A 57,671-nucleotide genomic window follows, 5' to 3' on the forward strand; every position below is an offset into this window, starting at 1 on the left:
GCCGCCCCCCTCTCCGGCCGGAGAGGGGGGCGGCCTCGTGTGCGGTGGGGGTCATTGCTCCGACAGCAGCTCCGCGACATGCCCGCTGATCGCCACCACCGTCGGCTGGTGCCACAGCAGCGTGGCCGGCAGCTTGTGGCCGAAGCGCTTCTCCAGCCGCTTGCGGATGACGATCGTCATCACCGAGTCGAGGCCCTGCTCGACCAGCGAGCGCCGCACGTCGAGCGACGCGACCGGCAGCCTCATCTCGCCGGCGATCTGGCCGGCGATCTCCTCGGTCAGCCGCTCGCGCAGCTCCTCCCCCGACAGACCTGCGAAGAGGTCGTCGTCGGCCGGCCCCCCACCGGCCGCGGCGGGCTCCGCCGTGCCGATCTCCCGCAGCAGCGGCAGCCGTTCGGTGCCCGCCTCCAGCGGTACCGTTCGCAGCACCGGGAAGTGCCCCGTGCCCCGGCGCGCCGCGTGGTCCCACGCCGCGAACGCCTCGGACAGCGAGATGTCGGTGACGCCCCGCTCGCGCAGCTCCAGGTCCACGACCTCGTTCACGGCCATGCCCTGACCGCGCCACGAGGTCCAGCCGAAGCTCGTGGTGTCGCCCCGGTGGTGCGCCAGCGCGTCCAGGAACGCGTTGGCGGATCCGTAACTGGCCTGGCCCGGGAGTCCGAGAAGCTGGCCGCAGGAGGAGAAGAGCACGAAGAAGTCCAGGGTGCCGACCGGGAACAGGTCGTGCAGCACCCACGCGCCCTGCGCCTTGGGCCGCATCACCGCCCGCAGCGACTCCTCGTCGACATCCGGGACCATGCGGTTGTCGAGGACGCCCGCCGCGTGGACGATGCCCCTGATCGGCGGCATGCCGAGGGCGTCCGGAGCGAGCAGCCGGGCCGCGGCGGCCTTGTCACCGATGTCCAGGGCCACCGCGCGCACGGTCACCCCCGCCGCCTCCAGCGCCCTGACGCCCGCGATGTGGCGCCGGGTGACCTCGTCGGTCGCACCGTCCCACTCCGCGCGCGGCGGCAGCCCGCTCCGGCCGGCCAGCACCAGGCGCCGAGCGCCCCGCCCGGCCAGCCACCGGGCGACCTCCAGACCCAGCACACCGAGGCCGCCGGTGATCAGATACGTGCCGTCGGACCGGCAGGCCACGGCGTCGTGCTGCTCCTCGCGCTCCGTACGGGCCAGCCGGGCCACCTCCGCGGCACCGTCCGCCCGCAGTGACACCACGTCCTCACCCGGTGCCGCCCGCACCACGTCGAGCAGCCGGCCCGCCGCACCCTCCGCGGCGTCCGCCGGCAGGTCGACGATGCCGCCCCACAACTCACCGTGCTCACCGGCGACGATCCTGCCGAGCCCCCACAGCGCGGAGTGCGCCGGCCCGGTCGTGTCCCGGCTCTCCCGCACCCCCGTGGTCACCGCCCACAGCCGGGGAAACCTCACGGTGCCCAGCGCGGCCAGCCACTGTGCGGTCTCCAGCAGCAGCCAGGCGTTCGCGGCCGCGGCGTCGGGTACCGCGTCCTGCGGCGCGGGCTGCGGCGGCAGCACCAGTACGTCCGTGGCCGCCTCGAACCCGGCCGCCGGTACTCCGAGGTCGCCGGGGCGCTTCACGGCCAGGAACCGGCGGCCCTCGGCGGTGACCCGCTCGCGCAGCGCGCCCGCCAGCGGATGGTCGACGGCACCGATCAGCACCACGTCCCGCCCGGTGCGCTCCGGGTCCGCCTCCGCCTCCGGTGCGAGGCCCAGCGGACGCCAGGCGATCTCGTGGACCAGGTCACGGGGTGGCGCCGCCGCCATCGAGTCGTTGCCGATCCCGCCGTACCGTACGCCGGTCAGCGCGGCCAGCACATGGCCGTCGGTGTCCGCGATCAGCACATCGACCAGGTCGGCCGCCGGGTCGTGGGTGACCCTGATCTCGGCCACCGGCGGCGGATTCCCCTCGACCCGCATCTCGGCGAGGCCGGCCACCATGCGCAGCGTCGCGGGCCCGGGGTACGCGGAGGGAGCGATGGACAGGGCGGCGTCGAGGATCGGGGCCCAGGTCACCGGTGCTCGGTCCGGCAGGGCGGGACGTACCCGGGCGTGCAGTGTGCCCTCGGCGCGCAGGAGGCTCTCGACGGTCCAGTCGAAGCCCATGCTCGGGACGCCGACCGAGGCGAGGTGCCGCTGGATCGCGCCCGGGTCGGCAGGGACCAGGCCGTCGGGCGGCGTCGGCATTCCGCCCAGGGGCGCGTCGTCGGCCGACCCCGTCGTGGCGGTCGTATGGGTCAGCCAGGAGCCGTCGCCCTCGGCCGGCCGCGAGGACAGCCGGAGCCCGTCGTCCTCCCGCACCACCTGGAGCTCACGGCGCTCGGACACCGGCAGCGGCAGGCGCAGCGCGATCTCGCGCAGACATCCGGACGTCGTCCCGTCCGTGTTCCCGGGTCCGCCGCCCGACGCGGCCAGGAACGTGTTGAGCAGTACGGCGGCCGGGACGATCTCGGTCCCGTTGATGGTGTGGCTGCCGGGATAGGGCCGGTTCGAGTCCTCCAGGAGGGTGCGCCACAGCCGCAGGGCCCGGCCTGAGACGGAAAGGGGCTGCCCGAGCAGTTCGTGCGCGTCCACATCGTGCCCGCGGCCCTGGCCCGCGCCGGGGAAGGCCGTCTCCCGCCAGTGCGGCCTGCGCTGCCAGGCGACCCGCGGCAGGGGGACCAGCTCACCGGCCGGCTGGAGACGTGCCCAGTCCAGGCCGATGCCGTGGGTGTGCGCGGAGGCGAGGGCGGAGAGCAAGGTGTCCGGTTCCGGCTGGTTGCGGCGCAGGGAGGAGCCGACGAAGGCGTCCTCGATGCCCTCCTCCGCCAGCGTCTCGCCGATCGAGTGGGCCACCACGGGGTGGGCCGAGATCTCCAGGAACGCGCGGTGGCCGTCCTCCGCCGCGGCGCGGGTGGCCGCCGCCAGCCGGACGGTGTTGCGCAGGTTGGCCGCCCAGTAGGCGCCGTCGGCGGCGGGAGTGCTGCGCGGGTCGGGGTGCGCGGTCGAGTACATGGGAATGCGCGGTTCCCCGGGTCTCAGGTCGTGTGCCGCAGCCGCGAGTTCGTCGAGAAGAGGGTCCATCTGCGGGCTGTGGAAGGCGACGTCGGAGGCCACCCGGCGCACCTGCAGGCCCTCGGTCCGCCACTCCTCGACGAGGGCCTCCACACCGGCGGTGTCACCCGAGATGACCGTGGAGTTCGGCGACGCCGCGATGGCGACCACCACATCGGTACGGCCCGCGAGCCGCTCGGCGGCCTCCTCGGCGGAGACGGAGGCCATCGCCATCGCGCCGTGTCCGGCCACCCGGCGCAGCAGCTTCGACCGGCGGCAGATCAGCCGGGCGCCGTCCGCGAGGGAGAGCAGGCCGCAGGCCACGGCGGCTCCCACCTCGCCCACGGAGTGACCTATCACCGCGTCGGGCTCGACTCCGTACGCCCGCCAGACCCTGGCGAGACCCATCTGCACCGCGAAGATCATGGTCTGGATGCGGTCCACGGTCTCGAAGTCGCCGTCCAGCAGCACCTGTCGGGGAGAGAAGCCGATCTCCTCCAGGAACACCGGGTCCAGTTCGTCGATCACCTCGGCGAACACGGACTCCGACGCGAGCAGTTCGCGTCCCATGCCCGCCCAGTGCGAGCCATGTCCCGAGAACACCCACACCAGGCCCTTGCCCGGGTCCGCCGGGACCGAGCCGACGACCGCCTCGCGCGACTCGTCGCCCTCGGCGATCGTCCGCAGCCCGGCCGCCAGTTCCTCCCGGTCGCACGCGACGACCGCGGCCCGGGTCTCCAGATGCGAACGGCGTACCGCCAGGGTGTGCCCGAGGGAGTCCAGGCCGCTTCCCCGGCCCTCCTCGGCGAGCCATCGGGCCAGTCGGCCGGCGTAGTCGCGCAGGGCGGCCGGGGACTTCGCGGACAGCGGGAACAGCCGTGGGCCCGTGGCCGGTCGCGGCAACGGAGCGGCGGGGGCGACGGGCTCGGGCGCCTGCTCCAGGATGACGTGGGCGATGGTGCCGCCGTAGCCGAAGCCGGAGACACCGGCGCGGCGCGGCCGGCCGCGGTCGGGCCACGGGGTGCGCTCGGTGACGACGCGCAGACCGCCCGAGTCCCAGTCGATGGCCGGGTTGCCCCGGGTGTGGTTGAGACTCGGCGGGATCTCGCCGTGGGCGAGGGCAAGGACGGCCTTGAGCAGACTGGCGACGCCCGCACCCGCCTCCAGGTGGCCCACGTTCGGCTTGACCGAACCGAACAGGAGCGGTTCACCGGCGGGCCGTCCCTCGCCGTACACGGCGCCCAGCGCCCCTGCTTCGAGGGGGTCGCCGACCCTGGTGCCGGTGCCGTGGGCCTCGACGTAGTCGACCGATGCCGCGGTCACACCCGTGCGGCGGAGGGTCTCCTCCAGCAGCCGCTGCTGGGCCGTTCCGCTGGGGGCCATGATGCCGTTGGTCCGGCCGTCCTGGCTGATGTGGCTGCCCCGGACGACGGCGAGTACCCGGTCGCCGTCGCGTTGTGCGTCGGCGAGTCGCTTGAGCACGAGGACCGCCCCGCCCTCACCGCGCCCGTAGCCGTTGGCCGAGGCGTCGAAGGGCTTGCAGCGGCCGTCGGGAGCGGTGGCACCGGCGGACTCCAGCGTCGCGGACAGGCCGGGCGAGATGATCAGGTTGACGCCGCCGACGAGGGCGATGCCGCTCTCCCGGGCCCGGAGGCTCTGACAGGCCAGATGGGTGGCGACCAGCGACGCCGAGCACGCCGTGTCCACGGCCATGCTCGGGCCGTGCAGATCGAGGGCGTACGAGATCCGGTTCGCGGCGGCGCACATCGCACTGCCGATACCGGTCCAGGCCTCGATCGCCGGCAGGTCCTCCAGCAGCCGTCGCCCGTAGTCGTCCGAGCCGATGCCGACGAAGACGCCGGTGTCCCCGCCGCCGAGGCTCTGCGGCGGGATGCCCGCGTCCTCCAGTGCCTCCCACACCACTTCGAGGAGCAGCCTCTGCTGCGGGTCCATCAGCTCCGCCTCGCGGGGCGTGAGGCCGAAGAAGGCGGAGTCGAAGCCCTCGATGTCCCGGATGAAGCCGCCGGGTACGTCGGAGCGGCGGACCACGGCGCCGTGCTCCGGGCCGAGGTCCCGGTAGATGCCCCAACGGTCCTGGGGCATGTCGCCGATGCCGTCACGGCCCGACAGCAGCATGTCCCAGAACTCGCCGGGGGAGTCGGCGTCGCCCGCCAGCCGGCAGCCGGCCCCGATCACGGCTATCGGTTCCGGCCCGGTGACCGGTGCTGTGCCGGTCTCTGCCGCGGCCTCGGCCGCGAACTCGTCTCGTATGGACACGACTTCGGTCTCCTTAGCCTTGTTCAACTGCGCCACGGGGCGATGTCGCGGATCCGCACGACCGCGCTCGACAGGGTGACGCCCGGTCCGACTCCGAGCATCAACAAGACGTCACCTGGCCCGAGTTCGCCGGTTCCCACCAGGTGGTCGAGGGATACGATCTGGTCGCTCGCGCCGAGATGTCCGACGGTCCGGCCGAACTCCCAGGTCGACTTCTCCATGGGGAGGCCGAGCGCGGCCATGCAGCGCTGCTCGACGATCTCCCGGGAGTAGTTCATGTACGCGACCCGGGTGACGTCGCCCAGTCCGACACCCGCCTCGGACAGCGTCCGTTCGACCAGCGCCAGCGTCATCCCGTGGACCTTGACCAGTGCCCGGGTTCCGACGCCCTCCGCGAGAGCGGCCTGCTTGAACTCGGCGTTGCGGGCCCGGAAGTCGAGGGGGCGTTGGACGGTGGGGCCGGGCGGGAACAGCGGCTCGGCTCCCCGGTGCATCTGTTCGGCCTCGGACACGGAGACCGAACCCACGGCGAGCAGCTGGGCGAAGGACGGTTCGGTGGTGAGGAGGACCGCGCTGGCGGCGTCCCCGGCGACGTAGCCGGGGCCCATGGTCCACCGGTTCATCATCGGGGTGCCGAAGTTGTCGGACGCGACGAGCAACGCGGTCGCCGGCTCGCCTCCGTCCGGCGCCGCGGGCATGCCCCGCAGGTAGCCCGCGGCGAGTTGCAGCGCGGCGAACATGCCGTTGCAGCCCTGCCGCACCTCGACCGACAGCACGTCGTCGCCGACCAGGTGGCGCTGCAGGTAGTACTGGGGCTGCCAGCCGTCGGGGCCCTGGTGCCAGGAGTCGGCGTACAGCAGGACGGTGGTGTCCTCGGGGCGGTGGCCGCAGCGCTTGTACGCCTGTTGCGCGGCGCGCAGGGCCATTTCGGGGGCCGGGGTCTCTCCGGCCACCGCCGCGCCGGCCAGTTCGTGCAGCTCGACGTCGATGGCGGGGTAGTGACCCTGCTCGACGGCCTCCTCGATGGCGACCGGGTCGGGCACGAAGGTGCCGAGCCCCTTGATGAATACGTCGGGCGTCCGCAAGGCCGCCTCGCCTCCTCGGGATGGGTGGGGGTGGTGCGGGGATGTCGGGCCGGCCGGTGGCGGTCAGTCCCGGCCGGCGAGCGTTTCCAGCGTGTCCACCAGCCGGGCGAGCAGCCGCCTCGCGTCGGTCCGGGAGAAGACGTCGGCCCGGTAGCCGAGCCTCAGGGTCAGCATGCGGCCCGGCAGGGCGACCAGCCGGAGCGGGTAGTGGGTGCCGTCCTCCACGCCGAGGGCGGTCAGCCGCAGACCGTCGACACCGGTCGGCCCGCCCGCTTCGAGGGCGCCGTTGACGAACGTGATGGCGGTGTCGAAGAGGGCGCCACCGCTGTAGCCGAGCGCGGTGCCGCCCCGTGGGCCCTCCGCCTGGCGCTGGATGTCGGCCAGCCCCAGGTAATGGTGGGGCACCAGGGACAGCTGCTCCTCCTGAAGCCGTGCCAGTGTCGCCATCAAGGGTTCACCGGCCCGCAGCCGCACACGGTAGGGGACCGTGTTGGCGAGCAGGCCGACGATGCTCTCGACCCCGGGCAGCTGGGACGGGCGCCCGGAGACGGAGGTGCCGAACAGCACGTCGTCGCTTCCCGTGATCCGGGAGAGCAGCAGCCCCCACGCGCCGTGCACGGCGGTGCTCAGCGTGACGCCGTGGTCGACGCAGGACGCGGAGAGCGTGCCGGTCAGCACCGCACCGAGTTCCTGGGTGAGGTGGGCCTGGTGCTCCGCGGCCGGCCCCGTCACGCCGTCGGCGACATAGGTGGGGCCGGCCAGGCCCCGCAGAGCGGCGGCCCAGGCACGCCGGGACTCGGTCCGGTCCCGGGTGGACAGCCAGGCCAGGTAGTCACGGTGCTGACGGGCGGGAGGCAGCCCGGCACCGTCGCCGCCCTGCCCGTACAGGGCGAAGAGCTCACGCACCAGGATCGACGTGGACCAGCCGTCCCACAGGATGTGATGGGCCGTCAGAACGACCCGGTGGCGGCCGTCGGCCAGCTTCAGCACCAGGAACCTGAGCAGGGGTGGCGCCGTCATGTCGAAGGGACGGCCTCGTTCCTCCGCCGCCAGCCGCAGCGCCTCGGCCTCCCGCTCGTCCTCCGGCAGCGCCGACAGGTCCCGCTCGGCCCAGGACGGCCGCAGCCCGTCGCAGATGATCTGTACGGGCTCCTCGGTGTCGGTGTGCCGAAAGGCGGCCCGCAGACCGGCGTGCCGTTTCAGCAGCGATGTGCCGGCCGCTCTCAGCACCGCCGTGTCCAGCGGACCGGCGAGGTCGAAGCGGAGCTGTGCCGCGTAGGCGTCGACGCCGTCCTCGGCCAGGATGCTGTGGAAGAGCAGGCCCTCCTGGAGGGGCGTGAGCGGGAGTACGTCGGACATACCGGGGTGGGCGGCGCCCAGTGTGTCGATCCCCGTCTGGTCCAGGTCGACCAGGGGCAGATCGGCGGGGGTGAGGCCGGCGGCGCCGGGCGGGCCGCCATGCGCCGGCGGGCCGCTCCTGGCGACCGGACCGCTCCCGCTTCCGGCCCCTTCGGCCCGGTCCTCCATGCGGGTCACCATGCTGGTGTGCGGGGCGAGTTGCGCGACGGTCGGGTGGCGGAAGACATCGCCCACCTCGAATCCGAGCCCGGCCCGGTGCGCCTGGGCGACCAGTTGCAGAGCGAGGATGCTGTCGCCGCCGTGACCGAAGAACGAGTCGTCCACACCGAACCGGTCCGACCCCAGTACCTGTGCGAACAGCGCGCAGAGGATCTCCTCCCGGTCGTCCGCGGGCGGCCGCCCGGTCCCGGCGGAGGAGAAGTCCGGCTCGGGCAGCGCGCCGCGGTCCACCTTGCCGTTCGGTGTGACCGGCACGGCGTCCAGCTCCACCACCATGGGAACCATGTGTTCCGGCAGCGAGAGCGCGGCCTCCCGGCGCACCTCCTCGGTATCCAGCACAATGCCGGGTGCGGGCACCACGTGGGCGACCAGCCGCTTGTTGCCCGACCGGTCCTCCCACACCGCCGCCACCACGGCCCGGACCGACTCCTGGCCGGCGAGCACCGCCTCGATCTCACCGAGCTCGATGCGGAAGCCGCGGACCTTGACCTGGCTGTCCACACGCCCGAGATAGTCGAGTTGTTCATCGGCCCGCCAGCGCACGAGATCGCCGGTGCGGTACATGCGCGACCCGGGCGGACCGTAGGGGCACGGCAGGAACCGTTCGGCCGTCAGCTCCGGCCTGCGCAGATAGCCCCGGGCGACCCCGGCTCCCCCGATGTACAGCTCCCCCGCCGCCCCGGGGAGGACCGGCAGCACGGCGTCGTCCAGCACGTACACCTGGGAGTTGGCGACGGGACGGCCGATCGACGGTGTGTCCGCCGGGTCCAGCGGCGGGCTCACGGTGGTGGTGACGGTCGCCTCGGTGACGCCGTACTCGTTGAAGATCCGCCGGCCCGGGGCCCACCGTCGCAGTGTCTCGGGGGCCGGGGGTTCACCGCCGGTGATCAGAACGTTCAGCTCCGGCAGGTTCTCGGCCGGTGTCCGGGACAGGAAGACCGGGGGGATCGCGGCCTGCGTGATCCGTTGCGTGCTCAGCAGCGCGGCCAGTTCCTCTCCCGTCAGGGTTCTTCCCTCGGGAGCCAGCACCAGCCGGCCGCCCGCCAGCAGGGTCGGCCAGATGTCGGCCATCGCCACGTCGAAACTCGGCGACACCAGTTGAAGCACGCGGCTCCCGGTGCCGAGGCCGTACCGTCGCACGTTGCCCTCGACCAGGTTCCTGAGGCCCCTGTGCGGCACGACGACGCCCTTGGGGGCCCCGGTGGAGCCGGACGTGTAGATGACGTAGGCCGGGTCGTCGGGGCCCGGAGCGGGCGGGCCGACCGCGGCGCGCGCCGGACCCGGCGGGATGTCCGTGCCGTCGAGGAGGATGCGGACGACGCCGTCGGGCAGCCGCGTCTCCTCCTTCGTGGTCACCACACAGGCGGGGGACGAGTCGCCGACGATGTGGACGAAGCGCTCGGTGGGATAGGACACGTCGACAGGCACGAAGGCGGCACCGGCCTTGAGCACGGCCAGCATGGCGGTGATCAGCTCCGGTGAGCGCGGCAGCGCGAGGGCCACGAGGTCCTCGGCGCCGATGCCTCTCGCGCCCAGTTCCCGGGCCAGCAGGTCCGACCGTCCGTCGAGCTCCCCGTACGTCATGGTGCGGGAACCGTGGACGAGCGCGATGTGCGACGAGGCCGCGGCCGCCCGCTTCCTGAACAGCCCGGGCACCGTCTCGTCGTCCAGTTGCAGCGCGGTGGCGTTGCGTTCCACGAGGAGCCCGCGGCGTTCCGTCGCGCCGAGCACGTCGATCGCGGCGATCGGGGTGTCCGGAGCGGCGGCCACGGTACGGATGAAGGCCATCAGTCGCTCCTGGTGCGCCGAGAGGCTCTCCAGGTCCTGCGTCTCGGGATTCCCGTCCAGAACCACGGACATGGCCTCGCCGCCGGGCCCGGGCCGGAAGGTGACGAACAGGTCGAGGACCGGTCCCGAGGCCAGGTTGTGACTGGTGGCCGGGGCGTCGCCGAAACGGAGCGGTCCGCCGTACGGCATGAAGTTGACGACGGGGCCCATCAAGGCGCCCGCTCCGCCCTCCGGGGCGAGTTCGCGCTGCAGGTCCTCCAGCCGGAAACGTTCGTGCTTCAGTGCGTTGCCGACCTCCTTCGTCAGTCGCGGCACCAGATCGGCCAGAGTCGTCCCGGGGGCGACGTCCAGACGCACCGGCACGCTGTTGGTCGCCATGCCGGGGATCCGGCGCGCCGCGACGCTGCGACGTCCCGCCACCGGCACGCCGAGCGTCACCTCCTGGCGTCCGGTCACCCGGTGGACATAGGCCCCGACGACGGCCATGAGCAGGATCTGCCACGTGGTGCCGGACACGGCGGCTGTCTTCCGCAGCAGTTCGAGATCGTCGTCGGGGAACGGGGCCGTCAGCCGCAGCCGCAGCCGCTCCTCCGGCAGGCTCGATCCGGCACCCCGGCGGCCGGGGACCCGCAGTGGCCCCGGCCGGTCACCGAAGTGCTCGACCCAGTACGCCCGGTCCGCCGCGAAGGCCTCGGACGCACGGTACTCGGCCTCGCCGTCGAGAAGGTCCTTCAGCGGACCGAACACCCGGGCGACAGAGGTCCGGCCGGCGGCCAGCTCGGAATATATCTCCGCGAGCCGCTGCCCCAGCAGATGGACGCCGTAGCCGTCGATGACCACATGGTGGATGCGGTAGTAGAAGAAGAACCTCTTCCCGGAGAGTTTGATCAGGGCGAACGCGGTGACGGGTCCTGTGCTCAGATCCACAGGACGCCGGACATCGTTCCGCATCCACCGGTGCGCCAGGTCGTCCGGATCGTCGTCGCCGGAGAAATCGATCAGCGGGAGAGCTGCCGCGTGCCCCGGGTCCAGCACCTGCCACAGACCGTCGTCCTGGACCACCGACCCGATGCGGACGACATCGGCCTCGGCGCGCAGGATCTTCCAGGCCCTGTCGAACAGAGCGACGTCGACCGGGCCGTCGACAGCGATGTACTCCGCACAGTTGTACGCCCACCCGGAGGAATCCATCTGGTGGGCGAACCAGACCCCTTGCTGGCCGGCGGACAAAGGAAGCCGGATCGCGTCCCGGTCGATCATTCTCGACTCCGTCGCTCGCTGTTTCCAGGAAATCCCGTACACAGAACTGCACGGTGAAGACCACCCTGGGTATCTCAGCTATAGACCGCCTATACAGCCTCCGGTTCCGACCGGACCCGGTGCGGGAGGGGGCCGATAGGCCGGGTAGCGATGAAATATAGACGTGCTCTCCAGGGTCGGACCGACCAAGGTCCTGCCGCTAGGAGAAGCCATGACGGACGGTTACAGCGCCTGGGCGCCCCTTGTCGTCACGCCGGCCGACATAAAGGCCGAAGCGACGCCGGAGGGCCTGATCAGCCATCTGCGCGGTCTCGGTGATCTGGACGTTCTGCTGACCCGGGAGAAATCCTTGGTATTCCGCGGATTCGAGGTCGGGACAGCCGAGCTGGAATCCGTGATGGACCTGCTGCTGCCGAATCGACTGGCTTACGTCAACGGCAACTCGCCCCGTACCAAGGTCGGGCAGAACGTCTACACGTCGACGGAGTACCCGCCGGAGTACACCATCTCGATGCACAACGAGTTGAGCTACGCCCACCGGTGGCCGGCCCGGCTGCTCTTCTTCTGCGAACGGGCCGCCGGGTCGGGCGGCGCGACTCCTCTGGTGGACGGGGTGCGCTGGCTGGAGGCTCTCGATCCCGAGGTGCGCGAGCGTTTCGCCGGCGGGGTGCGCTACGCGCAGAACCTGCACGGCGGACACGGCTTCGGCAAGAGCTGGCAGGACACGTTCGAGACCGGTTCACGCACCGAGGTCGAGGCGATCCTCGCCGACAGCGACGCGAACCACGAGTGGACCCGGGACGGCGGGCTGCGGGTGAGCCAGGTACGGCCGTCGACCGCCCGGCATCCGGTGACCGGTGCCGAGGTCTGGTTCAACCAGGCCGACCAGTGGCACGCCGCCGGGCTGGGCGACGAGACGGCGGCAGCGCTCCACCGGATCATGCCGGAGAAGGATCTGCCCCAGTCCGTCACCTTCGCCGACGGCTCCCCGATCCCGGCGCAGTACATCACCCAGGTGCGCGACCGCGGTCTGGAGGCCGCTGTGGACGTCGACTGGCAGACCGGTGACGTGCTGCTCATCGACAACATGCTGGTCGGTCACGGCCGCAGGCCCTTCACCGGTCCGCGCCGGGTCCTCGTCGCCATGTCCGACTGAATCGAGGGAGAGAGTCCGTGGTCATCGCGATAGAACCGGTGCCGCCCCTGGGCGGGCATCCACTGGCCATGCTGCTGGTCCAGGTGGCACTTCTGCTGCTGGTCGCGACCCTCCTGGGACGGCTCGCGGCACGCTGTTCGCTCCCCCCCATCGTCGGCGAGCTGCTGACGGGCGTCGTCCTCGGGCCGTCCCTGCTCGGGCACACCCTGCCCCAGGTGTCCGCATGGCTCTTCCCCGAGGTGCCGACGCAGGCGCATCTGCTGGATGCCGTGGGCCAGCTCGGCGTCCTGCTGCTGGTCGGCATCACCGGTCTGCACATGGACACCGGACTGATCCGGAAACGAGCCACCACGGCCGTGCGCGTCAGCCTGCCCGGCTTCGCCATTCCGCTGGGCCTCGGCATCACCGCGGGATCCCTGCTGCCCGCCTCGCTGCTCGCGGAGGGCTCGGACCGCAAGGTCTTCGCCCTGTTCATCGGCATCGCGATGTGTGTGAGCGCCATCCCGGTCATCGCCAAGACGCTGATGGATCTCGGCATGCTGCACCGCAACGTCGGGCAGCTCATCCTCATCTCGGGAACGGTCGACGACGTGCTGGGCTGGTTCGGTCTCTCCGTCGTCACCGCGATGGCCACGAGCGGACTGAATGCCGGAAGCCTGGTCCGGTCGGCGGGTCTCCTGCTCCTCTTCTTCGCGGCCGCGGCACTCATCGGCCGCCCGCTCGTGCACCGCGCCATGCGGACGACCGTCAGGTCGGACGACCCGGGGGTGACCCTCGGCGTGGCCGTGACGCTGGTCATCGCGTTCAGCGCGGCTACGCACGCGATCGGTTTCGAGGGCGTCTTCGGCGCGCTGGTCGCCGGAATCCTGATCCGCGGGGCGGGCAAGGACGTGCTGACCCGGCTGGCGCCCCTGCGCACCTTCGTCGTGGCGGTACTGGCGCCGCTGTTCTTCGCGACGGCCGGCCTGCGGATGGATCTGACCGCGCTGGCCGATCCGGCCGTGCTGCTCACCGCGGTGATCCTGCTGATCATCGCGATCGTCGGCAAGTTCGTGGGGGCCTTCATCGGCGCCTGGGCCAGTGGCCTCAACCGCTGGGAGGCGATAGCGCTCGGTGCCGGCATGAACGCCCGAGGTGTCGTCGAGGTGATCGTGGCGATGGTCGGCCTGCGCCTCGGTGTGCTGAACACGGCGATGTACACCGTCATCGTGCTGATCGCGGTGGTGACGTCGTTGATGGGGCCGCCGATCCTGCGCCGGGCGGTGGACCGGATCGAATTGACCGCCGACGAGGAACTGCGGAGATCCGACCTCCGGTCCACCCTGCACAAGGACGATCTCCGGCCCGTGGAACAGCCGTAAGGGCTGTTCCGTGATCCCATCCCACCGGCCCGACCTGTCGGAAAGGCAGCCATGAACCAGCCCGCTCCCTCCCCCGCCCCCTCTTTCAGCGTGATCCCGGGCGCCCAGGTGCACGAGGTGATCAACGGGAAGGAGGACGAGGTCACGCGGATCGTCGAGGCCGCCTACCGATTGCACGGAACCGGCCACACGGTGAATCCCGACTCCTACTTCCTCACTTTCCCGGACCGCCCTTCGTCACGGATCATCGCGCTGCCCGCCTCCCTGCGGGGAGAGGACGCCGTGCACGGGATCAAGTGGATCTCGAGTTTCCCCGAGAACGTGGCCGCCGGCATTCCGCGCGCTTCCGCGGTCCTGATCCTCAACGACGCCCGCACGGGCTATCCGTTCGCCTGCCTCGAAAGCTCCGTCATCAGCGCGGCGCGCACCGCGGCGTCCGCGGCACTGGCCGCGGACGAGCTCAGCAAACAGCGGGGCGGGCGTCCGACCCGGGTAGGTTTCTTCGGCACCGGGCTCATCGCCCGTTTCATCCACTCCTACCTTGCCGGAAACGGCTTCTCCTTCGACGAGTTGGGCATTCACGATCTCTCGGCCGAGCACGCGGAGGCCTTCCGCGGCTATCTCGCACGGACCGAGGACGGACAGATCACGGTCCATGCGACGGCGGAGGAACTGGTCAGGTCCTCCGACCTGGTCGTCTTCGCCACCACTGCGGCCCGGCCGCATGTGACCGATCCCGAATGGTTCACCCACAATCCCCTGGTCCTGCATATCTCGTTGCGCGATCTGTCACCGGAGATCCTGCTGGCGTCGCACAATGTCACCGACGACATCGAGCACTGCATGAAGGCCAACACCTCGCTGCACCTGACCGAGCAGCTGGTCGGCCATCGCGCGTTCGTGGCCGGCACCCTGTACGACGTACTGACCCGGCAAGTGGTCTGCCCGCCGGATCGGCCGGTCGTCTTCTCCCCGTTCGGCCTCGGAGTACTGGACCTGGCTGTGGCCAACCACATCTACAACCAGGTATCCATGAAAGGCTCCCTGCACACCGTCGCCGATTTCTTCACCGAGCTGAAGCGTTACGGATGACCGGCCCCGTTCACCGCGAGCAAGGACTCGCGGTGCCACGGGGAGTCCTCGCCGGCCGGGTCGGCCTCCGCCGGGCCGACCAGCACCTCACGTTCCAGCTCGCCGACGCTGCCGGTGAGGATCGCCTGGTACGTCCGGCGGAGCGCCGGGCCGGGATCCACCCCGAGCTCCTCGTCCAGCAACCGTCTGCCCTCGTGGAAGACCGTGAAGGCATCGGCCTGCCGGTCGCCGACGTAGAGCGCCAGCATGAGCTGGGCCCGCAGCCGCTCCCGCAGCGGATGGGCGTGCACCAGCCCGACCAGCTCCGAGGTGAGCTGCGCGTGCCGGCCGAGCGCCAGGTTCGCGGAGATGCGGCTCTCCAGCGTCTCCATGTAGGCCTCCTCGATGCTCGGCCTCTCGGTGTCGCCGAGATGCTCGGTCACATCGGTCAGGGTGGGCCCCCGCCAGAGACCGAGTGCGGCCCGCAGCAACTCCGCGGCTCTCCCGTATCTCCCTTCCCGCAGGGCGGCCCGGCCGGAGTGGGAAAGCGTTGTGAAGTCGCCGTAATCGAAGCACCCAGAGGTGATCCGCAGCATATAGCCCGACCCTCTGCGCATTATCTCGACATGATTTTCCAGATGTCGCCGCAGACGCGAGGCGTATGTGTATATCTGCGCCTGGTAAGTTCCTGGAGGTCGTTTCCCCCAGAGGGCCTCGCCCAAGCGATAGTCAGGGAGTACGCGTTCACCGGCCAATAATAAAGCGGCAAGCATGGTGCGCTGCTTCGTCCCGTTGAGCGGAATCTCTTCGCCATCCACCCAGGCTCCGACCGGGCCGAGAATCCTGAATTCCATCAACTTGAACTCCTCCTTGGTCACATCAGGGACAGATGGCACACGAGGCAACGTTGTCGCTTTTTCTGGAATAGGGAGAACTCTCGGCTGGAAAGCGCACTCTCAGTTGTGCACTGCACCGCAACAATGGGCACTGGCCGATACGCGACAGAAAATCACGGGAGTGGACGCAGCGCCAGAAGGCATGCGTCGAGGGCGGCCGGCAGGTAGGCGGTCACTTTCCGCAACAACCCCGGATCGACCGGCGCGGTCGCCGAACTAGCAAGAGAAGCATCGGTCCCGCCCCCGTCCCGTACCCGTGAGCCGTAAAGCGCACGGTCTGGTGATCGATTCATCGCCGCCTCAGCGACTGTATGTGTGCTCAGGGACAGGAGTCAACAGTCATTTAATTGCGAAGTACCGGTCGCCCGGGACGTATTCGGACCGCTCATTTGGCCAAATCACACAGGGTGAAATCACTTTGATCATGCATTTAGCCAAGTCGTTACGGCATGCCTGAATCATGGCGATATTGGCCCGTCACGCAATGCATCGCCGCTGCTCAATGACCTGCAAAGAAATCAAGGCAGGAACATGCAACAGAAAGTTGGCAGATTTGAATGCCAGACTCCGGATCCAGTGCACCACAGAAGCCCGCGGATGGCACATCCATCGCCCCGGCAGCCCTCTCCAGCACCTCCGGGAGGACTGCGAAGACTGATACAACTGCCCTTTCCCTGTGCGCCCGGACGACCTTCACGAGCCGGAACCGCACCCGCCGCCATATCTCGTATAGCTCAAATATCGAACCAATTGCGAACATTGACGAGCGGGCCGGCTGGAGCTTCTTGACGAGAATGGGTTGCATTACGTGACGGCTATCATCTCGAATCCCACAGATTTCAATGTCGAGGATCTCTACGTCGATCTGCGTCCGAGCACGGGGTACCCGCTCCTCCTGAAGTGCGAGGGCTTCAATTTCGCCGGCTCCGTCAAGCTGAAGGCTGCCACCGAAATGGTGGAGGCGAAGGAACGTGACGGGGAGCTGTTCCCGGGTGCGACGCTGATCGAATCCTCCTCGGGCAATATGGGCGTCGCACTGAGCATCGTGGCGGCCAGTCGCGGCTACCGGTTCATCTGTGTGACCGACATTCGCTGCACACTCGCCGCCCGGCGGCTGATGGAGGCCTTCGGCAGCGAGGTGCATGTCGTCACCGAGCCGGACCTGGAGAACGGGTTCCTCGCCGCCCGGCTGTCGTACGTGCGACAGCTGTGCGCGGCGAACCCCGGATACCTGTGGCTCAACCAATACGCCAACGACGGCAACTGGATGGGCCACTACCGGACCACGGGGGCCGAGATCGCCAAGGCGTTCCCCCTTCTCGACCTGTTGTTCGTCGGAGCGGGAACGACCGGGACCCTGATGGGATGCGCCCACTATTTCCGCGCGAACCAGCCGTCGGTCACCATCGTGGCCATCGACGCCGTCGGTTCGGTGACGTTCGGTGAACCCTCGGGCCGGCGCATGATCCCCGGTCTCGGCTCCGGCGTGCGGCCGGGGATTCTCGACATGTCGTGCGTGGACGACGTCGTCCACGTCTCCGAGGCCGAGACGGTCAGGATGTGCCGCGAGCTCGTGAGACACGGCTTCCTCTTCGGTGGCTCGACGGGAACCGTGGTCAGCGGCGCACTCGCCTGGATGAAGGCGAACGGGGTGAGCGACGACGTCACCGCGGTCGCCATCTCACCGGATTTCGGAACGAACTACCTGGAGACGATCTACAACGACGAGTGGCTGGCGCAGTCGTACGCCCCGCAGTCGCTGTCGGACCGGAGCACGTAGACGAGGCGTTCGAAGCCTGCCCGGCCGTGTGCCCACCCGTTTACCCCGAACCAGGATCGGAGACATCCCGGATGACCCCGGAAACCGCCCTGCCCCAGCCGACCGGCCTCCCCATACAGTCCCTGCCCGGCAAGCCGCCGGTCCTCCGGACACCGCGGCTGGCCGGCCAGGCGTCCGCACGAGCTTGGGTCGTGGAGCACATCGAGGCCATCCGGACCGAACTCCTGCGCCACGGACACCTTCTGATCCGGGGCCTTCCCATCGAGCGGCAGGAGCACTTCGCCGGGCTGCGCGACGTCCTGGTGCGGCAGCGAGCCGCATACAGGGAGAAGGCCACACCCCGCAGCGACTTCGGCGCCGACGTGTACTCGTCGACCGACCTCCCCCCCATGCAGACGATCCGCCAGCACAACGAGAACAGCTACACCCTGGACTTCCCCGGACTGCTGCTCTTCTGCTGCCTCGACGCCCCCGACACGGGCGGCGCGACCACGGTCGCCGATGTCCGTCGGGTACGGGAGGCTCTGCCCCCCGACCTCGTGGAACGCTTCCGCGCCACCGGTTGGCTACTGAACCGCAACTACCACGCCCACGCGGGACTCCCGTGGCAGACCGCCTTCTCGACCGACGAACGCGAGGACGTGGCCGAGTACTGCGAACGCAATCTCATCGGCCACTCCTGGCAGGGGGAGGCCGGGCTGCGCACCGTCCAGAGGCGCTCGGCACTCGTCCGCCATCCCCGGACCCATGAGGAGGTGTGGTTCAATCACGCGGCCTTCTGGAGCCGTTGGTCCTTGGACAAGGACGTCCGGGACGTCATGGAGATGACCTTCGGAACGGACGGGCTGCCGTTCGACACGGCGTTCGGCGACGGCAGTGCGCTGACGGCCCACGACGTGGACGCCCTCAACAAGGCCTACGACTCCGCCACCCGGCGCGAGAGCTGGCAGCCGGGTGACCTCATGCTGGTCGACAACATCCTGTCCGCGCACGGGCGCGACGCCTATCGCGGCAGCCGCCGGATCCTCGTCGCGATGGGCGAACCGATAGCCCTGCGCGACGCCTCGCCGACCGTGTCACCTGCTCCGGGCCCGCTCACCTGAGCCGGCCCGATCCGGACGAGAGACCCCCGGGTGCCGGTCGACGACCACGCGTTCCCGTCAGCCGATGATCGCGACCGGGGCGTCCCATGCGTTGCGGTCGACGGTGATGGTGTAACCGCCGCGGGTCTCCTTGCTGTTGACCATGTACTGGTGGCCGCGGCTGTGGTCGGTGAACTGGGTCGGCTTCCACGGCCAGTCCGTGGTGGTCGTGTTCTTCTTGTCCCACAGCGCGTACCAGAGGTTGCCCGGCAGGTCCGTCCGGTTCGTGGCGGTGGCGATGGCCTTGGCGCTGGAACTGCTGAAACCGTAGAAGCCTCCGCGGTACGTGGCATCGCGCAGAGTCCTGGTGAAGGAGCGTACGTACGTCAGGACGGCGTCGTTGCACGCCTTGTCGGTGATGTCGTACGGCTCCATGTCCAGGTAGATGGGACTGCCGGCCTTCATCCCGAGTGCCGATGCCTTGGCCACCGCGTCCTTGGCGTTGCTCGCACCGACGGAGGCGGCCGTGGAGGAGGTGAACTTCTCGGGGTTCGCGCTCTTCTGGCAGGGTGGCTGCGCGCCGACGTAGAGCGGGATGAGCTTCCAGCCGGTGGTGCTGACCGACTTCACCCAGGACTTGGTCAGGTTGGGCTGGGCGCAGCCACGGTTCTTCCCGCCGATGTAGACGGCGGCGGCGCCGTAGAACCCCGTGTGCCACGCCTTCATCGCAGTGAGCGAGGGTGCGGTACACGTGTCGAACGCCCGGCCCGTGTAGGTCTTCTGCGCAGGCCAAGCGGTGGCCGCCATGGACGTCTGTGCCGCAAACCCGGCACCCGCGACCCCGACGGCACCCGCCGTCGCCCACGCGATGTAACGGCCCTTCTTGGACAGCCTGTGTCTGGACATTCCCCACCCCATTCAGTTGCGGCTCACGGCCGCATCCGAAGCACCCACGAACGGCGACCGGCAGGGACCTGCGACAGGACCCCGCTGCGGCACGCGAAGGCGCGCGTTCGCCGCGCCTCCGTGAGCCGTCCGCTGCACGCGAAATGCCCCACAAGAACGTGTTTCCCCAGGCCAAAACGATTCTGCCTGGGGTTGCTCGGTGGGGCGGGTGGGACTCGAACCCACGGCCGACGGATTATGAGTCCGCTGCTCTAACCGGCTGAGCTACCGCCCCTTTTCGGCGTGGCGCGTACAAGTGTGCGCGCCGTCTGCCGCAGCATAGCCGGTCATACGATCTCTCGCTCCGGATGGTCGGCTTCGCATGACCATGAAGACCTCGGTGTCGGCCGTCCGGTTCCGTACGGAGCGAAGTACACGCGAAAGAGTCGCATGCATCCCAGGCGCACCACGGTGACGACCGCCGCCGGGCATGCGAAAGAGGACCCCGTGGGGTCCTCTTCCGTTCCGCTCCCCCGACTGGACTCGAACCAGTAACCCTCCGGTTAACAGCCGAATGCTCTGCCAATTGAGCTACAGGGGATCGCGCTCCCCCGACTGGACTCGAACCAGTAACCTGCCGGTTAACAGCCGGCTGCTCTGCCAATTGAGCTACAGGGGATTGCTGCGTCTGCACCGAACCCTACCTGCCTGGCTGCTGCCGGGCGGCGCGCGTTCGCTGCGACACATACATTAGCGCAAGCAGGGGGGTGCTTTGCCAATCGGTATCCCCCGGGGTGATCTCCGGTGCCCGCGGGTAGGCGGGCAGCACACGTCGCACTGAGCTTCGCAGTGAGTCAAAGAAGGGTGGCAGCCATGCGGTACCGGCTCACGTTCATCGCCGGACTGGCCCTCGGATACGTGATCGGAACAAGGGCCGGGCGCGAGCGCTACGAGCAGATGAAGAAGTCCGCACGCCAGTTCGCCCAGAATCCGGCCGTGCGCAACACCGCCGAGTCCGCGGCGCAGGGCGGCCGTGACCTGGCCGGCAAGGCGTACCACGCGGTGAGCGAGAAGGTCGGCGAGAAGGTCCCCGCCTCGGTGGCCGGCCGGGTGCGCTCGCTGCGGGACCGCGGCCGGAACGGCGAGGACGACTGGGGCACCAGCAACACGTAGCGGGGCCGCCCCCGTCACTGCCGCACCACCGGTACGGAAAAGCCCCGGCGGTGCGGCAGAATCTTGTGCATGGGGATAGTCGCCGGCTTGGACAGTTCTTCCGCCTTCACGCACATCGTCGTCTGCGATGCGGACACCGGCGCCGTGCTGCGCCGGGGGTTCGCCGCGCACCCCGTCGAGGCGAAGGCCACCGAGGTCGATCCGCAGGCGTGGCTGCTCTCGCTCGGCGAGGCCGCCACCGGCGGGCTGCTCGAAGGGGTGCAGGCCATCGGCGTCTCCGCCCAGCAGCACGGCCTGGTGCCGCTGGACCACCAGGGCAATCCGGTCCGCCCGGCGCTGCTCGGCAACGACAAGCGGGCGCAGGCCGCCGCGGCCGATCTGATCGACGGGCTCGGCGGGCGGCAGGCCTGGGCCGAGGCGGTCGGGGCGGTGCCGCAGGCCGCACAGCCGGTGGCGAAGCTGCGCTGGCTGGCGCGCAACGAGCCGGAGGCGGCCCGGCGGGTGGCCGCGGTGCTCCAGCCGCACGACTGGCTGGTGTGGCAGCTGCTGGGCCGTCCGGCCCGGCGGACCACCGACCGGGGCGCCGCGTCCGGCACCGGCTACTGGTCGGCGGACACCGGTTCCTACCGGCCCGATCTGGTGGAGATGGCGCTCGGCCACCAGGCCGCGCTCCCCGAGGTGCTCGGCCCCGCCGACGCGGCCGGGACGACGCCCGAGGGGCTGCTGATCTCCGCGGGGACCGGCGAGACGATGGCGGCGGCGTTCGGGCTCGGGGTCGGGGTGGGCGACGCGGTGGTGTCGCTGGGGGCGTCGGGCTCGGTCATGGCGGTGCATCACGAGGCGCTGTCCGATCCGGCCGGGATGATCACTTCGTTCGCGGACGCCACCGGGAAGCATCTGCCGGTGGTGCACACCTCCAACGCGGTACGGGCGCTGCGCGGGACCGCCGAGATGCTCGGCGTGGAGGGCCTCGAAGAACTCTCCGCGCTGGCGCTGAAGTCCACGCCGGGCGCCTCCGGGCTGGTGCTCCTGCCGTACCTGGAGGGCGAGCGGACGCCTCGGCTGCCGCACGCCGCGGGGACGCTGTGCGGGCTGCGCCGCGAGTCGATGAGGCCGGAACACCTGGCGCGGGCGGCGTTCGAGGGGATGCTGTGCTCGCTGGCCGACGCGCTCGACGTGCTGCGCGGCCGGGGCGTCGAGGTGCGGCGGGTGTTCCTGCTGGGGGCGGCGGCCGAGCTGCCCGCCGTGCGGGGGCTCGCCCCGGCGCTGTTCGGTACGCAGGTGGTCGTGCCGCAGCCCGCCGAGTACGCGGCACTGGGCGCGGCCCGGCAGGCGGCCTGGGCGCTGGGGGTCTCGCAGGGGACGGCCGATCCGCTCGCTCCCCCGGCCTGGCAGGGCGCCGCGGCGCAGGTGCTGGAGCCGGGCGAGGAGCTGGCGGCCGGGCAGGCGGTGCGCCAGCAGTACGTGGCCACGCGGGACCAGATCCACCCCGGAGCGTTCGACTCCGCGGGCTGAGCCGCCCACCTGTGCGACACGGCCGGGTACACCGGTGGAGATGACCCCCTCCACTTGTGTACTCGGTCTGTTTTTTGACCTGGTCTTGAGTAAAATCGCTCGCAGTCACTGCCACCGGTGCCGGAAAATGGATCGACTCCCGCCCTCTGCCGACTCCGAGAGACACGCGTGCTCATAAAACTCCTGCGGGCCTATCTCGGTCCGTACAGAAAACCCATCCTGCTGCTGGTTCTCCTCCAACTGCTGCAGACCTGCGCCAGCCTCTACCTGCCCACCCTGAACGCCGACATCATCGACAACGGCGTCGTCAAGGGGGACACCGGCTACATCCTCGAATTCGGCGGCATCATGATCGCCGTCAGCATCGGCCAGGTGGTCTGCAACATGGGGGCCGTCTACTTCGGCGCCCGTACCGCGTCCGCGCTCGGCCGCGACATCCGGGCGTCGGTCTTCGACCAGGTGCAGTCCTTCTCGGCGCGTGAGGTCGGGCGGTTCGGGGCACCCTCGCTGATCACCCGTACGACCAACGACGTCCAGCAGGTCCAGATGCTGGTGCTGATGACGTTCACCCTGATGGTGTCGGCCCCGATCATGTGTGTCGGCGGCATCATCATGGCGCTCGGCCAGGACGTCCCGCTGTCGGCGGTGCTGCTGGCGGTGGTGCCGGTGCTCGGCATCGCGGTGAGCCTGATCGTGAAGCGGATGCGTCCGCTGTTCCGCACCATGCAGGAGCGGCTCGACACGGTGAACCGGGTGCTGCGCGAGCAGATCACCGGCAACCGCGTCATCCGCGCCTTCGTCCGTGACGGCTACGAGGAGGAGCGCTTCCGCGGCTCCAACACCGAGCTGACGGACGTGGCGCTGTCCACGGGCCGGCTGATGGCGCTGATGTTCCCCACCGTGATGACGGTCGTGAACGTCTCGTCGATCGCCGTGCTCTGGTTCGGTGCCCACCGCATCGACAGCGGCGGCATGGAGATCGGCGCACTGACCGCCTTCCTCGCCTATCTGATGCAGATCGTCATGTCGGTGATGATGGCCACCTTCATGTTCATGATGGTGCCGCGCGCCGAGGTCTGCGCCGAGCGCATCCAGGAGGTCCTGGAGACCGAGTCCAGCGTGGTCCCGCCCGTCAAGCCGGTCCGCAAGCTGCTCGCCCACGGTCATCTGGAGGTGCGCGGCGCGGACTTCCGCTACCCGGGCGCCGAGGAGCCGGTGCTGCGGTCGGTGGACCTGGTGGCCCGCCCCGGCGAGACCACCGCGATCATCGGCTCGACGGGCAGCGGGAAGTCGACGCTGCTCGGGCTCGTACCGCGGCTGTTCGACGTGACGGACGGCCAGGTGCTGGTCGACGGCACGGACGTGCGGACGCTGGAGCCGGCGCTGCTGGCGAAGACCGTGAGCCTCGTGCCGCAGAAGCCGTATCTGTTCTCGGGGACGGTCGCGACGAACCTGCGGTACGGAAACCCGGACGCGACCGACGAGGAGCTGTGGCACGCGCTGGAGGTCGCGCAGGCCAGGGAGTTCGTCACGGCGTTGGAGCACGGTCTGGACGCGCCGATCGCGCAGGGCGGCACCAATGTCTCGGGCGGGCAGCGACAGCGGCTGGCCATCGCCAGGACGCTGGTGCAGCGGCCGGAGATCTATCTCTTCGACGACTCGTTCTCCGCGCTCGACTACGCCACCGACGCCGCGCTGCGCGGGGCCCTCTCGCAGGAGACGGCCGAGGCGACCGTGGTGATCGTGGCGCAGCGGGTGTCCACCATCCGCGATGCGGACCGGATCCTGGTGCTGGACGAGGGCCGGGTCGTCGGCTCCGGTACCCATCACGAGCTGATGGACGGCAATGAAACGTACCGGGAGATCGTGCTCTCCCAGCTGACGGAAGCGGAGGCCGCGTAATGGCCGGGCCTGGCGGACGCATGATGGCGGGCGGGGCGCCGACCGACCGGTCGATGGACTTCAAGGGGTCCTCGAAGCGGCTGCTGAAGCGCTTCGCGACGGAGAAGACCTCGCTGTACGTGATGCTGCTGGCCTCCGTGCTCAGTGTCGCTCTCTCGGTGATCGGGCCGAAGATCCTCGGCCGGGCGACCGACCTGGTCTTCGCCGGGGTGGTCGGCCGGCAGATGCCCGGGGGGACGACCAAGGAACAGGCCGTCGAGGGCCTGCGCAAGAGCAACAGCGGCCTGGCCGACATGCTCTCCGGGGTGGACTTCGTCCCCGGTCACGGCATCGACTTCGGTGCGGTGGGCGACGTACTGCTGGTGGCGCTGGCGGTCTATGTCGGCGCCGGTCTGCTGATGCTGGTGGCGACCCGGCTGTCGATCCGGGTCATCAACCAGGTCATCTTCCAGCTGCGCGAGGACATCCAGACGAAGCTGTCCCGGCTGCCGCTGTCGTACTTCGACCGGGCCAAGCGCGGCGAGGTGCTCAGCCGGGCGACGAACGACATCGACAACATCTCCCAGACGATGCAGCAGACGATGGGCCAGCTCATCAACTCCCTGCTCACCATCGTCGGCGTGCTGGTCATGATGTTCTGGGTCTCGCCGCTGCTGGCGCTGGTCGCGCTGGTGACGGTGCCGCTCTCGGTGGTCGTGGCCACGAAGGTCGGCAAGCGCTCGCAGCCGCAGTTCGTGCAGCAGTGGAAGGTGACGGGCAAGCTCAACGCCCACATCGAGGAGATGTACACCGGGCACACCCTGGTGAAGGTCTTCGGCCGGCAGGAGGAGTCCGCGAAGGACTTCGCCGAGCAGAACGAGGCACTGTACGAGGCCGGTTTCAGGGCGCAGTTCAACAGCGGGATCATGCAGCCGCTGATGATGTTCGTCTCCAACCTGAACTACGTGCTGATCGCCGTCGTGGGTGGTCTGCGGGTCGCTTCGGGGACGCTGTCGATCGGTGACGTGCAGGCGTTCATCCAGTACTCGCGGCAGTTCTCGATGCCGCTGACACAGGTCGCCTCGATGGCGAACCTGGTGCAGTCGGGTGTCGCCTCGGCCGAGCGGATCTTCGAGCTGCTGGACGCCGAGGAGCAGGGCGTCGACCCCGCGCCCGGCGAGCGCGAGCGTCCCGAGGAGCTGCGGGGCAGCGTCGCGCTGGAGAAGGTGTCGTTCCGTTACGACCCGGAGAAGCCGCTCATCGAGGATCTGTCGCTGAACGTCGAACCCGGTCACACGGTCGCGATCGTCGGCCCGACGGGCGCCGGCAAGACCACGCTCGTCAATCTGCTGATGCGGTTCTACGAGGTGACGGGCGGCCGGATCACGCTGGACGGGGTCGACGTGACGAAGATGTCGCGCGACGAGCTGCGGCAGGGCATCGGCATGGTCCTCCAGGACACCTGGCTGTTCGGCGGTTCGATCGCGGACAACATCGCGTACGGCGCTTCGCGCGAGGTCACCCGCGAGGAGATCGAGGAGGCGGCGAAGGCGGCCCACGCCGACCGGTTCATCCGTACCCTGCCGGACGGCTACGACACGGTGATCGACGACGAGGGCACCGGCGTCAGCGCGGGCGAGAAGCAGCTGATCACCATCGCGCGGGCGTTCCTGTCCGACCCGGTGATCCTGGTGCTCGACGAGGCGACCAGCTCCGTCGACACCCGTACGGAGGTGCTGATCCAGAAGGCGATGGCGCGGCTGGCCCACGGCCGTACGAGCTTCGTGATCGCGCACCGGCTCTCCACCATCCGGGACGCCGACGTGATCCTGGTGATGGAGAACGGATCGATCGTCGAACAGGGCACGCACGAGGAGCTGTTGGCTGCCGAGGGCGCCTACGCCCGGCTGTATTCGGCGCAGTTCGCGCAGGCGGTCGCCGAAGTCGACTAGGGCGAGTGTGCGTGCCGGGCCCCGCGAGCCCGGCATGATCCAAACCAGAGGCCCTGGGCGCACCGTCCGTTCGGATACGAGGGCCCGTACCGCCGCCCGGCGGTGCGGGCCCTCGTGCCGTCAGTCGAGGTAGCCGCGGAGCTGGTCGGCGAAGGCGTGGTCGCGCAGCTTGTTGAGGGTCTTGGACTCGATCTGGCGGATGCGTTCGCGGGTCACGCCGAAGATCCTGCCGATCTCCTCCAGGGTACGGGGCCGCCCGTCGTCCAGCCCGTAGCGCAGCTGGACCACCTTCCGCTCGCGCTCGCCCAGCGTCGAGAGCACCGCTTCCAGGTGCTCGCGCAGCAGCAGGAACGCGGCGGACTCGACCGGGGACGCGGCGTCGCCGTCCTCGATCAGGTCGCCGAGGGCGACGTCCTCCTCGCCGACGGGGGCGTGCAGCGAGACGGGTTCCTGGGCGAGCCGCAGGACTTCGCCGACCCGCTCCGGGGTGAGGTCGAGCTGGCCGGCCACCTCCTCCGCCGTCGGCTCGTAGCCGCGTTCCTGGAGCATCCGGCGCTGGACGCGTACGACGCGGTTGATCAGTTCGACGACATGGACCGGGACCCGTATGGTCCGCGCCTGGTCGGCGAGGGCGCGGGACATGGCCTGCCGGATCCACCAGGTCGCGTACGTGGAGAACTTGTAGCCCCGCGCGTAGTCGAATTTCTCGACGGCCCTGATCAGCCCGAGGTTTCCCTCCTGGACCAGATCGAGCATGGTCAGCCCGCGGCCGACATAGCGTTTGGCGACGGAGACGACGAGCCGGAGGTTGGCCTCGATGAGGCGGCGCTTGGCCATCCTCCCCATGACCACCAGCCGGTCGAGGTCTACGGCCAGCCGGGTGTCCGGGTCGGGGGTGCTCGCGAGCCGTTCCTCCGCGAAGAGCCCGGCCTCGACGCGGCGGGCGAGCTCCACCTCGTCGGCGGCGCTGAGCAGGGGGATCCGGCCGATCTCCCGCAGATACTGCCGGAAGAGGTCGGAGGACGGACCGGCGGTCTCCGGACGGCCCCGCGGCTCGGGCGCCCGGGGCGGCTCCTCCATGAGCGGCTCCGGCGGCTCGTCCGGTGTCGGCGGCTCCACCGCGCCCTCCGGATGGTGCACGGCCCGGTTCTGCGCGGGGATGGCCGAGACATGCTCGGTTTCGGTCAGGGTCCGGGTCTGCACGGGGGCGACCTCCAGGTGATCGCTGCCGGACCGCGGGGATGGAGGACCACCGTTCGGTGGGCCGGCCGCGCTCCGATGTCTCAGGCACCGCCCCCAGTGTGGGGGAAGACACATCGCCGCCACGAGGGGCGTGCGGCGACTTTCTGAGTCCGGTCCGTGACCGGCCGGTTACGCGGGGGCGCTCCCGCCGCCGGGGCGGCGCGTCAGAGCGCGTCGGCCCCGTTGCTGCGCAGGGACTGGGCGTACTGCTGGAGCACCCAGACCTCGTTCTGCGCGGCCGCCAGATGGTCCGGGGCGACATTGCTGCCGAGCCGGGCGAGGCTGCCCTGTACGTCGTCGATCCGGCGGTCCACGGCGCGCAGCCGGACCTGGACGAGCTGCATGCCCGCGTAGTTCTCGTCGATGGTCTTGCCGTGGAAGACCTCGACGGCGAGCTCGGTGACCAGGTTGCGGACCGTGTCGTTGGGGGCCGCGTCCAGGACCTGGACCAGGTATTCGCGGGTCTCGGGGACGCCCAGCTCGGCGCCGCCGGCCTCCGCGATGCACTGCCTCACCGCCGCGTACGGCGGGGCGGTGAACTCGTCGGCCCCGTAGGCGTCGAAGGCCGGGGAGACCAGGGCGGGCTTCTGCAGGGCGAGCTTCAGCAGCTCGCGCTCGGTGCGGTGGGCGGGGCTGCGGAGGTTGAGCGCGGGGCCGGAGGGGGTGGCGGGGGCCTGGATCCGTTCGTCGCGGCGGCCGCCGCGGGAGGGCGGCTGGGCGGGGCCCCGCTGGTCCCCCCGCTCACGGGCCCAGCGGGCGAGTTGGCCGACGCGCTTGACGACGAACTGGGTGTCCAGGATGCCGAGCATGCCGGCCAGCTGGACGGCGACCTCGTGCTGCGAGGAGCTGTTCTTGATCCGGGCCACGACGGGGGCCGCCTCGTCGAGCGCGGCGCCGCGGCCCGCCGGGGTCTCCAGGTCGTAGCGGCCGACGATCTGGCGGAGCGCGAACTCGAAGAGCGGGGTGCGGGGTTCGACCAGGTCACGGACCGCCTCGTCGCCCTTGACCAGGCGGAGGTCACAGGGGTCCATGCCGTCCGGGGCGATCGCGATGTACGTCTCCGCGGCGAACTTCTGGTCGTCCTCGAAGGCGCGCAGGGCGGCCTTCTGCCCGGCCGCGTCACCGTCGAAGGTGAAGATCACCCGGGCGCTGCCGTTGTCCATCAGGAGCCGGCGCAGGATCTTGATGTGGTCGCCGCCGAAGGCCGTGCCGCAGGTGGCGATGGCGGTGGTGATCCCGGCGAGATGGCAGGCCATGACGTCGGTGTAGCCCTCGACGACCACGGCCCGGCTGGCCTTGGCGATGTCCTTCTTCGCCAGGTCGATGCCGTACAGCACCTGGGACTTCTTGTAGATCGAGGTCTCGGGGGTGTTGAGGTACTTCGGACCGTTGTCGTCGTCGCGCAGCTTGCGGGCGCCGAAGCCGACGATGTCTCCGGAGGTGTCGCTGATCGGCCACATCAGCCGGCCGCGGAAGCGGTCGATGGGGCCGCGCCTGCCGTCCTGGGAGAGGCCGGAGGTGATCAGCTCCTTGTCGCTGAAGCCCTTGCCGCGCAGATAGCGGGTGAGGTGGTCCCAGCCCGCCGGGCTGTAGCCGACGCCGAAGTGGGCGGCGGCCGCCTGGTCGAAGCCGCGCTCGGCGAGGAACTTCCGGCCGATCCCGGCCTCGGGTCCGTCCAGCTGCTCGACGTAGAACTGGGCGGCCACCTTGTGTGCCTCGACCAGCCTGATGCGCTCGCCGCGCTGGTGGGAGGGGTTGTAGCCGCCCTCCTCGTACCGCAGGGTGATGCCCGCCTTGGCGGCGAGGCGCTCGACGACCTCCGCGAACGTCAGATGGTCGATCTTCTGCACGAAGGCGATCGTGTCGCCGCCCTCCTGGCAGCCGAAGCAGTGGAAGAGACCCTTGCTCGGGCTGACCTGGAAGGAGGGGGACTTCTCGTCGTGGAACGGGCAGAGGCCCTTGAGGTTGCCACCGCCCGCGTTGCGCAGCTGGAGGTACTCGGAAACGACGGCGTCGATCGGGACCGCGTCCCTTACCGCCTTCACGTCGTCGTCATTGATCCTGCCTGCCACGGGTGAAGTCTACGGGTGGGGTACGACAGCCGTGGAGCGCGCCGATGTGATCCGTGGAACCCGGCGGTGCCGCGCGCAGCGGCGGGGCCGGTCCGGCACGGCTCAGGACAGGGTCTCCAGCGGTACGGACGGGTCCGCCAGCGCGTCCGGGTCGATCTGCCGGCCGGACCGGATGAGCCCCTGCACGGTCTCGGTGACGTCCCACACGTTGACGTTCATCCCGGCCAGCACCCGGCGGTCCTTCAGCCAGAAGGCGATGAACTCCCGTTTCCCCGCGTCGCCCCGGATGACCACCTGGTCGTAGCTGCCCGGCGGCGCCCAGCCCGAGTATTCGAGGCCGAGGTCGTACTGGTCGGAGAAGAAGTACGGCACCCGGTCGTAGCCGACCTCCTGGCCGAGCATGGCGCGGGCCGCGGCCGGACCGCTGTTCAGCGCGTTCGCCCAGTGCTCCACGCGCAGCCGGGCGCCGAACAGCGGGTGGTCCGCATTGGCGACGTCACCGGCCGCGAAGATGTGCGGGTCGCTGGTGCGCAGGGAGGCGTCGACGGCGATGCCGCCGCCGTCCGCGCGCGGGGCCATGGCGAGCCCGGCGGTCTCGGCGAGGGCGGTGCGGGGCGCGGCGCCGATCGCGGCGAGGACGTCGTGGGCGGGGTACTCCTCGCCGTCGTCGGTGCGGACGGCGAGCACCAGGCCGTCCTGGCCGATGATCTCGGTGAGGCGGACGCCGAAGTGGAAGCGGACCCCGTGGTCGGTGTGCAGATCGGTGAAGATCTGGCCGAGCTCGGGGCCGACGACCTGGTGCAGCGGGGTCGGCTCCGGTTCGATGACGGTGACCTCGGCGCCGTAGCCGCGCGCCGCCGCCGCGACCTCCAGGCCGATCCAGCCGGCCCCGGCGATCACCAGGTGGCCGTTGTCGCGGCCGAGTGCGGCCAGTACGTTGCGCAGCCGGTCGGCGTGGGCGAGGCGGCGCAGATGGTGGACGCCGGCCAGGTCCGTGCCCGGAACGGGGAGGCGGCGCGGCTCGGCCCCGGTGGCGAGCAGCAGCTTGTCGTAGTGGACGACGGTGCCGTCGCCGAGCTGTACGGCGCGGGCCTGCCGGTCGAGCGAGGTGACGGGCTGCCCCAGGTGCAGCTCGATGTCGGCACCCGCGTACCAGGCGGTCTCGTGGACGAAGACGCTGTCCCGGTCCTCCTTGCCGGAGAGGTAGCCCTTGGAGAGCGGAGGGCGTTCGTACGGATGGTCCCGTTCGTCGCCGAGCAGGATCACCCGCCCGCTGAAACCCTCCGCCCGGAGCGTCTCGGCTGCCTTCGCTCCCGCCAGCCCTCCGCCGACGATGACGAACGTCCGATGTGCGTCGACCACTTGATGCCTCCTGGGTGCTTGCTTCGCGGCGCCGCCATCTGCGAGCGTCCCGCACGCAGCGTGATGGCGAAAGAGGGTGTACCCCGATCAGGTCACACCCGGTGTCTGCGTTCCGTGAACGACGCGTGCAGAGAGCGTGCCGAGGCGTCGGTCAGGGCGGCGATCTGGTCGACCAGGACCCGCTTGCGGGCCCTGTCGTCGCGGGCGGCGTCGAACAGCGCCCGGAACTGGGGTTCCAGTCCTTCGGGGGCGCGCGCGGTCAGGGCGGCGGCCAGTTCGGCGATCACGATCCGCTGGTCGGCGCGGATCGCCTCCTGCTCGGCGCGCTGCATGACGTAGCGGTCGGCGACCGCCTTGAGCACGGCGCATTCGTTCCGGGTCTCGCGGGGGACGACCAGTTCGGCGGCGTACCGGCCGAGGCGGCCCGTTCCGTAGGTGTGCCGGGTGCCGCTCTCGGCGGCGAGGCAGAACCGGCCGATCAGCTGGCTCGTCGCGTCCTTCAGGCGGGCCTGGGCGACGGCGGACCCGTCGTAGCCGTGCGGCCACCAGTCCTGGGCGATGAGCCGGTCCAGGGCGTCGGCCAGCTCCTGGGGCTCGGTGTCCGCCGGTACGTAGCGGCCGACGGCGACCGCCCAGATCTCGTTGCGCTCCGGTTCGGCGTAGAGGCAGTCGGGGTCGATGTGGCCGGCGTGCAGCCCGTCCTCGAAGTCGTGCACGGAGTAGGCGACGTCGTCGGACCAGTCCATGACCTGGGCCTCGAAGCACTTGCGGTCCTTCGGGGCCCCCTCGCGGGCCCATGCGAAGACCGGCAGGTCGTCCTCGTACACCCCGAATTTCGGGGAGCCGGGGTCGGTGGGGTGCTGGCCGCGCGGCCAGGGGTACTTGGTGGCGGCGTCCAGGGCGGCCCGGGTCAGGTTGAGCCCGACGCTGACCAGCTCGCCGGTGCGGGTGTCGGGGACGAACCGCTTCGGTTCGAGCCTGGTCAGCAGGCGCAGCGACTGGGCGTTGCCCTCGAAGCCGCCGCAGTCCGAGGCGAAGTCGTTGAGCGCCTGCTCGCCGTTGTGGCCGAACGGCGGGTGGCCCAGGTCGTGGGCGAGGCAGGCGGTCTCGACCAGGTCGGGGTCGCAGCCGAGCGCCGCGCCGAGCTCGCGGCCGACCTGGGCGCATTCGAGGGAGTGGGTGAGCCGGGTGCGGGGGCTGGCGTCCCAGGCGTGGCTGCGGGTGCCCGGGGTGACGACCTGGGTCTTCCCGGCGAGCCGTCGCAGCGCGGCGGAGTGCAGCACCCGGGCGCGGTCGCGCTGGAAAGCCGTACGGCCCGGGCGTTTGTCCGGCTCGGTGTCCCAGCGCTCGGAGTCGGCCGCGCCGTAGGGAGCCGTGCCGTGGTCCTGTGTGCTGTCCATGCCGTCCATGGTTCCGACAGTAAACGGCCGGGCCGACAAGAAGGCTCAGGCGGCGGCCCGGAGATGCCCGTCGGCCGGATTTCCGCCGTTGCGGTTCTGCGGGTTCCGTTTGTGACCGGGTGACGGATTCTGCCCGTTCGAGAACCCTTTCGACCCAGGAGTCGTCCGATCCTATGGAACGACGGAGTACGGAACGAGGGATTCCCATGCGGGTGAAGTGGCCGGGACGACAGCTGCCCGGGCGATTGCGGCCCCGGTGGCCGCGGACGCGGCGTGGGCAGCGGAGGGCCGTGCAGGGGGTGATGGTCGCGTGTGTGCTCGCGCTGGCGCCCTCGACCTGGACGTACGCCGCCGCCGGTTCCCGGGTCGGGACGACGGCGGACGCGCCCGCGCACGAGGTGGCCGTGGTGTTCGGGGCGGGGCTCTGGAAGGGCAGGCCGTCGGCGTATCTCGCCAACCGGCTGAAGACCGCCGCCGAGCTGTACCGGGACGGGAAGGTGAAGGTCGTGCTCGTGACCGGTGACAACAGCCGGAAGGAGTACGACGAACCGGATGCCATGCGCACCTATCTCAGGGAGCACGGGGTGCCGGACCAGCGGATCGTGAGCGACTTCGCCGGCTTCGACACCTGGGACTCGTGCGTGCGGGCCAAGAAGATCTTCGGGGTCGACCGCGCGGTGCTGGTGAGCCAGGGGTTCCACATCCGCCGGGCGGTCGCGCTGTGCCGTACCGCGGGGATCGACGCGTACGGCGTCGGCGTGGATGCCGTGCACGACGCGACCTGGTACTACGGCGGGACGCGGGAGGTGTTCGCCGCGGGGAAGGCGGCGCTGGACGCGGCGTTCGGGCGCGACCCGCACTTCCTGGGGCCGCGGGAGCCCGGGATCGGGGAGGCGCTGGCGGCGGAGCACGGGCGGTAGCCCCGGGGCGGGCCCGGGGCTACAGGGACGTGACCGGTGCGGTCTCGGCCGAGACCCAGGCGAGGTAGCGGGCGCTGCCCCGTACCACCGGGATCGCGACGATCTCCGGGGTCTCGTAGTCGTGCGCCGCCCGGAGATGGGCCTCCAGCTCGTCGTACCGCTCGGTCGTCGTCTTGAACAGCAGCTGCCACTCCTCGGTGGTCTCGATGGCGTTCTGCCAGCGGTAGACCGAGGTGACGGGCGCGGAGATCTGGACGCAGGCGGCGAGCCGTGCCTCCACCACGCCCTGCGCCAGGGCATGGGCCTTCTCCTCACTGTCCGTCGTGGTCAGTACGGTCAGCCATGCCGGCGTCGTCACCTTCGGCTCCTGCGGGGTCGGTCCTGTGTGTCCCGGTACCCGTCGATTGTCCAGGACGCCGCGGCGCGGCGCTTGCGGTCAGGCGCCGTACGGGCGGACGGCCTTGGCGTCGCGCAGGGCGTGCCCCCACCAGACCAGCTGGTCGAGCAGCACCTTGGCCGCCGCGTCGCAGCCCTCCGGGTCCAGGTGCCTGCCCTCGTCATCGAACAGGGCGCCCGCGTTGTGGAAGGACACCGTCTCGCGGATGCCGACGGTGTGCAGCTCCGCGAAGACCTGCCGCAGGTGCTCGACGGCGCGCAGCCCGCCGGAGACCCCGCCGTACGAGACGAAGGCGACGGGCTTGGCCTGCCATTCGGCGCGGTGCCAGTCGATGAGGCTCTTCAGGGGGGCCGGGTACGAGTGGTTGTACTCGGGCGTGACGACGACGAAGGCGTCGGCCGCCGCCAGCCTGGACGCGACGGCCGCGAGCCGGGCCTGTGCCCCGGTGTCGGGGCGGTAGGAGAGGGCGACCGGGAGGTCGAGTTCCGCGACGTCGATCAGATCGGTCTCGATGTCGGGGTGCGGGGCGGTGTGCGAGAGGAACCAGTCGGCGATGACGGGTGCGAACCGCCCCTCGCGGTTGCTGGCGAGGATGACCGCGACCTTCAGGGGTGCGGTGGCGCCGGTCGTGGATGCGGCGGACGGGGCAACTGTGGTGAGGTCCATGCGGAAAGACTCGTATGTCAACCACACTTGAGGTCAAGCCCGTCCGGCCGGGTCCTGCGATCCTGCCCCGGTACGGTCGGGCGACCGTACCGGGGCAGGACTCCGCCGGGGTGCGGGCTACTTCTCCCAGCCGACCGTCTCCGGGAGCGGGCTGTGGAAGATGGTGGCGCCGACGTTGGCGAGGCCCTTCTTCACGCTGTACGTCGAGGGACCGCTGAACAGCGGCAGGAAGGCGTACTGCTGGAGCGCCTTCCGCTCGACCTTGTTGACCGCCGCGATCTGCTCGTCGAGGTCCGCGATCTCGCCGGTGGCGCGGATCTCCTTGTCCAGGGCCGGCGTACCGGAGCCGGTGATGTTGGAGTCACGGTCGGAGCAGTAGAAGTCGCACAGGTAGCGGGCGCCGAACGGGTCCATGGAGCGGTTGCCGGACAGGAAGAGGTCGAACCTGCGCTCGCTGAGGATCTTCGAGAAGTCCGCCGCGTCGGCCTTCCTGGTGACGACCTCGACGCCGACCGGCTTCAGCATCGCGGTGAAGGCACCGGCGATGGCCTTGTCCAGCGGCTCGTCACCGAGGATCGTGTAGCCGACCTCCAGCTTCTTGCCGTCCTTGACCCGGATGCCGTCGCTGCCGGGCTTCCATCCCGCCGCGTCGAGTGTCTTCTTCGCCTCGTCCGGTGAGTACGTCAGGACGGCGGAGACATTGTCCTGGTACCCCTTCTGGAAGCTGTACAGCACCGCCGAACCGGGCAGCGGCTCCTTGTAGTCGAGCCCCTGGAACTGGATCTTCGCGATCTGGGAGCGGTCGATGCTCTCCTGGATGGCCTTGCGGACGGCCGTGTCCGCGAGGTTGGCCGACTTCGTGTTGAAGTAGAGCGAGTACTCGAAGGGGCTGCCGCCGCTGCGGATCTCCGTCCCCTTGAGCCCCTTGACCTGCTTGAGGCTCTCCGCGTCGACGGCCGAGGTGTAGTCGAGCTGGCCGTTCTTGAAGGCGTTGACCGCGGCGGTCGACTCCAGGTTGACGTAGACGCGCTTGTCGAGCCTGCCCTTCTTGCCCCACCACTTCGGGTTGCGGACGAAGGTGATGCCGCCGGAGTGGGTGTCCCACTCGCCGACGGTGTACGGGCCCGCTCCCCACTCCGGGTGGGCCTTCTTGACGTACGCCTTGTTGAAGTTGGCGACGGTGGCCGCCTCGGGGTGCAGGAAGGTGGTGAACAGGGTCGTCCAGGAGGCGTTGACGCCCTTGAACTCGATGACGGCCTGCTTGGCGTTCGCACCCTTGTGGACCGAGGAGATCTGGTCGTAGCCGTCGGTGGACGAGGCGTCGAAGGCCTTGTTCGAACCGTTGTTGGCCTTCCAGGTGGCCTCGATGGCGGTCCAGTCGATCGGGGTGCCGTCGTTGAAGGCGGCCTTCTCGTTGATGGTCAGCGTGACCGTCTGCCTGCCGCCCTCGACGGAGACCTTCACATCGCTGTAGTAGTCCGGGTTGTACTGCACCTCGCCGGTGGGCGAGTACGTGATCGCGTCGGCGTTGTACCAGGCCCAGACCCGGGAAGCGGTCAGGGTGGCGTTGACGTTGAAGGGGTTGCCCTGGTCGTCGAAGGTCCCGGCGGTGGTGTAGGTGCCGCCGTCCTTGAGCCGGTCGTAGGGCACGGGGTTGTAGTCGGCCGCGGCCGACGCGGCCTTGGGCGTGTCCTTGCCCGCCGCGTCGGAACCGCCCTTCCCGGAGGAGGCGTCGCACGCGGTGGCTGCGACCGAGACGGCGGCGACGAGAGCGATGGGCAGGGCCAGTCTTGCGCGCATGGCGGAAGTCCTTCTGGTTCGGGGGTGGGTGGGACGAGCTGTGTTCACGGGCGGGGCGGCGCGGTGCCCCGGAGTGCGGTGCGCGGGCTCAGACGGCGTGACAGGCGTACTGGTGGCCTGGGTCTCCGGCGACCGCCGCCGGCTCGGGGCGCTCCGTGCGACAGCGCCGGCGCACGTCCTCGTCGGCGGAGCGGTACAGGGGGCAGCGGTCGACGAAGACACAGCCCGCGGGGGGCCGGGTGGCGCTCGGCTGCTCGCCCTGGAGCACGACGCGTTCGCGGGCCCGTTCCCGCCGCGGGTCGGGCACCGGGATCGCCGACAGCAGTGCCCGGGTGTACGGGTGCCTGGGGTCGGCGAAGATCGCCTCCGTCTCCCCGGTCTCGACGATGTGCCCGAGGTACATCACCGCGATGCGGTCGGAGATGTACCGGACCACGGCCAGGTCGTGGGCGACCACGAGGTAGGCGAGAGCGAGTTCGCGCTTGAGCCGGGCCAGCAGGTTGATCACCCCGGCCTGCACCGACACGTCCAGGGCCGAGAGCGGCTCGTCGAGGGCGAGCAGCTTCGGCTCGGTCGCCAGGGCGCGGGCGATGCCGACCCGCTGGCGCTGACCGCCGGAGAGCGCGGCCGGGAAGCGGCCGCTCACCGCGGCGTCCAGGCCGACCAGTGCCAGGAGTTCATGGACCCGGGAACGGATCGACTCGCGGTCCCGCCCGATGGCCTGGAGGGGTTCGGCGAGCAGTTGGAAGACGGGCAGCCGCGGGTTCAGGGCACCCAGCGGGTCCTGCATGACGATCTGTACGTCCTGCCGCAGCTCCCGTGTCCGGGCGGCGGAGGCGACCGTGCCGACATCGGTGCCGGCGACCTCGATCCGCCCGCCCTCGGGCTGCTTCAGCCGGAGGATCTCCAGCAGCGTCGTGGTCTTGCCGCTGCCCGATTCGCCCACCAGGCCGAGGGTCTCCCCGGCGCGCAGCTCGAAGCCGACCCGGTTGACGGCGTGCAGGGTGCCGACCCGGCGCTTGAGGAGGGCGCCCCTGGTGACGGGGAAGGTCTTGACGAGGTCCTCGACCCGGAGCACCACGTCGCCGGCCGCGGTGGGCCCGGAGCCGCCCGGGAGGCCCTCCGGCCCGGTGTCCCCGGCGGGGTCCAGGGTGCCGTCGGCGATCTCGTCCGCGCGCAGGCAGGCCACGTGTCCGTGCCCGGTGATCTCGCGCAGTGCGGGCTCGTCGGTCCGGCAGGTGTCCTGGACGACGGCGCAGCGGCTCGCGAAGGGGCAGCCGCCGGGGAGGTCCACGAGGGCGGGCGGCTCCCCGCCGATCGGGACCAGGGGGCGGTGGACCCCGCTGTCCACGGTGGGCACGGCGGCGAGCAGCCGCGCGGTGTACGGCATCGTCGGCCGGCGGAACAGTTCGTCGACGCCCGCGCGCTCCACGAACCGGCCCGCGTACATCACGGCGACGTCGTCGGCGTGGCCGGCCACGACCCCGAGGTCGTGCGTGATGAGGACGAGTCCGGCCCCGGTCTCCTTCTGCGCCAGCCGCAGGACGTCCAGGATCTGGGCCTGCACGGTGACGTCGAGGGCGGTGGTGGGCTCGTCCGCGACGAGCACCGACGGCTTGTTGGCCATGGCCATCGCGATGACGACGCGCTGGCGCATCCCGCCGGAGAACTCGTGCGGGAACGCCTTGGCCCGGCCCCGCGGGTCGGGGATGCCGACGAGGTCGAGGAGTTCGACGGCCTGTTCCCAGGCCGCCTGCTTCGTCAGGTCCTGATGGACGCGCAGGGCGTCGGAGAGCAGTCTGCCCACGGAGAAGATCGGGGTGAGCGCGGACAGCGGGTCCTGGAAGACCATGCCGATGGAGTTGCCCCGTATCGCGGAGAGCTCCTTGTCGCCGAGGCCGATCAGATCGCGTCCGCCGAGCACCACCCGGCCGCGCAGTTCGGCGGAGGGCGGCAGCAGGCCCATCACGGCCATGGCGGTGGCCGACTTGCCGGAGCCGGACTCGCCGACGATGCCGAGCGTCCGGCCCGGCAGCAGGTCGAAGTCGACGCCGCGCACCGCCTCGACGGGGCCGGCCTCCGAGGGGAAGGTGATACGCAGGTCCCGCACCGAGAGCACGGGGGTGGCGTCGGCGGGTGCCGGGGATGGGGTCGTGGGATTCATCGTCGGCCTCCTGCCGCACCGGTCACGGATGTCGGGTCGAGGGCGTCGCGCAGCCCGTCGCCGACGAAGGTCATCGACACGGTGAGCAGGACGACCAGGCCCGCGGGGAAGGCGAAGAGCCACGGGGCGCTCGTGACGGTGCTCGCACCGTCCGCGAGCATCGTGCCGAGGGAGACGTCCGGGGTCTGGACGCCGAAGCCGAGGAAGGACAGGGCGGTTTCGCTGAGTACGGTCGCGACGACGCCGAGCGTCAGGTTGACGATCAGCAGCGAGCCGAGGTTGGGGATGATGTGGCGCAGGATGATGCGCGGTGCGCCGATGCCCATGAACTCGGCGGCCTTCACGTAGTCCCGTTCCCGCAGTGACGTCGAGACGGACCAGATGACCCGTGCGGTGGACATCCAGCCGAACACCGTGAGCACGACGATGAGCACCCGCCAGTCGCCGGCGAGGCGGTGGGAGACCAGGGCGAGGATGAGGAACGAGGGGACGACCAGCAGGAAGTGGATGACGGCGAGTGTCGCCTTCTCCACCCGGCCGCCGAAGTAGGCGGCGCTGGAGCCGATGACCGCGGCGACGACGATGGTCAGGACGGAGACGCTCACGGCGATCGCCAGGGAGCGCCGGAGCCCGTGCACGGCCGAGGCGTAGACGTCGTTCCCGCCCTGGTTGGTGCCGAACCAGTGGGTGGAGCTCGGCGGCCCGGTGAGCGCGGCGAAGTCGGCGTCGGAGTACGCGTAGGAGGTGAACAGGCCTCCGAACACGCTGAACAGCACCAGCAGCACGAAGATCACCACACCCACGACGGCGAGGCGGTTGCGCAGGAAGCGCCGCAGGTAGAGCCGGCCGAGGCCGAGGTGGGGCGTGTCCTTCGTCGCTTCGGACGAGGCGTTGGCCGTCATGTCTGTGGCCACGTCAGTTCACCCTCACCCGGGGGTCGAGGAAGACGGTGGCGATGTCCGCGAGGATCGCGCCGATCGCGGTCAGGGCCGCGGCGAAGGCTGCCGTCGCGACCGTGCCGTGCACGTCGTTCTTGCCGATGGTCTGGATGAAGTAGCGGCCCATGCCGTTCCAGCCGAAGATCGTCTCGGTGATGACGGCGCCGGTGAACATGGCCGGGATGCTGAACGCCACGGAGGTCGCCGTCGGGATGAGCGCGGCACGCAGGGCGTGCCTGCGGATCGCCTTGGACCGGGTGAGCCCGGTGGCCTGGGCGGTACGCACGAAGTCCGCGTTGATCGTGTCCAGCAGCAGCGAACGCTGCGTCAGGTGGTAGCCGACATAGCCCATCAGCGTCAGGCTGAGGGTCGGCAGGATCAGGTGCAGCAGACGGTCGCCGATCGTCGGGAACAGTCCCTCGACGCCCGGTGAGTTCTCCCCGGCGACGTAGAGGAAGTGCAGCCCGGCGTTCTGGTTCAGCCAGATGGCGACGAAGACCACGGCGAGCGCGGCGACGGACGTCGGGATGTTGAACACCGCGATGGACACGGCCTGGGAGATCCGGTCGGCCCAGCCGTACTGCCGCGAGGCGGTGTACACGGCCAGCGCCACACCGATGACCACGGACAGGACGGTCGCGATGATGACCAGTTCCCCGCTGATGAGCGCCCGGTAGCCGATCTCCCCGTTGACGGAGACGCCGGTGGGCGACCTGCCCCAGTCGAAGTGGAACACCACCGAGGTGAGCCAGTCCCACCACCGGTGCACCAGCGGCTCCTGCGGGCTCAGGTTGTACGGCGCGAGGGCCCGGTCGATCTGCTCCTCGGTACGGACCGGGCGCAGCTCCTTGAAGTTCGACCGGGGGTCCAGGAACCAACTGGCCAGGAAGTACGTGGCGTTGGTCGCGACCACGATCATCAGGAGCCAGCCGGCCGCCTTGCGGATCACATGGCGCACCATGTCCACGACCTCCTCCCCGCACGTGGGAGGTGCACCTCTGGGGTGCCGGGTCCGGGGGGCGTGTGCATGTGCGGCGAGGACTTTCTGCGTACGGAGCGTGAGCACGAATGTGCGAACGCCAGCCTGGTCCGCACCTGTGGGCCCGCACCAGCCTTTGGCCGCTCTCGCCATGAGGTCGACATACTGCCGCAGCAATCGGCAATGATCAGTGACTGTGCGTGTGCGGTCCGATTCCCTCCGGCGCGGATCCGCCCCCACCGGACCCAGGGGGGATGGGCCGGTGGGGGCGGCGGCCGGGGGCGGCCTCGTACACCGTCCCGTGGGGGGTGTGAGACGTGTGCCCGGCACCTGCGAGGTCATGCATGTGACGTGCGCCACTTTCTCCCCGGGCGGCATCACCCGATCGGCACCGGGTGGCACGGGACCGGCCCCGGCCACCTCGATCACCGCCGTGACCTGCACGTTCACACCTTGGCAAGGAGGCCACGCCGGTCCGTACGAGTGAGAGCTGACTCGGTGTCAGCAGGCGTCGGCGGCGGACCGCCCGTTAGCTCGGGGTCAGGACACGCCTACTCGCGCCATCGCCGGAGGAACCCCCCATGCGTCCTGCCCGCCTAGTGACCGGTACCGCCGCATCCGCGGTCGCCATAGCCACGCTCGGCTTTCTCGCCGCCGGGCCGTCCGCGTACGCAGGTGATGCCGGCGCACTGCGGACCGGCGCGGCCGGTGCCGTGTCGAGGACCCCCGGGGACCTCGGGGCACGGGCCACCACGGCCGACGGGGCCGGGGGCGACGAAACCGGGGGCGACGGGACCGGGTCCGGCACGGACAACTCGTTCACCCTCGACAAGCTCTCCGGCCTCGCGCCCTCGCTGCTCGACTCCGTCACGGGGGGCGACGCCCTCTCCGGCCTCAATGACCCGGGCGGGCGCGACAAGCCGTCCGGGGACGAGGGCACGGACCGCGGTGAGGAGGCCGGCCGGACCGAGGGCACGGACCGCGGCGAGGAGGCCGGCCGGACCGAGGGCACGGACCGTGGCGAGGAAGCCGGCCGGACCGAGGGCACGGACCGCGGCGAGAACGCCGGCCGGACCGAGGAGGAGGGTTCGGGCAAGCACGACGGCTCGTCGTCCGGGCGCGACAACGCGTCCTCGTCGGGAGACCGCCCCGGGGACACCCCGACGGGCCCCACCGGGCACGTCAAAACCGGAGTCGGCGGCAGCGTCCGGCCCGACACCACCCAGATCGCGGCGGGCGCCGGCGTTCTCGCCGCGACCGCCGTCGGCGGAGCCTGGCTCCTGCGTCGCCGGGCGAGCGGCACGCAGAGAGCCGGCTGACGGAGACGGATTCACGTCTCCGTACCGCCCGGTTTCCGTCCCGGTGGCCGCGCGCCACCGGGACGGGACCGTTCCCGTTCCGTCTCCCGGAGGACGACCGTGTCCGAGAAGGCCAAGGGCTGGCTGCTGGTCATCGCGGCGCTGGCCGGTGTCTGGCTGATCCAGCACGGCTCCGACGCCCGGCTGGTCCCGCCCCGGCCGACCGCCGCCCAGGCCTTCGCCGGCGGCCCGACACCGCAGCCGGGATCACCGGTCGCCGAACCGCTGAAGCCCTCGGCCCCCGTACGCATCCGCATCCCGAGCATCCGGGTCGACGCCCCGATGATCCGTCTGGGGCTCGGGGCCGACGGCAGTCTCGACGTGCCGCCGGCCGGGAACGTCAATGTCGTGGGCTGGTACCGGGACGGTACTCCCCCGGGTTCCAAGGGCAGTGCGATCGTCGCCGGTCATGTCGACAACGCGCAGGGGCGGTCGGTCTTCTACGACCTGGGCGCCCTGCAGAAGGGCAGCACGGTCGAGGTGGTCCGCCAGGACGGCCGTACCGCCGTCTTCTCCATCGACGCGATCGAGGTCTACGAGAACGAGAACTTCCCCGACCAGCGGGTCTACGGCGCCTCGTCCTTCGCCTCGCTGCGGCTGATCACCTGCGGCGGCGGCTTCTCGGAGGCGACGGGCTACCGGGGCAACGTGGTGGCGTACGCGCATCTGACCACCGTCCGCTGAACCCGGCCGCCGGGCACGGCCCGTTCAGGCCGTCCACTGGTCGAAGGCCAGCTTCGCGACCAGCGAGAACACCACGACCAGCAGCACACCGCGGACGAACTCGCTGCCCTTCCTGAGCGCCATCCGCGCCCCGAGGAGAGCGCCCGCCAGGTTGAACACCGCCATCAGCGCGGCCAGTTGCCACAGCACACTGCCCTGGTAGGCGAACATCGCCAGCGCGCCGCCGTTGGTGCAGACATTGACGATCTTGGCGGTGGCGGACGCCGTGACCAGGTCGAGCCGGAGCACCGCGGTCAGCGCCAGCACCAGAAATGTTCCCGTGCCGGGGCCGAACAGCCCGTCGTAGAAGCCGATTCCGCCGCCGACCACCACGATGGCCGTGATCACGCGGGCCCGGGTGACCTGCTGCCGCACGCCGTCGCCCGTTTCCTTGCCGAACGAGGGCCGCAGCATCACGAACGCCGCGACGGCCAGCAGCACCACCATGATCACCGGCCGCAGCACCTCGCTGCTGATCCCGGCGGCGAAGAACGCCCCGGCCATCGATCCGGCCAGCGCCGCGAGTCCGATCCGCAGCGCGTTCCCGACCTTCACCGGCGCCTTGCGTACGTACGTCACGGCGGCGCCCGACGTACCGACGATCGCGACAGCCTTGTTGGTGCCCAGCACCTGCGCGGCCGGGACGTGCGGCAGACCCAGGAGCAGCGCGGGCAGCAGAAGCAGTCCGCCGCCGCCGACCACCGCGTCGATCCAGCCCGCGGCGGCTGCGGCGAGACAGAGGACGATCAGGGTGGTGATGGTTATATCGGGCATGATCGCGACCCTAGAGAGGCGATCCATGCACAGTCCATCGGATTGAGCCAAACCTGAGCTTCCGGAGCCGCCGTACGCTGGGCCCATGAGCCACGGCTGGAACGCGAACGACATCCCGGACCAGAGGGGCCGTACGGCCGTGGTCACCGGAGCCAACAGCGGCATCGGCCTGCACACCGCGCGGGAACTGGCCCGGCACGGCGCGAGGATCCTGCTCGCCTGTCGTGACGAGACGCGCGGCAGGGAGGCCGAGTCCCGCATCCGCAGGGCCGTGACCGGTGCGGACGTGGCGTTCGTACCGCTCGATCTGGCCGATCTGGGCTCGGTGCGCGAGTTCGCCGCGACCCACGCGCCCGCCCGGCTCGATCTGCTGGTCAACAACGCGGGCGTGATGGCCCTCCCGTACGGGACGACGGCCGACGGCTTCGAGAGGCAGTTCGGCATCAACCACCTGGGGCACTTCGCCCTGACCGGGCTGCTGCTCCCCCGGCTCCTCGACACCCCCGGGGCGCGGGTGGTGACCGTATCCAGCGGGATGCACGCGCTGTCCGACCTCGACATGGGGGATCTCAACAGCGAGCGGAACTACCGTCGTTGGATCGCCTACGGGCGCTCGAAGACCGCCAATCTGCTCTTCGTCCACGAGCTGGCGCGACGGCTCACGAGGGCCGGTTCCCGGCTGGTGGCCGCCGCCGCGCACCCGGGATACGCGGCGACCAACCTCCAGTCCGCCGCCGCCCGGATGGAGAACCGCCGGGCGGTGGAGCGGTTCTTCGAGCTGGGCAACCGGATCGTCGCCCAGCCCGCTTCGGCCGGTGCGCTGCCCACGCTGTACGCGGCCACCGCGCCCGGCGTGCGGCCCGACTCGTTCACCGGGCCGGGGCCGCTGGGCTGGCGCGGCGCACCCGCCCCGTCCTGGCGGGCGGGCTGGACGCGCGACGACGTGACGAGCGAGCGGCTCTGGGTGGCGTCCGAGCAGCTCACGGGGGTGACGTATCCGGACCTCGCCCCCTGATCCGGCCCGATCCGGACCCCGCGAGCCCGGTCCGATCCGAACGAGGCGCCCTAGGCCTCGACGACCGCCGGGTCCATCCACATGACCTCCCAGATGTGGTTGTTCGGGTCCTGGAAGGAACGGCCGTACATGTGGCCGTAGTCCACCGTCTCGTTGGCCGGCGATCCACCGGAGGCGAGGGCGGTGTCGACCAGCTCGTCCACCTTCTCCCGGCTCTCGGCGCTCAGGGCGAGGATCACCTCGGTGGACTTCGAGGCGTCGGCGATCTCCTTCTTGGTGAACTCCTTGAAGCGCGGCTCGGTGAGAAGCATCGCGAAGATGGTGTCGCTGATGACCAGACATGCGGTGTTCTCGTCGGTGAACTGCGGGTTGCACGAGAAGCCCAGCTTCCCGAAGAAGGCCTTGGTCGCTTCGAGGTCCTTGACCGGCAGGTTGACGAAGATCATCTGAGGCATGGCCGCTTCGCTCTCTGTTGTTCGAACGTGTACGACAGGTAGACGGCGGGGCATCGCGGAACTCATCGCCGCCTGCGAAAGAATTTTCGCCGCTCGGGAGCCCGTCCGCCTGCCGACACATCCGCCCGCGTGCCGTCACGCCCGGCGCCCGCCTGTCGCCCGCTCCCTCAGGACATGGCGAGCGGTGCGCCGCCCCGGAGCAGCGATCCGCCGAGGGGGGTCAGTGTGTGCAGGACCGAGCCGCCGTGCCGCAGAGTGTGGATCAGACCGGCCTCGCGCAGCACACAGGCATGCTGGCTCGCCGAGGCGAGGGACACTCCGGCCCGGAGCGCGAGCTCGCTGGTCGTGCAGCCGTTTCCTATGGCGCTCAGGACCGTCGAGCGGGTGTTGCCGAGGAGCCGGCCGAGCCAGGGGCCCGGTTCGGCGAAGACCGGGGCGCGGGAGTGGGTGACCGGGTAGACCAGGACCGGCGGCAGCTCGGGGTCGCGGTAGACGACGGGTGTGACACGGCAGAAGAAGGACGGCTGGAGCAGCAGCCCCCGGCCGTCCAGACGGACGTCCCGGTCGACGGGGTAGTCCGCCTCCAGCACGGGGGCCCGCCAGCGGATCATCGGCGGGAGGGAGGCGAGCAGTTCGTCCGCGCCGCCGTCCAGCAGGGCGCGGCCGCGGACCGCGCGGTCGGCCTCGACGCTGGCCCGGATGTGCGGCCAGTACGGCTCGATGGCGGCGCGGTGGTAGCTGCGCAGGGCGTCGGCGAGGCGGCCGAAGGGTTCGGCGCGAATGTCCGGGGAGCGGACCGGATCGCGGCGTTCGGCGGCGAGCAGGGCGAGTTCGGCGAGGACCCGGCCGGGCGGGGTGCCGCGTAATGCCTCCATTCCCGCGTCGATGCCGTACGGCTCGCCGCTTTCCTGAGAAGGCGTCAGAAAATCCGGGAAATAGCCGCGCGGTGGAATCAGCGCGGACAGCAGGCGTACTTCACCATTCAACCGACGCCGGGTTTCCGTACGCCATTTCCCGAACACCGCGGAACCGCGCCGGTCCCTCAGCCGGTGGAAACTCAGAGCGGTTTCCCACAGCGCGTCCGGCCGGGTGGCCATCCGCACCTTGGAAAGGTCCACTCCGGACATATGGATACGCAGCACCGGTCCCCCACCTGTTGCACTCGCAATTACCCCCACCCCAGGGTAGGTGATCCGTAACAGCAAGTCACCACGGGGTTTCGGCCAGAGGTGAAACGCCTCGCCCCCACCCGCCATCACCCGAAAAGCTGTACGACGTCGGGCACGATTCCGGCGCCACCGGAAGGGCGAGTGAAGGCCGTGGGGGGTTTCGCGCGCCCGGCGGCGGTGGACGACGGTGCGGCACCGCGCCCGATGGGGGTAACCCGGGTGCGGTCCATGGATGGGGATCCATGGACCGCATCCCGGCCCATTTCTTTTCTTATTGAACGAACCCTGTCTAATGCGCGAAGAAAAAGGAACAACGCCGAACAGGGATTTCCCCAGAACGAAACGGGACGGCGGCACCCCCGCACAGGGTGCCGCCGTCCTGGAGTGTTCCGGAGCCGCCGTCGAGCCGGTGAGGGTGGTGAGGGGCCGACGGCGGCTCCGGAAGCGGAGTCAGGGGATTCGGTGCCGGGTCAGCGGCTGTCGCTGCCCGCCGAACCCGCCGCTGCCCGGCCCGCTTCGAGCCGGGCCACGGGGATACGGAACGGGGAGCAGGACACGTAGTCCAGGCCCACCTCGTGGAAGAAGTGCACCGACTCCGGGTCTCCGCCGTGCTCACCGCAGATGCCGAGCTTCAGGTCCGGGCGGGTGGCCCGGCCGGCCGCGACGGCGCTGCGGACCAGCGAGCCGACACCGTCCTTGTCGATCGTCTCGAACGGCGACACCCCGAAGATGCCCTTCTCCAGGTACGCGGTGAAGAACGAGGCCTCCACGTCGTCGCGGGAGAAGCCCCACACGGTCTGCGTCAGGTCGTTCGTACCGAAGGAGAAGAACTGCGCGGCCTCGGCGATCTGGCCCGCGGTCAGAGCGGCGCGCGGCAGCTCGATCATCGTGCCGATGGTGAGCTTCAGCCGGGTGCCGGTGGCGGCCTCGACCTCGGCGATGACCCGGTCGGCCTCCTCTCGGACGATCTCCAGCTCCTGGACCGTGCCGACGAGCGGAATCATGATCTCGGCGCGCGGGTCGCCCTTGGCGTTCTTGCGCTCGGCCGCGGCCTCGGCGATCGCCCGTACCTGCATGGCGAACAGTCCGGGGATGACGAGACCGAGACGGACCCCGCGCAGGCCGAGCATCGGGTTCTGCTCATGCAGCTTGTGCACGGCCTGGAGCAGGCGCAGGTCGTTCTCGTTGGCGTCCTTGCGGGACTCGGCGAGCGCGACCCGCACCGAGAGCTCGGTGATGTCGGGCAGGAACTCGTGCAGCGGCGGGTCGAGCAGCCGTACGGTGACGGGCAGTCCGTCCATCGCCTCGAACAGCTCGATGAAGTCGGCCTTCTGGAGCGGGAGCAGCTCCTCCAGCGCGGTCTCGCGCTCGGTGTCGGTGTCCGCGAGGATCAGCTTCTCGACCATCTCGCGGCGCTCGCCGAGGAACATGTGCTCGGTGCGGCACAGGCCGATGCCCTGGGCGCCGAAGCGGCGGGCCCGCAGCGCGTCCTCGGCGTTGTCGGCGTTGGCCCGCACCCGCAGCCGGCGCACCCGGTCCGCGTACGCCATGATCCGGTGCACGGCGGCGACCAGTTCGTCGGCGTCGTCGGCACCGGCGTGCATCCGGCCCTCGAAGTACTCGACGACCGGGGACGGCACGACGGGGACCTCACCGAGGTACACCTTGCCGGTGGAGCCGTCGATGGAGACGACGTCACCCTCCTCGATGACCCGGCCGCCCACCGTCATCCGGCGGCGCTTGGTGTCGACCTCCAGGTCCTCGGCGCCGCAGACACAGGTCTTGCCCATGCCGCGGGCGACGACGGCGGCGTGCGAGGTCTTGCCGCCGCGCGAGGTCAGGATGCCCTCGGCCGCGATCATGCCGTCGAGGTCGTCGGGGTTGGTCTCGCGGCGGATCAGGATGACCTTCTCGCCGGAACGGGACCACTTGACCGCGGTGTACGAGTCGAAGACGGCCTTGCCGACCGCGGCACCGGGGGACGCGGCGATGCCGCGGCCCAGCAGCTCGGGCCCCTTCCCGTCGGCGACTCCCGCGTCGTCGAAGCGCGGGAACATCAGCTGCGCCAGCTGCGCGCCGTTGACCCGCTGGAGTGCCTCGGCCTCGTCGATGAGCCCCTGGTCGACGAGCTGGGTCGCGATACGGAACGCGGCACCGGCGGTGCGCTTGCCGACCCGGGTCTGGAGCATCCACAGCTGACCGCGCTCGATGGTGAACTCGATGTCGCAGAGATCCTTGTAGTGGGTCTCCAGCGTCTCCATGATCTGCATCAGCTGGTCGTACGACTTCTTGTCGATCGACTCCAGCTCGGCGAGCGGCACCGTGTTGCGGATACCGGCGACGACATCCTCGCCCTGCGCGTTCTGCAGGTAGTCGCCGTAGACGCCCTGGTGGCCGCTGGCCGGGTCGCGGGTGAACGCGACACCCGTACCCGAGTCGGGGCCGAGGTTGCCGAAGACCATCGAGCAGACGTTGACGGCCGTGCCCAGGTCGCCGGGGATGCGCTCCTGGCGGCGGTAGAGCTTGGCCCGGTCGGTGTTCCACGAGTCGAAGACGGCCTTTATGGCCAGGTCCATCTGCTCGCGCGGGTCCTGCGGGAAGTCGCGTCCGGCGTCCCGGGCGACGATCTTCTTGAACTGCTCGACCAGCTTCTTCAGATCGGCCGCGTCGAGGTCGACGTCGACGGTGACGCCCTTGGCCTCCTTCGCCGCCTCCAGCGCCTCCTCGAAGAGCTCGCCGTCGACACCGAGGACGGTCTTGCCGAACATCTGGATGAGGCGGCGGTAGGAGTCCCACGCGAACCGCTCGTCCCCGGCCTGCGCGGTGAGCCCCACCACGGACTCGTCGGAGAGGCCGATGTTGAGGACCGTGTCCATCATGCCGGGCATCGAGAACTTCGCGCCGGAGCGGACGGAGACCAGCAGCGGGTCGTCGGCCTGGCCGAGCTTCTTGCCCATCCGCGCCTCAAGGGCGTCGAGGTGCGCGCTGACCTCGGCACGCAGCGCGGCCGGCTCCTCGCCGCTCTCGAGGTAGACCTTGCACGCCTCGGTGGTGATGGTGAATCCCGGAGGGACGGGGAGCCCGAGGTTGGTCATCTCGGCGAGGTTCGCACCCTTGCCGCCGAGGAGGTCCTTCAGATCCTTGTTGCCCTCGGTGAAGTCATAAACGAACTTCTCGCCCTCGGACTCCCGGGATTCCGGGGTGGTTACGTGGGGATCTTTGTTTTCCGACACGGGTCTCGACTCCTCGAGGACGCGGTGGCTGCCCTGACGGCGAGGAACATACCCAGATCGAAGGTGTCTGGGTACGTCCACTTGCGCGTCTTGAGGCCTCAACCACCCGTCCGCCAGCAGATCGAAAGTGACGCCGTCCATCGCTCGATCGGAGCCATTCATTCACCTCTTGAACACATAATCACCCAGAGGAGCGGATTTTCGGCAGTTCGACGACACTCCGCGATGGAGGCGTCGATCGATCAAACTTGAGGCCCCTGGCACCGAGTGCCATCATTTGAGAAGTCAAGCCCTCAAAATTGCGCTCATCTGAGCATGCGGACTCTCAGGGTGGCGAGAATCACTCCGCGAAGGGCGCTCAGATGTCACCATCCGGACGCCTGATCGGCGACCGCGCGTCACGCCTTGATCACCCAAGTGCGACCAGGACGGGAGGAGTGCAGCGCGCGATGCCCATTTACGACTCGTTCGAGCCACCTCTGACCGAATCGCCGCCGATTCCGGCCGAATGTGGCGCTCAGATGAGCAAGGAAAAAGAAGAGGCACGCGGTGCCTATGGTGCCGCGTGCCCGTGAAAGGCCCGGAAGACCGGGCGGACCGCCTCAAAGCCCGCCGGGAGACCTCCGGCCGGTCTCAGCCGCCCGAGGTGTCCAGCTCCGCGTCCGGGCTCACGCCCGCGCAGTCGTACGGGTCCTTCAGCCAGCCGTCCGGCAGCACGACGCGGTTGTTGCCCGAGGTGCGCCCGCGCGGCCCGTCCGCGCCGTCCGGCCACGGCTGGTCCAGGTCCAGCTCCTGCAACTGCCCGCCGAGCTCCTCCAGCGACGAGGTGACCGCGAGCCTCTTGCGCATCTCCGAGCCGACCGCGAAGCCCTTGAGGTACCAGGCGACGTGCTTGCGGAAGTCGATCACCCCGCGCGTCTCGTCGCCGATCCACTCCCCCAGCAGCGTCGCGTGCCGCAGCATCACGTCGGCGACCTGCCGGAGCCCCGGCGCCTGCCGCGTCCCCGTGCCCTCGAACTCGCTCACCAGGTCACCGAAGAGCCAGGGACGGCCCAGACAGCCACGGCCCACGACCACGCCGTCGCAGCCGGTCTCGCGCATCATCCGGCGGGCGTCGTCCGCGCACCAGATGTCGCCGTTGCCGAGGACGGGGATCTCCGGGACATGCTCCTTGAGGCGGGCGATGGCGTCCCAGTCGGCGGTGCCGCCGTAGTGCTGGGCGGCCGTCCTGCCGTGCAGGGCGACGGCCGTGACCCCCTCCTCGACCGCGATCCGGCCCGCGTCCAGGTAGGTCATGTGGTCGTCGTCGATGCCCTTGCGCATCTTGATGGTGACCGGCAGGTCGCCGGCGTTGGAGACGGCCTGGTTGAGGATCGCGCGCAGCAGCGGCCGCTTGTACGGGAGCGCCGAGCCGCCGCCCTTGCGGGTCACCTTGGGAACGGGGCAGCCGAAGTTCAGGTCGATGTGGTCGGCGAGGTCCTCGTCGACGATCATGCGGACGGCCTTGCCGACGGTGACCGGGTCCACTCCGTAGAGCTGGATCGAACGCGGGGTCTCGCTCGCGTCGAAGTGGATCAGCTGCATGGTCTTCTCGTTGCGCTCGACCAGCGCCCGCGTGGTGATCATCTCGCTGACGAACAGCCCCTTGCCGCCGGAGAACTCCCGGCACAGGGTGCGGAACGGGGCGTTGGTGATGCCGGCCATGGGGGCGAGCACCACCGGCGGCTGCACCGTGTGCGGGCCGATCCGGAGCAACGGGAGGGAGGGGGCGAGCGTGGTCATTGCTCCATTGTCGCGTACGGCGCCGTGCCCTCCGGCAGCGGAGTTCGTTAGTTAACCGTACTATCCATGTATGCCCGAGCTCAGTCACCGCCGACGGCAGTTGGTACTGGCGATCTGCTGCATGAGCCTGCTGATCGTCAGTCTCGACAACACCGTGCTCAACGTCGCCCTGCCCTCCATGCAGAAGGAGCTGCACGCCACCGTCGCCGGAATGCAGTGGACGATCGACGCCTACACCCTCGTCCTGGCGTCGCTGCTGATGCTCGCGGGCTCCACCGCCGACCGGATCGGGCGCCGCAAGGTCTTCAAGACCGGGCTGGTCCTGTTCACCCTCGGTTCGCTGCTCTGCTCCGTGGCGCCGAACCTGGAGTCGCTGGTGGTGTTCCGGATGGTGCAGGCGGTGGGCGGCTCGATGCTCAACCCCGTCGCGATGTCGATCATCACCAACACCTTCACGGACCCGCGTGAGCGGGCCCGCGCCATCGGGGTGTGGGGCGGTGTCGTGGGCATCTCCATGGCGGCGGGCCCGGTGATCGGCGGGCTGCTGGTGGACTCGGTCGGCTGGCGGTCCATCTTCTGGATCAATCTGCCGGTCGGTCTCGCCGCGCTCCTGCTCACCTGGCGCTACGTCCCCGAGTCCCGTGCCCCGAAGCCGCGCCGCCCCGATCCGGTGGGGCAGTTGCTGGTGATCGGGCTGCTCGGTTCGCTGACGTACGCCATCATCGAAGCGCCCTCCCAGGGCTGGGACTCGCCGCGGATCCTGCTGTTCGCCGCGCTCGCCGGGTGCTCCCTGATCGGGCTGCTGCTGTACGAGCCCCGGCGTGCCGAGCCCCTGATCGATCTGCGCTTCTTCCGCAGCGCCCCGTTCAGCGGGGCCACCGTCATCGCGGTCTGCGCCTTCGCCGCGCTGAGCGGATTCCTCTTCCTCAACACTCTCTACCTGCAGAACGTGCGCGGGCTGAGTGCGCTGCACGCCGGTCTGTACATGCTGCCGATGGCGGCCCTGACCTTCGTCTGCGCGCCGCTGTCCGGGCGGCTCGTCGGCAGCCGGGGGCCGCGGCTGCCGCTGCTCGTGGCGGGCGTGGCCATGACGGCGTGCGGGCTGCTGTTCGCCGTGTTCGACGCGGAGACCGACAACGTCCTGCTGTTCACCGGCTATGTGCTGTTCGGCCTCGGCTTCGGCATGGTGAACGCGCCGATCACCAACACGGCCGTATCCGGGATGCCGCGCTCGCAGGCCGGGGTGGCGGCCGCGGTCGCCTCGACCAGCCGGCAGATCGGCGGAACGCTCGGGGTCGCCGTGATCGGCGCGGTACTGGCGGCGGGGGTCGCCGGAGCCGGGGCGCCGCGCGGCGCCGCGTACGCGGCGGCCTTCGTGGACGCGAGCACGTCCGCCTGGTGGATCCTCGGCGGGTGCGGGCTGTGCGTCCTGCTGGTGGGTGCGCTGACCAGCGGGCGCTGGGCGCGGGAGACGGCGCGCCGGACCGCCGAGCGGCTGGAGCGGCCGGCGGACGCCCCGTCCGGGGGTCAGGCGTCGGCGAGTTCCAGGGCCTGAAGCCGCTCCAGGCGCTCCCTGGTCTCCTCGTCGGCGGGGGCGTATGTCACCATGCGCGGCCCGCTCGACGGGCCGAGCCAGAGATCGGTGTGTTCGAGGCGGAGCAGCCCGACATGGGCGTTGCGGAAGATCTTGGTCCGGCCGCCCGCGCCCACCACCTCGTGCCGGGCCCAGATCTCCCGGAACTCCGCGGAGGTCTCCTCCAGCCGCCCGAGGAGCGCCTTCCAGGCGGGCTCGGCCAGATGCTCGGCCATCGCCCGGCGGAACTTGGCGGCCATCAGCCGGTTCACCTCGGGGAGGTCGACGACGGCGGAGCGCCACTGCGCGTTGGTGTAGGCGAGGATCATGCAGTTGCGGTCCTCGGGGGCGACCGCGTCCAGGTCGCAGAGCAGCCTGCCGTACGTCCGGTTGTACGCCAGGATGTCGTAGCGGCTGTTCTGGACACAGGCCGGGATCGGGTCCAGTTGCCGCAGCATCTCGCGCAGCGCCGGGGTCACGCTCGGGCAGTCCGCGCCCGGTGACGGGTCGACGGCTCCGGCGAGCGAGAAGAGGTGACCGCGTTCGCTGCGGTCGAGCAGCAGGGCCCGGGCCAGGGCGTCGAGCACCTGGGGCGAGACCTGGATGTCGCGGGCCTGTTCCAGCCAGGTGTACCAGGTGACGCCCACGGCGGAGAGCTGGGCGACCTCCTCGCGGCGCAGGCCGGGGGTGCGCCGGCGGCGGCCCCGGGGCAGGCCGACCTGTTCGGGGGTGATCCGCTCGCGGCGGCTGCGCAGGAAGTCCGCGAGTTCCTGCCGCCGGACGTCCGGCTCGGAGGGGTCCCGCCACCCCGAAGCCGGCGGGACCCCGGGCACCACGCGCACCTCGGGCAGCTCGCTCACCATCGTCGCCATGCCTCCAGCCTGCCGAGCCGCCCGGCGCTCTGCCAGGTGCTCCTTGTACCAGGATAAAGACACTCTGGTACCAGGCTGGGGCTGCGGCGATTCTCGATGACGTGAGTGAATCAACTGTACGGACGCAAGCGACCGCCACCACCGACGCCGTGGTGCGGCACGACCACCCCGCTCCGGTGCTCGGCAGGCTCGGGCTGTTCACCGTGCTGCTCGGTGCGGCGCTGCCGCTCATCGACTTCTTCATCGTCAATGTCGCCCTGCCGACGATCGACCACGATCTGGACGCGGGCCCCGCGCTGCTCGAACTGGTCGTCGCGGGCTACGGCCTCGCCTACGCCGTGCTGCTCGTCCTCGGCGGCCGGCTCGGCGACATGGCCGGGCGCCGTCGGCTCTTCCTGCTGGGCATCGCCGCCTTCGGTGTCACCTCGCTCGCCTGCGGGCTCGCCCCGGACGCCTGGACGCTCGTGGGGGCGCGGGTGGCCCAGGGCGCGGCGGCCGCGCTGATGCTGCCGCAGGTGCTCGCCACCATCCAGGCGGCCACCTCGGGAGAGCGGCGGGCCCGCGCGATGGGCCTGTACGGGGCGACGGCCGGGCTCTCCATGGTTGCGGGCCAGATCCTCGGCGGTGTCCTGGTGGCCGCGGCGCCGCTGTCGTCGGTGTTCGGCGAGAGCGCGGGCTGGCGTTCGGTGTTCCTGGTGAACGTTCCGGTGGCGGCGGTGGGGCTGGTGCTGGCCGCCCGCGTCGTGCCGGAGACGCGCTCGGAGCGGCCGGCGCCGGTCGACGTACCGGGCACGCTGCTGCTGACCGTGTCGCTGGTGACGCTGCTCGCCCCGTTGACGGAGGGGCGCGCCGCGGGCTGGCCGGTGTGGACCCTGGTCTCGCTGACCCTGTTCCCGTTCGCCGCGTACGCCTTCTACCGGGTCGAACGGCGGGCCGACCGGCTCGGGCTGACCCCGCTGGTGCCTCCGAGCCTGCTGCGGCTGGAGTCGCTGCGCCGCGGGCTGGCGCTGGTGGTGCCGTTCTCGATCGGCTTCGGCGGCTTCATGTTCGTCATCGCGGTGGCCCTGCAGCAGGGGCTGGAGCTGGGCCCGGCCGCGGCGGGTCTGTCGATGGCGCCGATGGCAGTGGCGTTCTTCGCCGCGTCGCTGGCCGGTCCGCGGCTGGTCCTGCGGTACGGCAGCCGGGTCGTGACGGCCGGCGGGCTGATCCAGGCGGTGGGGGTGCTGGTGCTGGCGCTCACCGTGTGGCGTGAGTGGTCCGGCCTCGGGGCGCTGGGGCTGCTGCCGGGGGTGGCGGTCGCGGGGTTCGGGCAGGGGCTCCAGCTGCCTGTCCTGTTCCGGATCGTGCTCTCCGACGTACCGGCCGCGCGCGCCGGAGTGGGCGGCGGGGTGATGACGACGACCCAGCAGGCCGCGCTGGCCCTGGGGGTGGCCACGCTCGGCACGCTGTTCCTCTCGCTGGTCCCGGGCGCGGGCATGCGGGACGCGCTGGTCGTGACGCTGCTGGTGCAGCTGGCCGCGGTGGCGCTGACGACGCTGCTCAGTCTGCGGCTGCCGCGCCGGGTGGCGTGAGCACGGGGCGCGGACAAGGGCGTGGGCCCGGATCACGGGGTGATCCGGGCCCACGGTCGTACGGGTGATGAGGAGGCGTCAGCTCTGCGCCGGGGCGTCCTGCCCGGGCGCGTCCGCGGCATCGTCCGCCGGGGCCTCCTGGGAGGCGGTGCCGGACTGCGCGCGCTCGCGCATCTTGCGCAGCAGCTCCTGCTTCTGGTCGGCGGCCGCCTTGCGGTCGGTGGTGCGGGCGGCGCCCACGCCCTGCTGATCGGCGCGGGACAGCTTCTTGCGCTGTCCGCCCACACCGAGAAGGTTGTTACGGCTCTTGGCCACGGCGTTCTCCCGTTCGTAGTGCGAAGTGAGGTCTGAAGCGACCTGGATCGGTCCGGTGGGCGGCGGGTGGTCGGGGCCGCCGCGCGCTCACTCGTAGATCTGGAAGAACGAATACATGCCGGAACCGTACCCCGCCCCGGTCGGCCCCCGCACCCGCTTTTGGGCCCGGCCCCCGCGCCCGGGTGCCCGGCGTGCGGCGAAGCCCCCGGTTCCGCACGGGGAACCGGGGGCTTCGTCGGCGTGAGCGGTACGTCAGCAGCCCAGCAGGCGGGCGCCGAGGTAGGCCTGGATCTGGTCCAGGGAGACGCGCTCCTGCTTCATGGTGTCGCGCTCGCGCACGGTCACCGCGTTGTCGTCGAGGGTGTCGAAGTCGACGGTGACGCAGAACGGCGTACCGATCTCGTCCTGACGGCGGTAGCGGCGGCCGATGGCGCCCGCGTCGTCGAACTCGATGTTCCAGTTCTTCCGGAGGTCGGCCGCGAGGCCCTTGGCCTTCGGCGACAGCTGCGGGTTGCGGGACAGCGGCAGGACGGCGACCTTGACCGGCGCGAGGCGCGGGTCGAGACGCATCACGGTGCGCTTCTCCATGACGCCCTTGGCGTTGGGCGCCTCGTCCTCGATGTAGGCGTCGAGGAGGAAGGCGAGCATCGCCCGGCCGACACCGGCCGCCGGCTCGATGACGTACGGGGTCCAGCGCTCGCCGGCCTCCTGGTCGTAGTACGCCAGGTCGGAGCCGGACGCCTTGGAGTGCGCCTTGAGGTCGTAGTCCGTGCGGTTGGCGACGCCCTCCAGCTCACCCCACTCGCTGCCGCCGAAGCGGAAGCGGTACTCGATGTCGGCGGTGCGCTTGGAGTAGTGGGAGAGCTTCTCCTTCGGGTGCTCGTACCAGCGCATGTTCTCCTCGCGCATGCCGAGGTCCGTGTACCAGTTCCAGCGCTGGTCCATCCAGTACTGCTGCCACTCCTCGTCCTCGCCCGGCTTGACGAAGAACTCCATCTCCATCTGCTCGAACTCGCGGGTGCGGAAGATGAAGTTGCCCGGAGTGATCTCGTTCCGGAAGGACTTGCCCATCTGGGCGATGCCGAACGGCGGCTTCTTGCGCGAGGTCTGCTGCACCTGGCCGAAGTTGGTGAAGATGCCCTGGGCGGTCTCGGGGCGCAGGTAGGCGACCGAGCCGGAGTCCTGGGTCGGGCCGAGGTGGGTGGAGAGCAGACCCGAGAACTGCTTGGGCTCGGTGAAGGTGCCCTTGTTGCCGCAGTTGGGGCAGTTGAGCTCGGTCAGGCCGTTCGCGGGCGCGTGGCCGTGCTTCTCCTCGTACGCCTCCTCCAGGTGGTCGGCGCGGAAGCGCTTGTGGCAGGAGGTGCACTCGGTCAGCGGGTCGGTGAACGTGGCGACGTGACCGGAGGCGACCCAGACCTCGGGGGCGAGGATGACCGACGAGTCGAGACCGACCACGTCCTCGCGCGAGGTGACCATGTAGCGCCACCACTGGCGCTTGAGGTTCTCCTTCATCTCGACGCCCAGCGGCCCGTAGTCCCAGGCGGCCTTCTGGCCTCCGTAGATCTCACTGCACGGGTAGACGAAGCCACGGCGCTTGCTCAGGCTGACGATGGAGTCGATCTTGTCGGCGGCCACGGTGCTCTCTTCATTTACGACGAAATTGGACAGGGGCGGCGCGAAGCGCCTCAGTGGGGGGGTGGTGGTCGGGAGACGGGTGGGCGAATACCTCAGATTACCGGCGGGCACGCCCCCTGGATCAAATCGGTACCGGCATGGTCGGCCGCAAAGTCATCTCATCAGCCTTGTTGACAATCGTTTCCAGTTTTGTTGAAAATGACTGTCATGAACGTAAGCCGCCTCATACCCACCGCCGCCGTCGCCGGAGCAGTCGTCCTCGGCCTCACCGCCCTCACCGCCTGCTCCTCCTCCGACGCCGCGGACCGCAAGAACGGCGACAGGCTCGACGTGGTGGCCTCGTTCTATCCGATGCAGTTCCTGGCCGAGCAGATCGGCGGAAAGCACGTCTCGGTCACCACGCTGACCAAGCCGGGCCAGGAGCCGCACGACCTGGAGCTCAGCCCGCGGCAGATCGGCGGGCTCACCGACGCCGGCCTCGTCCTCTACCTCAAGGGCATCCAGCCCGCCGTGGACGACGCCATCGCGCAGTCCGGCGCGAAGCACGTCACCGACGCCGCGAAGCTCACCACGCTGGAGGACCACGGCACCGAGACCGGCGCCGACGAGCACGGCCACGAGCACCACGGCGACGAGGCCGGGGCCGACCCGCACATCTGGCTGGACCCGGTGAAGTACGCCGAGGTCGCCAAGGGCGTGGGCGCTTCCCTGCAGAAGGCCGACCCCGACCACGCCGCGGACTACCGCAAGAACACCGACGCGCTGGTCACCGAGCTCGACGGCCTGAACACGGCGTACGTGAACGGGCTGAGGAACACCTCCACCAAGACCTTCATCACCACCCACTCCGCCTTCGGGTACCTCGCCGAACGCTACGGCCTCACCCAGGAGGGCATCGCCGGCGTCGACCCCGAGGCCGAGCCCAGCCCCGCCCGGATCAGCGAGATCCACACCATCGCGGAGAAGAACAAGGTCACCACCGTATTCTTCGAGACGCTCGCCAGCGACAGGACCGCGAGGACCGTCGCCAAGGACACCGGCCTGAAGACCGATGTCCTGGACCCGCTCGAAGGAATCACGGCCAAGTCCAGGGGCGGCGACTACATCGAGGTCATGCGGTCCAACCTCGCCGCCCTGCAGAAGGCGCTCGGCGCGAAGTGACCCCCGAACCACCCGCCACAGCAGCACCGGAGGCGCTCATGCCCGAGACCGGGAGCACCACGACCGAACCCGTGATAGCCCTGCGGGGCGCCACGGCCACGCTCGGAGCACGGCCGGTGCTGCGGGGCATCGACCTGACCGTCCACCGCGGCGAGGTCGCCGCCCTGCTCGGCGCCAACGGCTCGGGCAAGTCGACCGCCGTACGCTCCGTCATCGGGCAGGTCCCGCTCACCGGCGGCACCGTCGAGCTGTTCGGCACCCCGCTGCGCCGCTTCCGCACCTGGGCGCGGATCGGCTACGTGCCCCA

Annotated in this window: 41 protein-coding genes and 3 tRNA genes (1 of these 44 running past the window's edge); 18 read left to right on the plus strand and 26 right to left on the minus strand. The window is 70.4% G+C overall.

Going from position 1 to position 57,671, the window contains the following annotated elements; translation table 11 throughout:
- Positions 1-51 precede the first annotated feature (51 nt).
- The 3 genes from ACWCPY_RS08010 to ACWCPY_RS08020 all read right to left on the minus strand — a co-directional run bounded on the left by ACWCPY_RS08010 (position 52) and on the right by ACWCPY_RS08020 (position 11,036).
- The gene (locus ACWCPY_RS08010; RefSeq protein WP_451263495.1) at positions 52-5,325 is read right to left on the minus strand and encodes a type I polyketide synthase; all 5,274 of its coding nucleotides are present in this window, start codon (positions 5,323-5,325) and stop codon (positions 52-54) included.
- Between the two features lie 23 nt (positions 5,326-5,348).
- Positions 5,349-6,410, minus strand: coding sequence for a ketoacyl-ACP synthase III family protein (locus ACWCPY_RS08015; RefSeq protein WP_451263496.1), 1,062 nt, complete (start codon positions 6,408-6,410; stop codon positions 5,349-5,351).
- A gap of 63 nt (positions 6,411-6,473) precedes the next feature.
- Positions 6,474-11,036, minus strand: coding sequence for an amino acid adenylation domain-containing protein (locus tag ACWCPY_RS08020; protein ID WP_451263497.1), 4,563 nt, complete (start codon positions 11,034-11,036; stop codon positions 6,474-6,476).
- A gap of 211 nt (positions 11,037-11,247) precedes the next feature.
- Between ACWCPY_RS08020 and ACWCPY_RS08025 the strand changes: the two genes are divergently transcribed.
- The 3 genes from ACWCPY_RS08025 to sbnB are packed head-to-tail and all read left to right on the plus strand — an operon-like array spanning position 11,248 to position 14,645.
- Positions 11,248-12,192 (plus strand): TauD/TfdA family dioxygenase, encoded by a 945-nt coding sequence (locus ACWCPY_RS08025; RefSeq protein ID WP_451263498.1) that lies wholly within the window; start codon positions 11,248-11,250, stop codon positions 12,190-12,192.
- A gap of 17 nt (positions 12,193-12,209) precedes the next feature.
- Positions 12,210-13,553, plus strand: a complete 1,344-nt coding sequence (locus ACWCPY_RS08030) for a cation:proton antiporter (RefSeq protein ID WP_451263499.1) — start codon at positions 12,210-12,212, stop codon at positions 13,551-13,553.
- A 51-nt stretch (positions 13,554-13,604) separates the two neighbouring features.
- Positions 13,605-14,645, plus strand: a complete 1,041-nt coding sequence (gene sbnB / locus ACWCPY_RS08035; RefSeq protein ID WP_451263500.1) for a 2,3-diaminopropionate biosynthesis protein SbnB — start codon at positions 13,605-13,607, stop codon at positions 14,643-14,645.
- Here sbnB and ACWCPY_RS08040 read toward each other — a convergent pair.
- Positions 14,636-15,478 (minus strand): AfsR/SARP family transcriptional regulator, encoded by an 843-nt coding sequence (locus ACWCPY_RS08040; protein WP_451263718.1) that lies wholly within the window; start codon positions 15,476-15,478, stop codon positions 14,636-14,638. The two genes, sbnB and ACWCPY_RS08040, sit on opposite strands and share 10 nt — an antisense overlap.
- A gap of 850 nt (positions 15,479-16,328) precedes the next feature.
- Between ACWCPY_RS08040 and sbnA the strand changes: the two genes are divergently transcribed.
- Positions 16,329-17,300, plus strand: coding sequence for a 2,3-diaminopropionate biosynthesis protein SbnA (gene sbnA, locus ACWCPY_RS08045; RefSeq protein ID WP_451263501.1), 972 nt, complete (start codon positions 16,329-16,331; stop codon positions 17,298-17,300).
- Between the two features lie 71 nt (positions 17,301-17,371).
- The gene (locus tag ACWCPY_RS08050; protein WP_451263502.1) at positions 17,372-18,403 is read left to right on the plus strand and encodes a TauD/TfdA family dioxygenase; all 1,032 of its coding nucleotides are present in this window, start codon (positions 17,372-17,374) and stop codon (positions 18,401-18,403) included.
- Between the two features lie 57 nt (positions 18,404-18,460).
- On the opposite strand, the gene ACWCPY_RS08055 is transcribed toward ACWCPY_RS08050, so the two are convergent.
- From ACWCPY_RS08055 to ACWCPY_RS08070, 4 genes are all read right to left on the minus strand, one after another.
- On the minus strand, positions 18,461-19,288 hold the full coding sequence (locus ACWCPY_RS08055) for a glycoside hydrolase domain-containing protein (protein ID WP_451263503.1): 828 nt from the start codon (positions 19,286-19,288) through the stop codon (positions 18,461-18,463).
- 200 nt (positions 19,289-19,488) lie between these two features.
- Positions 19,489-19,562: transfer RNA gene (locus ACWCPY_RS08060), tRNA-Ile, on the minus strand.
- Between the two features lie 233 nt (positions 19,563-19,795).
- Positions 19,796-19,868: transfer RNA gene (locus tag ACWCPY_RS08065), tRNA-Asn, on the minus strand.
- Between the two features lie 5 nt (positions 19,869-19,873).
- Positions 19,874-19,946: transfer RNA gene (locus ACWCPY_RS08070), tRNA-Asn, on the minus strand.
- Positions 19,947-20,140: 194 nt separating this feature from the next.
- Between ACWCPY_RS08070 and ACWCPY_RS08075 the strand changes: the two genes are divergently transcribed.
- The 4 genes from ACWCPY_RS08075 to ACWCPY_RS08090 all read left to right on the plus strand — a co-directional run bounded on the left by ACWCPY_RS08075 (position 20,141) and on the right by ACWCPY_RS08090 (position 25,788).
- Positions 20,141-20,440 carry a YtxH domain-containing protein gene (locus tag ACWCPY_RS08075; protein WP_451263504.1) on the plus strand — a complete coding sequence of 100 codons (300 nt, stop codon included), beginning with the start codon at positions 20,141-20,143 and terminating at the stop codon, positions 20,438-20,440.
- 69 nt (positions 20,441-20,509) lie between these two features.
- Positions 20,510-21,955 (plus strand): FGGY family carbohydrate kinase, encoded by a 1,446-nt coding sequence (locus tag ACWCPY_RS08080; RefSeq protein ID WP_451263505.1) that lies wholly within the window; start codon positions 20,510-20,512, stop codon positions 21,953-21,955.
- 168 nt (positions 21,956-22,123) lie between these two features.
- Positions 22,124-23,857, plus strand: coding sequence for an ABC transporter ATP-binding protein (locus tag ACWCPY_RS08085; RefSeq protein WP_451263506.1), 1,734 nt, complete (start codon positions 22,124-22,126; stop codon positions 23,855-23,857).
- Entirely contained in the window at positions 23,857-25,788 is a 1,932-nt protein-coding gene (locus tag ACWCPY_RS08090) for an ABC transporter ATP-binding protein (protein WP_451263507.1), read from the plus strand. The genes ACWCPY_RS08085 and ACWCPY_RS08090 overlap by 1 nt, the downstream gene beginning before the upstream one ends.
- Before the next feature lie 120 nt (positions 25,789-25,908).
- Here ACWCPY_RS08090 and ACWCPY_RS08095 read toward each other — a convergent pair whose 3' ends face one another.
- From ACWCPY_RS08095 to ACWCPY_RS08110, 4 genes are all read right to left on the minus strand, one after another.
- The gene (locus tag ACWCPY_RS08095; protein ID WP_451263508.1) at positions 25,909-26,991 is read right to left on the minus strand and encodes an RNA polymerase sigma factor; all 1,083 of its coding nucleotides are present in this window, start codon (positions 26,989-26,991) and stop codon (positions 25,909-25,911) included.
- A 203-nt stretch (positions 26,992-27,194) separates the two neighbouring features.
- Entirely contained in the window at positions 27,195-29,102 is a 1,908-nt protein-coding gene (dnaG, locus tag ACWCPY_RS08100) for a DNA primase (RefSeq protein ID WP_451263509.1), read from the minus strand.
- A 102-nt stretch (positions 29,103-29,204) separates the two neighbouring features.
- The gene (locus ACWCPY_RS08105; protein WP_451263510.1) at positions 29,205-30,464 is read right to left on the minus strand and encodes an NAD(P)/FAD-dependent oxidoreductase; all 1,260 of its coding nucleotides are present in this window, start codon (positions 30,462-30,464) and stop codon (positions 29,205-29,207) included.
- Positions 30,465-30,556: 92 nt separating this feature from the next.
- Positions 30,557-31,873, minus strand: coding sequence for a deoxyguanosinetriphosphate triphosphohydrolase (locus tag ACWCPY_RS08110; RefSeq protein ID WP_451263511.1), 1,317 nt, complete (start codon positions 31,871-31,873; stop codon positions 30,557-30,559).
- 197 nt (positions 31,874-32,070) lie between these two features.
- On the opposite strand from ACWCPY_RS08110, the gene ACWCPY_RS08115 reads away from it, so the two are divergent.
- The gene (locus tag ACWCPY_RS08115) at positions 32,071-32,784 is read left to right on the plus strand and encodes a SanA/YdcF family protein (protein ID WP_451263512.1); all 714 of its coding nucleotides are present in this window, start codon (positions 32,071-32,073) and stop codon (positions 32,782-32,784) included.
- 19 nt (positions 32,785-32,803) lie between these two features.
- Here ACWCPY_RS08115 and cutA read toward each other — a convergent pair whose 3' ends face one another.
- The 6 genes from cutA to ACWCPY_RS08145 all read right to left on the minus strand — a co-directional run bounded on the left by cutA (position 32,804) and on the right by ACWCPY_RS08145 (position 39,710).
- Positions 32,804-33,142: a divalent-cation tolerance protein CutA gene (gene cutA / locus ACWCPY_RS08120; protein ID WP_451263513.1), complete on the minus strand. Its 339-nt coding sequence runs from the start codon at positions 33,140-33,142 to the stop codon at positions 32,804-32,806.
- 78 nt (positions 33,143-33,220) lie between these two features.
- Entirely contained in the window at positions 33,221-33,847 is a 627-nt protein-coding gene (locus ACWCPY_RS08125; RefSeq protein ID WP_451263514.1) for an NADPH-dependent FMN reductase, read from the minus strand.
- Positions 33,848-33,964: 117 nt separating this feature from the next.
- Positions 33,965-35,647, minus strand: coding sequence for an ABC transporter family substrate-binding protein (locus ACWCPY_RS08130; protein WP_451263515.1), 1,683 nt, complete (start codon positions 35,645-35,647; stop codon positions 33,965-33,967).
- An 88-nt stretch (positions 35,648-35,735) separates the two neighbouring features.
- Positions 35,736-37,811, minus strand: coding sequence for a dipeptide ABC transporter ATP-binding protein (locus tag ACWCPY_RS08135; RefSeq protein WP_451263517.1), 2,076 nt, complete (start codon positions 37,809-37,811; stop codon positions 35,736-35,738).
- The gene (locus tag ACWCPY_RS08140) at positions 37,808-38,713 is read right to left on the minus strand and encodes an ABC transporter permease (RefSeq protein WP_451263719.1); all 906 of its coding nucleotides are present in this window, start codon (positions 38,711-38,713) and stop codon (positions 37,808-37,810) included. Before ACWCPY_RS08140 ends, ACWCPY_RS08135 begins: the two co-directional genes overlap by 4 nt.
- A 13-nt stretch (positions 38,714-38,726) precedes the next feature.
- Complete coding sequence (locus ACWCPY_RS08145) at positions 38,727-39,710, minus strand: ABC transporter permease (protein ID WP_451263518.1); 984 nt, start codon at positions 39,708-39,710, stop codon at positions 38,727-38,729.
- Positions 39,711-40,309: 599 nt separating this feature from the next.
- Here ACWCPY_RS08145 and ACWCPY_RS08150 point away from each other — a divergent pair.
- Both ACWCPY_RS08150 and ACWCPY_RS08155 read left to right on the plus strand, forming a co-directional pair.
- On the plus strand, positions 40,310-41,047 hold the full coding sequence (locus tag ACWCPY_RS08150) for a hypothetical protein (RefSeq protein WP_451263519.1): 738 nt from the start codon (positions 40,310-40,312) through the stop codon (positions 41,045-41,047).
- Positions 41,048-41,146: 99 nt separating this feature from the next.
- Positions 41,147-41,770 carry a class F sortase gene (locus ACWCPY_RS08155; protein ID WP_451263520.1) on the plus strand — a complete coding sequence of 208 codons (624 nt, stop codon included), beginning with the start codon at positions 41,147-41,149 and terminating at the stop codon, positions 41,768-41,770.
- A 24-nt stretch (positions 41,771-41,794) separates the two neighbouring features.
- Here the strand turns inward: ACWCPY_RS08155 and ACWCPY_RS08160 are convergent, their stop codons facing one another.
- Positions 41,795-42,583, minus strand: a complete 789-nt coding sequence (locus tag ACWCPY_RS08160; protein WP_451263522.1) for a sulfite exporter TauE/SafE family protein — start codon at positions 42,581-42,583, stop codon at positions 41,795-41,797.
- Between the two features lie 85 nt (positions 42,584-42,668).
- On the opposite strand from ACWCPY_RS08160, the gene ACWCPY_RS08165 reads away from it, so the two are divergent.
- Positions 42,669-43,598 (plus strand): oxidoreductase, encoded by a 930-nt coding sequence (locus tag ACWCPY_RS08165; protein ID WP_451263523.1) that lies wholly within the window; start codon positions 42,669-42,671, stop codon positions 43,596-43,598.
- A 50-nt stretch (positions 43,599-43,648) separates the two neighbouring features.
- Here ACWCPY_RS08165 and ACWCPY_RS08170 read toward each other — a convergent pair whose 3' ends face one another.
- From ACWCPY_RS08170 to ppdK, 3 genes are all read right to left on the minus strand, one after another.
- Positions 43,649-44,053 (minus strand): VOC family protein, encoded by a 405-nt coding sequence (locus tag ACWCPY_RS08170; RefSeq protein WP_451263524.1) that lies wholly within the window; start codon positions 44,051-44,053, stop codon positions 43,649-43,651.
- A gap of 167 nt (positions 44,054-44,220) precedes the next feature.
- On the minus strand, positions 44,221-45,195 hold the full coding sequence (locus ACWCPY_RS08175) for an ArsR/SmtB family transcription factor (RefSeq protein ID WP_451263525.1): 975 nt from the start codon (positions 45,193-45,195) through the stop codon (positions 44,221-44,223).
- Between the two features lie 497 nt (positions 45,196-45,692).
- Positions 45,693-48,455, minus strand: a complete 2,763-nt coding sequence (ppdK, locus tag ACWCPY_RS08180; RefSeq protein WP_451263526.1) for a pyruvate, phosphate dikinase — start codon at positions 48,453-48,455, stop codon at positions 45,693-45,695.
- 449 nt (positions 48,456-48,904) lie between these two features.
- Here ppdK and ACWCPY_RS08185 point away from each other — a divergent pair, with 449 nt between their 5' ends.
- On the plus strand, positions 48,905-49,030 hold the full coding sequence (locus ACWCPY_RS08185; RefSeq protein ID WP_451263527.1) for a hypothetical protein: 126 nt from the start codon (positions 48,905-48,907) through the stop codon (positions 49,028-49,030).
- Positions 49,031-49,088: 58 nt separating this feature from the next.
- Here the strand turns inward: ACWCPY_RS08185 and dusB are convergent, their stop codons facing one another.
- Positions 49,089-50,237 carry a tRNA dihydrouridine synthase DusB gene (dusB, locus tag ACWCPY_RS08190; RefSeq protein WP_451263529.1) on the minus strand — a complete coding sequence of 383 codons (1,149 nt, stop codon included), beginning with the start codon at positions 50,235-50,237 and terminating at the stop codon, positions 49,089-49,091.
- 70 nt (positions 50,238-50,307) lie between these two features.
- Here dusB and ACWCPY_RS08195 point away from each other — a divergent pair, with 70 nt between their 5' ends.
- Positions 50,308-51,792, plus strand: a complete 1,485-nt coding sequence (locus tag ACWCPY_RS08195) for an MFS transporter (protein WP_451263531.1) — start codon at positions 50,308-50,310, stop codon at positions 51,790-51,792.
- On the opposite strand, the gene ACWCPY_RS08200 is transcribed toward ACWCPY_RS08195, so the two are convergent.
- A complete protein-coding gene (locus ACWCPY_RS08200) occupies positions 51,765-52,682 on the minus strand; it encodes an MmyB family transcriptional regulator (protein WP_451263532.1) in 918 nt (305 codons plus the stop codon). The two genes, ACWCPY_RS08195 and ACWCPY_RS08200, sit on opposite strands and share 28 nt — an antisense overlap.
- Before the next feature lie 101 nt (positions 52,683-52,783).
- On the opposite strand from ACWCPY_RS08200, the gene ACWCPY_RS08205 reads away from it, so the two are divergent.
- Positions 52,784-54,253, plus strand: coding sequence for an MFS transporter (locus ACWCPY_RS08205; protein WP_451263533.1), 1,470 nt, complete (start codon positions 52,784-52,786; stop codon positions 54,251-54,253).
- A 78-nt stretch (positions 54,254-54,331) separates the two neighbouring features.
- Here the strand turns inward: ACWCPY_RS08205 and ACWCPY_RS08210 are convergent, their stop codons facing one another.
- Together ACWCPY_RS08210 and ACWCPY_RS08215 are read right to left on the minus strand one after the other, a co-directional pair.
- The gene (locus ACWCPY_RS08210; RefSeq protein ID WP_451263534.1) at positions 54,332-54,568 is read right to left on the minus strand and encodes a DUF6243 family protein; all 237 of its coding nucleotides are present in this window, start codon (positions 54,566-54,568) and stop codon (positions 54,332-54,334) included.
- A 252-nt stretch (positions 54,569-54,820) separates the two neighbouring features.
- Positions 54,821-56,203, minus strand: a complete 1,383-nt coding sequence (locus ACWCPY_RS08215) for a glycine--tRNA ligase (RefSeq protein ID WP_451263535.1) — start codon at positions 56,201-56,203, stop codon at positions 54,821-54,823.
- 207 nt (positions 56,204-56,410) lie between these two features.
- Here ACWCPY_RS08215 and ACWCPY_RS08220 point away from each other — a divergent pair, with 207 nt between their 5' ends.
- Both ACWCPY_RS08220 and ACWCPY_RS08225 read left to right on the plus strand, forming a co-directional pair.
- Positions 56,411-57,364, plus strand: a complete 954-nt coding sequence (locus tag ACWCPY_RS08220) for a metal ABC transporter substrate-binding protein (RefSeq protein ID WP_451263536.1) — start codon at positions 56,411-56,413, stop codon at positions 57,362-57,364.
- Between the two features lie 38 nt (positions 57,365-57,402).
- Positions 57,403-57,671, plus strand: partial view of a metal ABC transporter ATP-binding protein gene (locus ACWCPY_RS08225; protein WP_451263538.1) — the start only. 514 nt of this gene lie beyond the right edge of the window; 269 of the gene's 783 nt are visible here — the first part of the coding sequence; it begins with the start codon at positions 57,403-57,405; its stop codon lies beyond the right edge, outside the window.

The sequence above is a fragment of the Streptomyces sp. NPDC002403 genome, from assembly GCF_053593015.1.

What these genes read in the sequence shown, in the direction of transcription:
- ACWCPY_RS08020 (WP_451263497.1), bottom strand. Translation starts at nt 11,036, where the DNA reads ATGATCGACCGGGACGCGATCCGGCTTCCTTTGTCCGCCGGCCAGCAA.
- ACWCPY_RS08025 (WP_451263498.1), top strand. Translation starts at nt 11,248, where the DNA reads ATGACGGACGGTTACAGCGCCTGGGCGCCCCTTGTCGTCACGCCGGCC.
- sbnB (WP_451263500.1), top strand. Translation starts at nt 13,605, where the DNA reads ATGAACCAGCCCGCTCCCTCCCCCGCCCCCTCTTTCAGCGTGATCCCG.
- ACWCPY_RS08040 (WP_451263718.1), bottom strand. Translation starts at nt 15,478, where the DNA reads ATGGAATTCAGGATTCTCGGCCCGGTCGGAGCCTGGGTGGATGGCGAA.
- ACWCPY_RS08050 (WP_451263502.1), top strand. Translation starts at nt 17,372, where the DNA reads ATGACCCCGGAAACCGCCCTGCCCCAGCCGACCGGCCTCCCCATACAG.
- ACWCPY_RS08055 (WP_451263503.1), bottom strand. Translation starts at nt 19,288, where the DNA reads ATGTCCAGACACAGGCTGTCCAAGAAGGGCCGTTACATCGCGTGGGCG.
- ACWCPY_RS08075 (WP_451263504.1), top strand. Translation starts at nt 20,141, where the DNA reads ATGCGGTACCGGCTCACGTTCATCGCCGGACTGGCCCTCGGATACGTG.
- ACWCPY_RS08080 (WP_451263505.1), top strand. Translation starts at nt 20,510, where the DNA reads ATGGGGATAGTCGCCGGCTTGGACAGTTCTTCCGCCTTCACGCACATC.
- ACWCPY_RS08090 (WP_451263507.1), top strand. Translation starts at nt 23,857, where the DNA reads ATGGCCGGGCCTGGCGGACGCATGATGGCGGGCGGGGCGCCGACCGAC.
- ACWCPY_RS08110 (WP_451263511.1), bottom strand. Translation starts at nt 31,873, where the DNA reads ATGGACGGCATGGACAGCACACAGGACCACGGCACGGCTCCCTACGGC.
- ACWCPY_RS08115 (WP_451263512.1), top strand. Translation starts at nt 32,071, where the DNA reads ATGCGGGTGAAGTGGCCGGGACGACAGCTGCCCGGGCGATTGCGGCCC.
- ACWCPY_RS08125 (WP_451263514.1), bottom strand. Translation starts at nt 33,847, where the DNA reads ATGGACCTCACCACAGTTGCCCCGTCCGCCGCATCCACGACCGGCGCC.
- ACWCPY_RS08130 (WP_451263515.1), bottom strand. Translation starts at nt 35,647, where the DNA reads ATGCGCGCAAGACTGGCCCTGCCCATCGCTCTCGTCGCCGCCGTCTCG.
- ACWCPY_RS08135 (WP_451263517.1), bottom strand. Translation starts at nt 37,811, where the DNA reads ATGAATCCCACGACCCCATCCCCGGCACCCGCCGACGCCACCCCCGTG.
- ACWCPY_RS08140 (WP_451263719.1), bottom strand. Translation starts at nt 38,713, where the DNA reads ATGACGGCCAACGCCTCGTCCGAAGCGACGAAGGACACGCCCCACCTC.
- ACWCPY_RS08145 (WP_451263518.1), bottom strand. Translation starts at nt 39,710, where the DNA reads ATGGTGCGCCATGTGATCCGCAAGGCGGCCGGCTGGCTCCTGATGATC.
- ACWCPY_RS08150 (WP_451263519.1), top strand. Translation starts at nt 40,310, where the DNA reads ATGCGTCCTGCCCGCCTAGTGACCGGTACCGCCGCATCCGCGGTCGCC.
- ACWCPY_RS08160 (WP_451263522.1), bottom strand. Translation starts at nt 42,583, where the DNA reads ATGCCCGATATAACCATCACCACCCTGATCGTCCTCTGTCTCGCCGCA.
- ACWCPY_RS08165 (WP_451263523.1), top strand. Translation starts at nt 42,669, where the DNA reads ATGAGCCACGGCTGGAACGCGAACGACATCCCGGACCAGAGGGGCCGT.
- ACWCPY_RS08170 (WP_451263524.1), bottom strand. Translation starts at nt 44,053, where the DNA reads ATGCCTCAGATGATCTTCGTCAACCTGCCGGTCAAGGACCTCGAAGCG.
- ACWCPY_RS08185 (WP_451263527.1), top strand. Translation starts at nt 48,905, where the DNA reads ATGCCCATTTACGACTCGTTCGAGCCACCTCTGACCGAATCGCCGCCG.
- dusB (WP_451263529.1), bottom strand. Translation starts at nt 50,237, where the DNA reads ATGACCACGCTCGCCCCCTCCCTCCCGTTGCTCCGGATCGGCCCGCAC.
- ACWCPY_RS08195 (WP_451263531.1), top strand. Translation starts at nt 50,308, where the DNA reads ATGCCCGAGCTCAGTCACCGCCGACGGCAGTTGGTACTGGCGATCTGC.
- ACWCPY_RS08200 (WP_451263532.1), bottom strand. Translation starts at nt 52,682, where the DNA reads ATGGCGACGATGGTGAGCGAGCTGCCCGAGGTGCGCGTGGTGCCCGGG.
- ACWCPY_RS08220 (WP_451263536.1), top strand. Translation starts at nt 56,411, where the DNA reads ATGAACGTAAGCCGCCTCATACCCACCGCCGCCGTCGCCGGAGCAGTC.